Raw genomic sequence first — 57465 nt, 5'->3', positions numbered from 1 at the left:
TGATGCGGCCCAGCGCGTGGTGCACCGCCCGCAGGAACTCGGCGATATCGGTGCAGGTGCTCGATTTCTGTCCGATTTCGAGCAACATGCTCTGGACGGCTTCCAGTCGGCTGAGACGGCTTTCCATCAGTGGTTTCCTATTCGAGGAGATGCGTGTAGGAAATACTATCAGGTCGGGACGGGCCGCGCCATCCGCCTCACGGGCGGCGGTAGCCGCCGTCTATCCACGCGGTGGCGCTGGCCACGCTGAGCTTGAAGTTGGGCGCCACGCGCACCTGGGCCTGCTCCTCGCCGTAGGGGTCGAAGGCGGTCAGGGTGGCGTAGGGTTCGTCCTCGTCCGGCGTGATGTCCAGGTTGACGGTGATGTAGGCCGCGCCCTCGGTGTTCACGCGCACGCTCTTGTGCAGCTGGGCGTGCAGCTGCTGCTCGTGGCGGCGCAGCACCTCGTTGGCGGTCTTGACCAGGGTGTTGAAGGCGTTCACGTCCAGCGGCTTGGGGTTCTTCTTGTCCCGGCCCATGGTCCAGGGGCCGACCAGCGCCGGCTCCGGCTCGCCGTCCTTGATCATGGCCACGGCCCAGCCTTCGTCTTCCTCGTTCTTGATCACGCGCGCGGTCCAGCCGTTGGCCTGCCACAGGCGGTCTTCCTGCACCAGCACGTCGTCGTCGGGGGAAAGCAGGGTATCGTCAGTCATGAAGGTCTCGCTTTTACTGGATAAATATACAGTATAGCCGAAATCAGCGGGGTTTTGCTGTCGAGCCGCGCACGACCAGCTCCGGCTTCAGGCGGATCTCCATCTGGCCGCCGCCCTCCTGTTGCAAACCTTTTAACACCAGCTGCGCCGCCTGCACGCCCATCGCGTGGTGGCTGATGCGCACCGTCGTCAGCGGCGGGTTCACCATGTCCACGAAGGGCATGTCGTTGTGGCCGACCACGGACACGTCCTCCGGGCAGCGCAGGCCCAGTTCGCGCAGGCCGTCGTAGCAGCCCAGCGCCAGCAGGTCGTTGCCGGCGAGGATGGCGGTGGCCTGCGGATAGCGCGCCATCGCCTCCAGGCAGGCGGCGCGGCCCGCCTCGCGCGTGTAGGCGCTGCCCTCCACTTCCCACGCCGCCTCGCGCGGCACGCCGTTGGCGGCCATCGCCAGCTCGTAGCCCTCCTTGCGCAGGTGGCCGGTGGACAGGTTTTGCGGCCCCACCAGGTGCACCATGTGCCGGTGGCCCAGCGCCAGCAAGTGCTCGACCGCCTGCCGCATGCCGGCGTATTCGTCGTTCACCACGCTGGACACGCGGCCCCGGTCCTCGCTGCGGTTGACGGTCACCAGCGCCACCCCGGCCGCCAGGCAGTGCGAGATCACGGGGTCGTCACGGGTGGCGGTGGCCAGGATCAGCGCGTCGACCTGGCGCGCCAGCAGCTGGTCGACGACGAAGCGCTGTTGCGCCTGGTCCTCGCCGGCGTTGGTCATCAGCGCCACGTAGCCGTGCTTGCGCAGTTCGTCCTCGATGCCCAGCACGATGGGCGGGAACACCGGGTTGGTGATGTCGGGCAGGATCACGCCGACGATGTTGGAGCGCCGGGTGCGCAGCGACGCCGCCATCTTGTTGGGGCGGTAGCCATGCTTGGCCGCCTCCTTCAGCACGCGCTGGGCCACCTCCTCGCCCACCATGTGGCGCGTCAACGGGTCCATCACGCGGCCGACCGTGGACGTATGCACGCCCAGAATCTGCGCCAGGCCCTTGAGCGTCATCTTTTTTTGCTGCATAGCGTGCTTCCCTAACGAACGATGTCGTATTTTCGCACGCCAGGGCGCCAGAGGGCCAACCGCAGGACTTACGCGAACGATCGCGTAAATTTCGCGTAAAAATCGATTTTTGTTTTGACTAAAGCTTTTCCAGTGCTACTATCCATTCAACGCGAACGATCGCGTAAAGGAGAATAGAGTGGATATGAACCTGGCAAACATCATCGACGGCGAAGCATCCGTCACCGCCGTGGCGCACGCCGCCATGGCCCGCACGCCCGACGCCCGCCTGCGCCAACTGGTGGGCGCCTTCGTCGAGCACATGCACGCGCTGGTGCGCGAAGTGGACTTGACCGAGGCCGAATTCAGCACCTTCATCCAGTTCGTCACCGACATCGGCCAGCAGACCAACGACAGGCACAACGAGGTGGTGCTCGCGCTGGACGTGCTGGGCATCTCGACCCTGGTGGCGCTGCGCAACCATCCGCAGACGCAGGGCCAGAGCGCCGCCGCCCTGCTCGGCCCCTTCTGGCGCGCCGAATCGCCGCGGTGCGCCAACGGCGACTCCATCGCCCGCTGCGACATGCCCGGCGCGGCCATGCTGGTGTCCGGCCAGGTGCGCGACCTGCAGGGCCGCCCGGTGGCCAACGCCAAGGTGGACGTGTGGCAGGCCTCGCCCGTGGGCCTGTACGAGAACCAGGACCAGGGCCAGCCGGAGATGAACCTGCGCGGCCACTTCCTCACCGACGCGGAAGGCCGCTACAGCTTCCGCACCGTGCGCCCCGCCGGCTATCCGGTGCCGACCGGCGGCGTGGTAGGCGAGCTACTGCGCCTCCAGCTGCGCGGCTGCATGCGCCCCGCGCACGTGCACTTCATGGTCACCAAGCCGGAGTTCAAGACGCTGATCACGCAGGTGTTCGCGGACGACTGCGAACACCTGGAAAACGACGTCTCCTTCGGCGTGACCCGGCCGCTGGTGGGGCGCTTCGTGCGCCGTGCGGATGGCGACTACACGCTCAACTACGACTTCGTGCTGGAGCGCGGCGAAAGCCGCATCCCCGAAGCGCCGATCAAATAAGGAAGCGACTCATGAATCTCGAACTTGAAGGCCAGGTGGCCGTGATCGCCGGCGGCGCGGGCGCCATCGGCTACGCCAGCGCGCTGCGCCTGGCGCGGCGCGGCGCCCGCGTGGTGCTGCTGGGCCGCGCCAGCGACGACGCCCACGCCAAGGCCGCCGCGCTGCCCGGCGCCGGGCATTGCGCGATCGAAGCCGACCTTGTATCCGGCGCCGCGCTGGTCCGCGCCGCCGAACAGGTGCGCGAGCGCCACGGCCGCGCCGACATCCTCGTCAACTCGGGCGGCTTCACCAGGCCGGTGCCGCACGCCTCGCTGGACGCGCTGGACGATGAACTGATCGACGCCATCTTCGCCGCCAACTGGCGCGCGCCGTTCGCCGCCATCCGCGCCTTCGCGCCGCTGCTGCGGGAGTCCGGCCGGGGGGTGGTGGTGAACGTGTCCTCCATCGCGGCCACCACCGGCATCGGCAGCAACGTCGCCTACTGCGCGGCCAAGGCCGGGCTGGACGCCATGGCCACCTCGCTGGGCCGCGCGCTGGCGCCGCACATCCGCGTGCTCAACGTGTCGCCCGGCGTGGTGGACAGCGCCTTCGTGCCGGGCCGCGACGCCTCGTTCAACGACAAGCAGGCCGCCACCACGCCGCTCAAGCGCATCGGCCAGCCGGACGACATCGCGGCCGCCATCGAGGCCTGCGCCACCACGCTGCTGTTCGCCACCGGCACGGTGATACAGGTGGACGGCGGCCGCCACCTCGGCGCGGCGTGAGGAGGCGGCCATGAACAAGACCATCATCACCTGCGCCGTCACCGGCAACATCGTCAAGCCGGAGCAGCATCCGGACCTGCCGGTGACGCCGCGCGAAATCGCCATCGCCTGCCTGGACGCGGCCGACGCCGGCGCCGCCGTGGTGCACATCCACGTGCGCGATCCCAAGACCGGCCAGCCGTCCATGGAGCTGGACCACTACGCCGAAGTGATGCAGCGCATACGGGACCAGAACCGCGAGCTGGTGATCAACCTGACCACCGGGCCGGGCGGCCGCTTCATCCCCGGCGCGGACGATCCGCGGGTGGCCGCGCCGGGCAGCACGCTGATGCTGCCGGAGAAGCGCGTCGCCCACATCGCCGCGCTGCGGCCGGACATCGCCACGCTGGACCTGAACACCATGAACTCCGGCGCGGACGTGGTCATCAACACTCCGGCCAACGTGGCGCGCATGGCGAAGGTGATACGCGAGGCGGGCGTGAAACCCGAGATCGAGATCTTCGATTCCGGCGACCTGCACCTGGCGCGCGACCTGATCCGCGACGGCGTGCTGGAGGGGCCGGGACTGTTCAGCTTCGTGCTGGGCGTGCGCTACGGCTTCAACGCCAGCCCCGAGACCATGGCCTACGCGCGCGGCCTGCTGCCGGCGGGCGCCGTGTGGACGGGCTTCGGCATCGGCCGCCACGAGTTCCCGATGGTGGCCCAGGCCTGGCTGCTGGGCGGGCATGTGCGGGTGGGGTTCGAGGACAACCTGTACATCGCCAAGGGCAAGCTGGCCAGGGACAACGCGGAGCTGGTCGCCCGGGCGCGGCTCATCGTGGAGTCCATGGGCGGTGAAATCGCCAGCGCCGCCGAGGCCCGCCGGCTTCTCGGACTCGCGCGCTGAAACCCACTGCAAACGCAGGGGTCAGACCCGCCGGGTCTGACCCCACACCACCGGCGGCGGCGTGGCACCGACACGCATGCCGGTTTTCATATCAAGCCTCAACCAGGAGATCCACCAGCATGAACACCGTCCGAGTCACCGAAAAAGCCGCCAGCATCGACGCGCTGGCGCCCACCCTGTCCACCGTCGAGCGCCCCGTGCCCGCCGAGGGCCAGTGCCTGGTCGAAGTCCACAGCGCCGGCGTCAACCCCAGCGACGTGAAGGCCGCGCTGGGCGCCATGCCGCACGCGGTGTGGCCCCGCACCCCTGGCCGCGATTACGCCGGCGTCGTCATCGACGGCCCCGCCCACCTGGTCGGCAAGGAAGTCTGGGGCAGCGGCGGCGAACTGGGCATCCGCCGCGACGGCACCCACTCGCGCTACCTGCTGATCGACACCGCCGCCGTGCGCGAAAAGCCGTCCACCGTGACGATGCTGGAGGCGGGCGCGGTCGGCGTGCCCTTCATCACCGCCTACGAGGGCCTGCGCCGCGCCGGCCTGCCGCAAGCGGGCGACGTGGTGCTGGTCTGCGGCGGCAACGGCAAGGTCGGCCAGGCCACCATCCAGCTGGCCACCCGCGCCGGCGCGCGCGTGTTCGCCATCGAACGCACCAGGGAAGCCTACATCGGCCACGCCAGCGGGCAGGTCGACATGATCGACGCCAGCACCCAGGACATCGCCGCCTACGTGCGCGACAAGACCGGCGGCCATGGCGCGGACATCGTCTACAACACCGTGGGCAGCCCCTACTTCGAGCAGGCCAACCAGGCGCTGGCCACCGGCGGCCGCCAGATCTTCATCTCCACCATCGACCGCGCCGTGCCCTTCGATATCTTCACTTTCTACCGCGGCCAGCACACCTATGTCGGCATCGACACCCTCGCGCTGGACTCGCTGGCCTGCGCCCGCATCCTGGACGCGCTGGCGCCGGGCTTCGCGGACGGTTCGCTGCGCCCCTTCCCCGTGCTGGCGGACACCGTCTACGCGCTGAAGGACGCGGTGCTGGGCTACCGCGCGGTGCTGGGCGGCGCGCGGGAACGCGTGGTGTTGCAACCAGCCCTGCAAGCGGCGGAGTCGGCATGAACCTCACCCGCTACCACGGGGCCCCGCCCTACCACCCGCCCAACCACGAGGGCATGCACTGCCTGCGCCTGCAGGGCCACGAGGCGGGGCCGTCCACCAACCTGTGGCTGGGGCTGTCGCACCTGCTGCCGGGCGGCGGCACCACGCTGGACGGCTCGGGCGTGGAGAAGATGTACGTGGTGCTCGAGGGCGAGGTCACCATCGTCACCGAGGACGGTGAACACGTGCTGCGCCGGTACGATTCCGCGCGCCTGGCGCCGGGCGAGAAACGGGCGCTGAGGAACAAGACGAATCACCCGGCCAGCATCCTGCTGGCCATGCCATACCAGTCACCAAAACAAGCTTTACCCGATTGAAGCAAACGACGAGTAATGGAGGAGACAACGTGATTACCATGACCCCAAGCGGGGCGGACGCGATACCGTCCGCCGTGCGCAAGAAGAAGCCGTTCTACAGCATCCTGTACGTGCAGGTGCTGGCCGCGATCGCGGTCGGCATCCTGCTCGGCCACTTCGACGCCAAGCTGGCGATCGACATGAAGCCGCTGGGCGACGGCTTCATCAAACTGATCAAGATGCTGATCGGCCCCATCGTGTTCTGCACCGTCGTCAGCGGCATCGCCGGCATGCAGGACATCAAGAAGGTCGGCCGCATCGGCTGCAAGGCGCTGCTGTACTTCGAACTAGTGTCCACCTTCGCGCTGTTCATCGGCATGGCGGTCGGCAACTGGGTGCGGCCCGGCGACGGCTTCAACGTCAACCCCGCCACGCTGGACGCCAAGGCCATCGGCGACTACGTGGGCAAGGCCAAGAACCTCAGCACCAGCGAGTTCCTCCTGAACATCATCCCCACCACGGTGGCGGACGCGTTCACCAAGGGCGACGTGCTGCAGGTGCTGCTGATTTCCCTGCTGTTCGGCTTCGCGCTGTCGGCCATGGGCAGCCGCGCCAGGCCGGTGACGGAGTTGATCGAGATGGGTTCGCAGGCGGTGTTCGGCGTGATCAATTTCATCATGCGCTTCGCCCCGATCGGCGCGTTCGGCGCCATGGCCTTCACGGTGGGCAAATACGGCGTGGTGTCGCTGGGCCCCCTGCTCAAGCTGATCGGCACCTTCTACCTGACCTCCTTCCTGTTCGTGTTCCTGGTGCTGGGCCTGATCGCGCGGCTGGCCGGCTTCTCCATCGTGAAGTTCCTCGCCTATATCAAGGAGGAGATCTTCCTGGTGCTGGGCACCAGTTCGTCCGACACGGCGCTGCCGACGCTGATGGCCAAGATGGAGAAGCTGGGCTGCTCCAAGCCGCTGGTGGGCTTGATCGTCCCCACCGGCTACACCTTCAACACGGACGGCACCAGCATCTACATGACGATGGCCGCGCTGTTCGTGGCGCAGGCCACCAACACGGAGCTGACCCTGCTGCAGCAGCTGGCCATCTTCGGCGTCGCCATGCTGACCTCCAAGGGCGCCAGCGGCGTGCAGGGCGCGTCCTTCATCGCGCTGGTCGGCACGCTGGCCGTGGTGCCGACGGTGCCGGTGGCCGGCATGGCGCTGATCCTCGGCATCGACCGCTTCATGAGCGAGGCGCGCGCGCTGGTCAACATGATAGGCAACGGCGTCGCCACCGTGGTCATGGCCCGCTGGGAAGGCGAGCTCGATCGCGAAAAACTCGCCACCATCCGCTAACCCAGGACATTCAATGAAATCGACTATCTTTTTCGGCTGCCTCGCGCTGGCTTGCGGCGCCGCCGCGGCGCAAGGCAACGTCACCATCTACGGCCGCCTGAACGTGGCGCTGGAGCGCGCGGAAACATCGGCCAACGCGGCCGGCCGGCCGCTCGGCCTGACCCGCATGGTCAACAACCGCTCGGTGTTCGGCTTTCGCGGCGTGGAGGACCTGGGCGGCGGCATGCGGGCCGTGTTCCAGATCGAGGGCACGCTGTCGCCGGACACGGGCGAAGGCAGCCCGGCCCAGCGCGACACCCGCGTCGGCCTGGAGGGCGGCTTCGGCGCGCTGTTCCTCGGCCACTGGACCACGCCCTACAACAACGCCACCTCCGGCCTGGACCCGTTCTACCCCACCACCGCCGGCTACATGAGCATCATGGGCAACGGCTCGGGCTCGACGGTGGACAACGTGGGCAACCTGTCGTCCTTCGACCGGCGCCAGCAGAACAGCGTCAGTTGGTATTCGCCCGCGTGGCGCGGCCTGTCCCTGCGCGCCGCGCACGGCGTGGGCGAGGAGCGGCCGGCCAACGGCGCCAAGCCGTCGCTGACCTCGCTGGCGGCGGTGTACGAGCAAGGCCCCTGGTACGCCACCCTGGCGCATGAGCTGCACCGGGATTACCAGGGCGCGGGCCGCGACGACACCGGCACCAAGCTGGCCGCCGCCTACCGCTTCGGCGACACCCGGGTGGCCGCCATCGTGGAAAAGCTGGCCTACGAGACCGCCACCGGCAAGCTGGACAGCAGGCAGGCCCACCTGTCGGTGACGCACCAGATCGGCCCGCACGGCTTGCGCTTCGGCGTGGCGCGCGCGGGGGACGGCAAGGGCGCGTCCACGCAGAAGATCGGCTATCTAAAGAAGGGGGCGGACACGGGGGCGACGCACTACACGCTGGGCTACGATTACGCGTTCTCGAAACGCACCAGCGCCTTCGTCTACCACACGCGCCTGGACAACGAGGCCAACGCCGCGCACGACTTCGCCATCAACGGGCTGACGGTCAGCCCCGGCGCCACCCTCAAGGGGACGGCGGCGGGGTTGCGCCACAGCTTCTGACCGGCCGCCCGCGCGCTTATGGCACGCAGCGCATGCGTTGCGTGCCCAAGCCCGTGACGCTGGCCTCGACGATGTCGCCGGGCCGCAGGTAGCGCCGGTGGTGGCTGCCGAATCCCGCCGGCGAGCCGGTGCAGATCAGATCCCCGGGCTCGAGCCGCGTGTGTTGCGACAGATAGGCGATCTGCTGCGCGATGTCGAACAGCATGTCGCCGGCGGCGCCTTGCTGCATGGTCTCGCCGTTCAATCGCAGTCGCAGTTCGAGCGCGTTCGGGTCCGGAACATTCCACGCCGGCGCCAGCCATGGTCCCGCGGGCAGCCAGCCCGGGCGCGCCTTGGACCGCAGCCAATCGGTGCCCAGCGCGGGCAGGTCGGTCCGGAATACCCGTTCGCGCAGCGTGATGTCGTTGACCACGCAATAGCCGGCGATGTGTTCCAGCGCGGAGGCGCGGTCGACGCGCCATGCGGCGCGGCCGATCACGACGCCGATCTCCACTTCCCAATCGAGCGTGGCGAGGTCCTCGCCCACCTCCAGGTCGTCATTGGGGCCGGCGACGCAGACGCTGCCCTTCATGCAGACGTAGGGCGCGCCCTCGCGCCGGCGCGTTTCGATGGCGGCGAGCGTCGCCGCCCGCCGCGCGGGCGCTTCCGGGCCGGCGGGGCCGTCGCCGCCATCGAGGGCCGCTTCCAGCAATTGCGCGCGGTAGTTGCCGATGGTGCAGTACACCTGCCGGGGGGCGATCGGCGCGTGCACCCGGCACGCTTCGACCGGCACGCCGTGGCGCGCGATGGCCTCGGCGCTGACGGTATCCCGGCAGAGCGCCTCCAGCGCCGGCGCGTGCCGCGTCCAGTCGTGCAGCAGCGCGGCGATGGAGCCCGCGCGATCGGCCGCGGTATCGAACCAGTGGTCCAGGGCGAGCGCGCGGCCGCCGTGCAGCAGCGCCGGGTATGGCGCGCCACCGGCGCTGGAAATGTTGACGAGTACGGGAAGCATAAGCGCCTGAGAAAGTGGTTGTGGTATGCCGGCCTAGGGATGCCGCCGGGTGCTGCCGCGCACGATGAGGGTGGGCGGCGAAATCGAACTGTATGGCGCGCCGCTCGGGACCTTCTGCTTCATGCGATGGACGAACCAGAGCCCGCAGGCGGTGGCCAGCTCGGAGACCGGCAGGCCCACCGTGGTCAGCCCCGGCCCCCACCAGCGGAACGCCAGCTCGTCGCTGAAGCCCGCGACCGACAAGCGCTCCGGCACGCTGACGCCGCTCGCCAGCAGTTCCTCGAGCACGCTGAAGGTGTGCAGCACCGAGCCGACCACCAAGGCGGTGGGCGGCGCCGGCAGCGCGAGCATGCGGCGCAGGGCGTCGCGGGCGAACTCGCTGGAGCCGGGCGCGCCCAGCTCCTCGATGCCCTCGCAAGGCGAACCGGCGCCGGCCAGCGCCTCGCGGAAGCCCTTCAGGCGCGCGGCGCCGGTGGGCAGTTCGGCCGAACTGCCGATGTAGGCGATGCGCCGGTGGCCCAGGTCCACCAGGTGCCTGGTCGGCTGGTACAGCGCCTGCACGTCGTCGATGCCGAACCACTGCTCTCCCAGCGACGCGTGCTTGCGCAGCAGCTGTATGTGCGGCGTCATGCCCAGCAGGCGCACCGATTCGGCGTGCGGCTTGGCGCTGGGAACGATGATGATGCCGGCCACATTGGCGCTGGTGAGTTCGCGGATCTGGCGCAATTCGGTCTGCCGGTCGTCGTCGGTCTCGGATAGGGTGAGCTGGTAGCCCTCCTGTTCCAGGCATTTCGACAAGGCGTGCGCGATGGTGGAATAAAAGCTGTTGCGGATGTCCGGCACCACCAGGCCCACCAGGTTGCTCGACACGCCGCGCATCATGCGCGCCGCGCGGTTGGCGACATAACCCAGTTCGTTGGCGACTTCCTGCACCTTCTGCTTCATGGCGGCGCTGATGCGCGCGTCGTCGGCCAGCGCGCGGCCCACGGTGGATGGGGAAACCTGCAGGCGGGCGGCGATGTCTTTAATTGTGATCATGTGAAACGGTATCCTCGGATCTGCACAAACGATAGCGCAAATTATTCAGGGTTTGCCAGGGGCGAGCATGATAGCATGCCTCCCACCCGGGTCGCACCCACTGCGCGGGAGGCTAACGTTAGCATTTTTCAGGCCGCCGCCGCGCGCCGTTCACGCGCGCGCAGCTTGAAGGAGCTGACCAGTTCCGCCAGTTTGACGGCCTGGTCCCGCATCCGTTGCGATTGCCCCTCCGCCTGTTCGACCAGGCGCGCGTTCCGGCGCGTCATGTCTTCCATTTGCACCACGGCCTGGTTGACCTCCCCTATGCCTATCCGCTGCTCGCGGCTGGCGACGGCGATGTCGCTCATGAACGAGGTCACCCGCCCGACCGCGTTGACGATTTCCGTGATGGCGGCGCCGGCGTCGTCCACCAGTTTGCCGCCCGCCTCCACCTGCCGCACGGAGTCGCCGATCAGCGACTTGATTTCCCGGGCCGCGTCCGCCGAGCGCCCCGCCAGGCCGCGCACCTCGCTGGCCACCACGGCGAAACCGCGCCCCTGCTCGCCCGCCCGCGCCGCCTCCACCGCCGCGTTCAGGGCCAGGATATTGGTCTGGAAGGCGATGCCGTCGATGACGCCGATGATGTCCGCTATCCTGCGCGAGCCGTCGCGGATCGAGCCCATGGTCCGTATCACGTCGCCGACGGCGCGCTTGCCATCCGCCGCCATGCCGGATGTCGCCACCGCCAGGGCGTTGGCCTCGTGCGCGTTGTCGGCGTTGTTGGTCACCGTGGAGATCAGCTCCTCCAGCGAGGCGGCGGCCTGCCGCAGCGCATTCGATTGCGATTCGGTGCGCGCCGACAGGTCCGCGTTGTCCGACGCGATCCGGGCGGCGCCGGTGTTGACCTGTTCCGTGGTCTCCTTGATCTGCGAGACCAGCAGCTTGAGGTTGGTCTGCAGTATCCGCAGGGAATGCCGGATCCTGCCGATCTCGCCGTCGCCGTGGACTTCGATGGCGTTGGACAGATTCCCCTCGCTCATCTCGTCGATGAGCCCTTGCACCCGCGCCAGCGGCCGGGCGACGCCGCGCGCCAGCAAACAGGGCGCCAGCGAGCAGGACGCCGCGCCGAGCGCGGTCGCGGACACGAGCCAGGCGCCGGCGGCCGCTCCGGACAGCAGGGCGGCGAGGTTGGCCAGGAAGATGGCGGCCAGGATGGCGGCGAACACGGAGATCCGCGTCGCCAGGGACAGCCGCGGCCACACGCGCAGGTGGCGCAGCGCGGAGCGGCGCTCGATCCTGCCGCCATTCATGGCCACGCGCTTGCTGCCAGCCTTCATTTGCTGGTAGGCCCGCTCGGCCGCCCTCACCTTGCCGGGGGCGGGTTTGGTGCGTATCGTGATGCAGCCGACCGCGCGGTGGTTCTCGAATATCGGCGCGGCCGTCATCTCGACCCAGAAAAAATCGCCATTCTTGCGCCGTCCCTTGCTCACGCCGGACCAGGTCTTGTTCGCCTTCAGCGTGCGCAGAAAGTCGTCGAACACCTGTTTGGGCGTGTCGGGATGGGCCAGGATGCTTTGCGGCCCGCCCATCACCTCCGCCTCGGCGTAGCCGCTGATCTTGACGAAGTCGCGGTTGACGTAGGTGATGTTGCCCCGCAAGTCCCCCTTCGAAATGATGGTGTCGGCGTCGTCGAGCACGTACTCGGCGCCGGTGGCCGGCGGCATGGTCTGCATGGCTGGTCCGCTCCCCGTCATGAATGGCGCCGGCCGGTTTCCGCCAGCCAGGCCTCGGCCACCAGCGCGAGGCGCTCGGCCGGGCGGTGCAGCAGCGGAATGGCGGCGGCGCGCACTCGCGTGCGCTGGAGTTCGTTCGTCAGGTACTCCACCGGCGACTTGCCGTCCACCCGCGCCAGCAGCAGGGCGGGCAGCAGTTCGGCGGCGCGCGCCTCCAGCCCGGCGCGCGGCTCCCAATGGGCCTCGTGGAAATAAGCCTCGGCCAACGCCGTGAACGAGGCGGCCAGCGCGTCCCGCCGCGCCGGTTGCGCCAGGCATTTCAGCAGCAGGTGGTTCAGGCAGAAGGCGAGGTCGAAGGCGGGATCGCCATACCAGGCGCACTCGGCGTCCAGCAGCACCGGCCCCCTTGGGCCGACCAGGATGTTTTTGGGGCTGACGTCGCCGTGCACCAGCGCCGCGCGGATGCCGGCGGTGCGCAGCGCCAGCAACCGCAGGCGCTGCGCCACCGCCGGATGGCGGGCCGCCGTGGCCAGCAGATAGGGCTCGATGCGCAAGGCCTGGAAATTGTCGCCCGTGTCGAAGGCGGCCGCCAGTTCCGGACTGCCGGCGCTGGCCGCGTGCAGACGGCCCAGCAAGCGCCCCACCGCGGCCGCCGTGCCGGCCTCCACCTCGCCGTCCATCAACTGCCGCTTCCACACCGGATGCCACTCCGGCGCCAGGAAGGACATGGCGAACACGCCCCCCTCCGCGTCGTGCGCCAGCGGGGCCGGCACGTTGTCCGGGCTGTGCCGGGCGGCGAACTGGATCCACGCCCATTCGTAGGCGTTGCGCGACAACGGCGCCTCCCAGTCGGCGGCGACCTTGAGCCTGGACAACGCGCGCTTGACGCACAGCGAGCGTCCCGGCAGGTCGACCCGCCAGATGTCGGAGGAGACGCCGCCGGTCAGCGCGCTCCAGTGCGCGGGCTCGCCCGGCCGGGCGAGGCCTTGCTCGATCAGGAAGGTATCCAGCAGCGGCTCTGGGCAGGTCGGATTCGTCATGGCGCGGGTATCGGATGGTTGGAGGGAATGAGACATTATCGGAGGTTGCACGGCTGCTGTGGCGCTTCGCCGCGCAATACCCGCACCACCTCCTCGGCGGCGCGCCTGCGCAGCTCCAGCAACGAGGCGTCCGACGAGAACGCGACGTGCGGCGTGCACATGGCGCCCGGCTGGGCCAGCAGCGCGGACGGCACCTGGGGTTCGGACTCCAGCACGTCCAGCGCGGCGCCGGACAGCTGGCCGCTTTCCAATGCCGCCACCACCGCCGCGGTGTCGACGATGCCGCCGCGGCTGACGTTGATCAGCAGGCCGCCCGGGCGCATCCGGCTCAGGCGCGCCTCGTCGATCAGGTGGCGCGTGTCCTCGGTCAGCGGCGCGTGCACGATCACGATGTCGCTCTCGGCCAGCAGGGTGTCCAGGGTCGCGCGCTTCACCTCCCCGGCATCGGCGGACAGGAAGGGATCGTGCGCCAGCAGGCGGCAGCCGAAGGCTCCCAGCTTGCGCGCGGTGGCGCGGCCGATGCGGCCGAAACCAATCAGGCCGCAGGTCAGCGCGCCCAGGCGGCGCAGCTTCGCGTCGGCCGGCGCCCAGCGCCCGGCGCGCACTTCGCGGTCGAAGAAGACCAGGCCGCGGGTCCAGGCCAGCGCGAAGCCCACCGCGTGGTCGGACACTTCCTCGACGCAGTAGTCCGGCACATTGGTGACCTGGACGCCGCGCTCGGTCGCCGCCCGCACCGCGATGTTGTCGAGCCCGACGCCCAGCCTGGCCACGATCCTCAGGTCCGGCGCGGACGCGATGGCCGCCGCCGACACCTGCGCCCAGCAAGTCAGGATGGCGGCGGGCCGGTGCTCGCGCACCAGGGCCTCGATGGCCTCCGCCGACGCCGGCTCGGCCGGGCCGCTCACCAGCCGCATGCCGGCCGCCTCGATGATGCCGCGCTCGACGCCGTCGTCCGGCCAGGCGTAGTCCGTCAATAAAACCGTGTTGTTCATGATGCCGTCTCCTCGCTTTGGTAAAAATGCCGTCATTTGCACGAACGTTAGCATAACAATTTACGAATTACAAGCGCCTGGATATGAAGCGCAATCCCAATACAGGGCCGGATTTGTTCGATTCGCCACGTTTTTTTGCCGTTTTCGCGACTTATCGAAAGATAGTTGACATGCCACTCAAAGAATCCTAGACTAAATTAATGCTAACGATAGCACTGAAATTCGGCGGCATCCGGCTGGCCTGATCACCCTTCCGGCACACCCTTATCGATCATAAAAACAAAACGGGAGACAACTTGAAGAACCACATACGCAAGGCGGCCGCGATGGCCGCCGTCGCCACGCTCGCCAACGCGGCGCAGGCGCAATCACAGGTGACGGTGTTCGGCATCCTGGACCTGAGCCTGAAATCGGTGACCACCGGCGGCGTCACCGTCAACCAGATGGCCAACGAGGGGATGCTCAATTCCCGGCTCGGGTTCAAGTCCGAGGAAGACCTGGGTGGCGGCCTGAAGGCCGGCGCCTGGCTGGAAACGGCGGTCAATCCGGACACCGGCACCATCAACGCCTCCGGCAAGCTGTGGCACCGCCGCTCCACCGTCAGCCTGTCCGGCGGCTTCGGCGAGCTGCGGCTGGGGCGCGACCTCGACCCGACCTTCTACAACCTGTCGGTGTTCGATCCCTTCGGCACGCTGGGCGTGGGCGCCGGCTTCAACCTGACCACCAACCTTGGCAGCGGCGCCGCGACCTTGCTGCGCGCCGACAACGCCGTCAGCTATATTCTGCCGGCGGATCTGGGCGGCCTGTATGGCCAGATCCAGCTGGCGCCCGGCGAGGGCGTGCCCGGCAACCGCTACGGCGGCGCGCGCGTGGGCTACCTGAAAGGGCCGTGGAACGTGGCGCTGGCCTTCGCCAACACGGGCACCGCGACGGCGGACGACTTCAAGCTGGTGAACGCCGGCGTGTCCTACGACGCGGGCTTCGCCAAGCTGATGGTGTTGTTCAACGGCGCGCGCTACGGCGCCAAGAGGCAGAACAACTGGGAACTGGGCTTCACGGCGCCCATGGGGGTAGGCCTGCTGCGCGCCAGCTACCAGCGCGCCGACGCCTCGGGCGCCGGCACCGACGCCAACGACGCCGAGCAGATCGCGCTGGGCTATGTGTACAGCCTGTCCAAGCGCACCTCGCTGTACGGCACCTGGTCGCATATGACGAACAAGGGAGCGGCCAGCTTCAAGGTCGGCTCGCCGCCGAACGGCGTGGCCGGCGCCACCTCGCGCGGCGTTGAAGCGGGCATCATGCACGCCTTCTAAGGCGCGCCGTCCGACCGGGCCGGGCATGCAACAACAATTCCGACAGAAGGAGAATGGGATGCGCACCACACCATCGAATTCCCCGGCCCGGCCCTGCAAGGAACTTGTCAGGGCATGGCTGTTTGAACGCCACCGCAACCGCAAGCCCTTGCCCGATCTCGAGGAGATACGCCGGGCATTGGGCTGGGTGGCCATCCCCGGCCCGGCCGCCACCTCCCCCGCGCACGCTGGCGACACCTGCCGCGCCAAGCTGTAGCCAGTTGGGCAAGGGCGCGCGCCCGCCGGTGATCATCTATAAGGTTTCCGGTTTGGCCGGGTGTTGCCGAAGTATCCAGTCGCTGACTTTTTTCAATACGACCGGCGCGACCGTCTCCTCGATCTGCGCGTATTCGGAAAGCGCGCCCGTCCTGGCGGTCTGGAACAGGTGATTGAGCTCCGGGATCTCGACCAGTTCATTGGCCTGGTTCGCGGGCAGACTGGCGCGAATCGCTTCCAGGTTCATGGCTGGCGGCACCTGCAGGTCGAGGGCGCCATTGATCGCAAGCACAGGCTGCTTTACCAGCCGCAAAACAGGCGCTGGGTCGTATGCGAGCGCGGTTCGAAACCACGGGCTGGCGAATACCTCAAGCTGAGCCCTTGCCTCATCGGGCGCGATATCCTTGGTGGCGACGGCGCTGTCGAACACTGCCCGGGCCCGGGCCTTGGTTTCTTCGCCGCTGCCCGGCGTGGCCAGGGCGGCGAAGACCGCGCGTTTCAGGCGGCTGTCTTTCGCGATTTCCGCTTCGCTCATGCCACCGGCCCGGTTGATCAGGGCGGCCTGTTCGACCAGCAGCTTGTCACCCTTCACGGCTGGCCCCGCCAGCAACACGATAAATCCGAGCGAAGGATCGCGCGACGCCGCCAGTGGCGCGATTATCCCGCCTTCCGAGTGGCCGACGATGCCGAGGCGCCGCTGATCGACTTCGGGCCGGGTCCGCAGAAGGGCGACGGCGGCCTCGGCATCCGAGGTGTAGTCGAGTGTTGTCGCCACGTTGGCGTCGCCGCTGGAGGCGCCGGAGCCCCGCTTGTCGTAGCGCAGTACTGCAATCCCCTGGCGCGTGAGATGGTCGGCCCATACCGCGAATATCTTGTGGCCATATATATCGACGTCGCGCTTGTGTCTGCCGGAGCCATGCACCAGCACCACCGCCGGAAAGGGGCCAGCGCCGGGCGGCACGCTGAATGTGCCCGCCAGTGCGACGCCGGCCTTGGCGTTGCTGAAAGTGACATCCTGCTCGCGATAGGGGCGGGCGGCCTTCTCAATCGCCTCCTCCTGCGGGCGTTTCAGGACCAGCGCCGGCATGCCCTTGGCGTCGAGCCGCTTCAACACCAGCGGTGTCGGGCTACCCTGGGTGAAGGTGCCGACCCAGGCCTGCTGTTTCTCATCCCATTCGCCCTGATAGCTGCTCTTGAATCGATCGATCGAAAAGTTCAGGCGGGTGGCGCTTGCGCTTACCGTATCGGCCGCGAACAGGTCTTTCGATTGATCCGGGCTACCCAGCTTGGCGTGGTAGCCGCCATCGGCCGCCTTGGTGATGTGCACGGTCAGGCGCAGCGTGTTGGCGATGACGCCGCCCCAGTCGCCCTGGGCTTCCTCGGAAAAGGCGGGAGCGCTGGCGGCGAACGCCAGGAGGACGCAGGCTTGCAATGTCGTTTTTTTCATTTTTTAACGCCGGTTGTGGTGAAAGAGAGGAGCTTAGGGGCCGACGAAGGCGGTCAGGACGACGCCTTGCTCGTCCAGCGAAATGAGCCACTGGGCGGTGCCGTGTTCGTAGCGCACCAGGTACTTGTCGGCGCCATTGGTGGCCACGCCGATAAACTCGACGGATCTGACATCGCCAAGCCGGTTCAGGTGCGCGCGCATGACGGGTTCCTGCCGCCGAATAGCCGCCGCCAGCTCTGGGCCGATCCCGTCGAGTTTCATCGGGGTCTCATTCAGCTGCGCGAACAGTCGCCGGAGGGCCGTTTCGGTCCCCTGCGTCGCCACTTGCAGCGCGACCTTGCGCGCCAGCCCGTCCTTGATTTGCTCTGCGAGCGCGGCGTCGATGCGCCTGGCCGTCAGTTCCTCCTGACCCTGCACGTGAAGCACCAAAGCGGTCGCGCGGCCTTGTCCATCGCGTATGGCTGAAATGCTCATCTTTAGCGCCGGAATGGTAAATTCGGCGTCGCCTGCCGGAACCATCTCCAAGGGTCCTTGCCCAGGGAGCTGGGCCAGCAGGCGAGCGCCGTCGCCGGTCACGCTGATAAGATGATCGCCCGCCACCCGATAGCTGCCAAGGTAGTTGCCGATTGCAGCAGGCCCCAGCGACTGCCCTTCGGATGGCGCCTTGAGCGCATTGGGCGGCATGATTTGCGCGGCGATGGCCGCGGTCAAGAGCGACAGGCAGGCCAGGGTGGCGGCGGCGCCACGGTTCCAGCGCGCCGGCTTCTTGAGCATGATTTGGATGCGCTGCTCCAGAAACGAGGCGCTCTCGGACATCGCCGCGGCCACGCCCAAGTAGCCCGACCGGCGCTGGCCGACCGCCAGCAGCGTCGCGCCGTAGTCCGCCAGGTTGCGCTTGTAGCGCAGGACGCGCGCATCGCAGTCGACCTCGATCGCGCGCCGCAGGCGGTGTAGTTGCCACCAGAGCGGCAAATTCCACGGCATCAGAATGAGCAGGCAGAGGGCGATGCTGAGCAGTTGCGGATCGAAGGCATCGAGATGGGCTTGTTCGTGCGCGATCACCAGCTCCTGCTGCGTGCTATCCGCCTGCGTGAGCCAGGCCGGCACCACGATGCGGGGCCGCAGCAAGCCCACTACCGCCGGGCCGGTATCGGGCGCCACCAGCACGTCGGCGCCGCTCATCCGGGCACTGCGCCAGTGACGCTTGCGCCGCATGACGATTGCGCCGCTGATCAACAGGCCGGCCGCGATGGCCGCCGATGCGGCGCCCCATGCGCGCTTGATGATGCGCGCATGGTCTGCTTCGCCGCCCCCAATGGCGCCGGCCGGCGCCGGTCCCACGAATGGCAGCCGCAGCGACGCCGATTCGCGCAGCACGACGATTTTTCGCGACACCGCCGGTGCAAACAAATCGGGCATTTGAACCGACACCGACGAAACCACGGTCGGGATCAGCAGCGAGGCCACGATCGCCAGCGCCCAGATCCAGCGCCGCGGTCCGCGCCGCTGGTGCACGGCCTGTTCGGCCAGCAGGGCCGCGCCGCTCAAAAGAATCGTCACCGCCACCACGTAGATCATCCAGGCGGTCATTTGCCGTCCTTGCCGCCGGCCTGCTGGTCGAGCAGTTGCTGAATGCGCGCGATCTGCGCCTCGCTCAACTTTTTGTCGGACACAAGCTGGGCGAACAGCAGTTCGGTGGAGCCATTGAACAGCTTGTCGGTGAGGTGCTTGAGCGCGCTCTTGCGGGCGGCCTGCTGCTTGACCCTGGCGAAGTAACGGTGGCCGCGGCCCTCCTCCTCGTGGCCGACGATGTCCTTTGTTTCCAGTGTGCGCAGCACGGTCAGCACGGTGTTGTAGGCCAGCTTGTCGTCCAGGCGTTCGCGCACTTCGGCCACCAGCGACGGGCCATGGGTCCACAATACCCGCATCACATCGGCTTCGCGGTCGGTCAGTGAAATGCTCATTGGGCTCTTATCAACTATAAAGATAGTTGATCATACCGCGGATGCGCCGTTTGTCAACTATAACTATAGTTGACAACCCTGATCCGGGCCCATCGGGCCGGCCAGCCCCGCCATTGGGATGGCCGGCCGCGCCTACCTCAGGGAATCACAACATAGTTGCTAAACCCGCCGTCGCGGTCCTTCAGGCCCGAAATGGCCTCGTTCACATCCGCCAGCGCGAACTTGCGGTGCTCCAGGTAGGACAGGTCGATGGTCCCGGTGCGCACCATCTCGGCCATCTCCTGCCCCTGCGCGGTGGAGAACCAGTTCGAGCCGATCAGCTGGATCTGCTCGTCCATCAGCCATTTCACGTCGATCGGCAAATCCTCCGCCACGCCGCCCACGTTGACCACCCGCCCGCCGCGCCGCACGCCCTTCATCGAGTCCAGCATGGTGGCGGCCGGCGCCTTCGCGCCCAGCGCGCTGATGGCGAAGTCGGCGCCCTCGCCGCCCGTCATGGACTTGGCCCAGTCGCCGGTGGAGCCCTCGCCCAGCCGCATCACCTCGATGCGGTCCGGCGCCAGCGCCTTCACGCGCGCCAGCAGGCGCTCGTCGCGGCCGGTGCCGAGGATGCGCGACACGCCCATCGCCAGGGCCAGCACGGTGGCGGCCACGCCCAGCGTGCCGGTGATGCCGTCGATCAGCGCCACCTGGCCGGGACCGGCGGCGGCGTTCTTCAGCGCGCCGTAGGAGGTGCCCAGGTAGCCGAAACGGCCGGCCTGCTCGAAACTCAGGTTGTCCGGCAGGTTGACCAGCGAGTAATCGGGCGCGGTCATGTATTCGCTGAAGCCGCCGTAGGGATACAGGTCGAAGATGCGCTGGCCGTCGCGGCTGGTGCTGAAGTAGCCGTTCAGCGTGTAGTAGCGGCACTGGCTGCGCTGGCCCGCCTTGCAGGCGCGGCACGAGCCGCAGGAGCGCAGCGGGCTGACGTAGACGCGGTCGCCCGGCTTGGCGTTGATGACGGCCTCGCCCACCTCCTCGATCACGCCGGTCGCGTCCAGGCCGAAGATGGCCGGGAACTTGGCCAGCGGCTGGTGCGGGAACCAGGTCGGCCAGTTGTTGATGACGTTGGCCATGTTGGGCACGATGCCGCAGGCCTTGACCTTGACCAGCACGTCGTTCGGACGCGGCTTGGGCACGGGGATGGTGTCCAGGGTCATCGGCGTGCCGAGCGCGTGCAACCGCGCCGCGATCATAGTTTTTTGCATGATGGTTCTCTTTCTATGGATGGAAGATGGTGCTCAGGGCGCGATGAAGACCGCGCCCTGGGGACGGAAACCGGCCGGCCAGATGGTGACCCATTTGCCGTTCTGCGCCTGTTTGAGCTTGGTGGACGGCGCGCCGCTGTTGAACTTGCCGTCGAAGCCGCGCGGCCCCAGCACGGTGTTGACCTGGTGGGTGCGCAGCCACGCCGCCATCGCCTTTTCGTCGAGGCGGCCGACGGCGGTGGCCGCCGCCTCCAGTATCTGCCAGGCGGCGAACTCGCCCGCCGCCTGCGATTCCACCTGCGGCCACGGCAGGCCGGCGGCCTTGGCGCGCTCGTTGTACAGCGCCATGAAGTCGGCGGCGCCGGCGTACTGCGTGAACGGCGCGTGGGCCTCGAACCAGGTCAGGCTGGTCAAGCCGTTCGACTGCGGGTTGGCCACCGTCGGCCCCGGCGCGGGGAACAGGTGGAACTGGCGCGCCGGCTTGTAGTCGATGCGCTTCATGGCGTCCAGCAGTTGCGTGGCCTCCAGGCCGATCGCGCCCGACCACAGCAGGTCCGGATTGGCGTCCTTGATGCGGGCCGCGATGCCGCTGAAGTCGCGCGTGCCGAATTCATACTCCAGCGACAGCACCGTTTTCAGGCCGCGCTTCGCCGCCACCTCCTGCCCGCCCTTGGCCAGGTCCAGCGCCGAGGGGAACTTGCTGGTGACGAAGGCGATGGTCTTGGGCGGCGTGGCGCTGCTGGCGTAGGCGTCCAGCACCACCTCGGTGTTGGCCGTGCGCGGGTCGGCGCCGATGGGCAGCGCGGGGAACTGCATGTCGTAGGGCGCCAGGTTGGGATCCCCGAGGCTGCTCTGGATGAACAGGCGGCCGAAGCGCTGCGCCACGCCCATCGCCGCGATGATGGCGCTGGTGCCGTAAGGCCCCATCAGCAGGTCGACCTTCTCCGCCGTCACCAGGCGCTCGTACAGCGTGCGCGCGTTGGAGGGCTGGGACTGGTCGTCGAGCAGCACCCATTCCACCTTGCGGCCCAGCAGTCCGCCGCGCTTGTTGAGCAGCTCGACAAACACTTCGCCGGCGATCTTGTGGATGGTGCCGACCGGCGCCAGCGGCCCTGTCAGCGGCAGCGTGCCGCCGATACGGATGGGCGCGCCCTGCTGCGCGAGCGCCGGCAGGGTCCAGGCCAGCGCCAGCGCGCCGCCCGCCGCAAGAATGGCGCGCCGCTGTGATTTGTTGTTGTCCATTTCTCGTCTCCTCTTTCCCACGGGTGAATTAGCGGTAGCCCTCTTCCAGCTCGATGCCCAGCAAGCCCATGATGCGCACGCCGGAGTTGTACCAGGCGATGTTGAGCGACAGCTCCACCAGCTGGCTTTCGCTCATGAACGCCGCCACCCGGTTCCAGGCCGCGTCGCCGACATCGACCTTGAGCGTCGATTCCCGGGCCAGCGCCATCACCGCCCGCTCCTCCTCGTTGAACAGCGGCGAGTTGTCGAAGTCGGCGATGGCCTTGAGCTGTTCGGGGCTGATGCCCGCCTTCAGGCCGTGCGACTGGTGGTGCGCGATCTCGTATTCGGAACCGGTGCAGTGGCCGACGGTGAGGATCGCCATCTCGCGCAGCTTGGGGCTGATGTCCGACGCCCGTATCGCGTTGGCGTAGGACAGGAACTGGTCCAGTATCCTCGGCGAGTGCGCCATGACGCGGAAGATGTTCGCGGTGGGAACCTTGCGTTCGCGCTCGAGGCGATCGAACAGGGGGGCGCCGGCCTCGCCGAGGTCCGAGCGCTGCAGGTATTTGACGCGTGCCATATGTTTATCCTTGGTTTGAATTGGTTGCCGAAAGCTTTTGCACGTAGCTCTCCAGCGTTTCGGGTTTGGGTTTGTCGGCCGTCTCCAGCATCGCCGCGCCCTCGAAGCGGGTGGCCTCGAAGTACCAGCGGCGCGGCGCCGGCAGCCCCCAGCGCACGTTGGTGCTGAGGGTGGCCGCGTCCCAGCGCACCGGTTCGATCTCGATGTCGATGGTCTGGTAGTGGCTGTTGAACAGCTCCACGCGGTGGCCGTCCGGGTCGCGCAGGTAGACGAACAGCATGCCGCCCGGGCCGTGGCGGCCGGGCCCGCGCTCCACCGCCGTCGAGTAGCCGTAAATGCCGGCCAGGTCGCAGCCGGTGAAGATGTTGTGCGACTCGGACACGGTGTAGGCGAAGTGGTGCAGGCAGGGGCCGTCGTTCTGCACGATGGCCAGGTCCAGGCAGGTGCCCTTGCGGTACATGAAGGCGCCCAGCAGCTTGTCGCCGTGCGACAGGTATTCGGAATTGCGGAAGCCCAGCCGGCTGTAGAAGGCGCAGGAGGCGTAGGTGTCCGGCGAGAAGATCTGGTAGTGGTCCAGGCGCTGGCCGTGCGCGCCCTTGAACTTCTCGATCTCCAGGTACATGCGCGGCCGGGTTTCCATCGTCGCGCACAGTTCGAGCTTGGTGCCGAAGGGATCCTCGACGTGCAGCGTGCGGCCCTGGTAGGGCGCGTCCACCCACTCGGCGGGCAGGCCCTCGGACCTGAACCAGGCGTGGGCCAGGTCCAGGTCCTCCTCGAAGAACACGCGGAAGCCGATGCGCTTGCAGGTGGCCTCGCCTTCGGTCTGCACCAGCACCATGCTGTGGTGGCAGGCCTCGGCCAGCCCGCGCAGGTAGCAGGTGTCGGCGGTTTCGTCCGAGACCACCAGGCCGACGATGTTGACGTAAAAGTCCCGGCTCTTCGCCAGGTCGGCGACGTGGAGGACGACGTGGCTGGCGCGCGTGATGTTGAACGGGGGCCGGAGATTGACTTCAGGTAGCATAAAAACCTCGCTGGGGTGGGTGTGGGGTTAGAGCTGCGCGCGCAGCAGCTTGATCTCGGCGGCCAGGTCGTCGACGGCGGCCAGCGCGAACTGCAGGCTGGCGTCGTCGGTGAGGCGGCCGTTGTCGATCTTGGTGTGGATCGCGCCGATCACCACCGGCGGCCGCGCGATCACGCGCGACAGGGTGCCGGCCAGCGTCTCGCGCAACTGCGCCTGCGCGCGCACGCCGCCGGTGAAGGCCGGCGAACAGGTGATGATCAGCACCGGCTTGCCCTTCAGCGGCGAGGCGAAGGCCGGGCGCGAGGCCCAGTCGAGCGCGTTCTTCAGCACGCCGGACATGCCGAAGTTGTATTCGGGCGAGCTGATGACGATGCCGTCGCAGTCCGCGATGGCCCGCTTGAATTCGCCGACCGCGGCCAGCGGCTGCGGGCCGTCCAGGTCCTGGTTGTACAGCGGGATGCCGTCCAGCGGCAGCAGCGTCATTTCCACGCCTTCCGGCAGCGCGCCCTTCAGCGCGCGCAGGACGGCGGTGTTGCCGGACGCCTGGCGCAGGCTGCCCGAGATGCCGATCAAACGTATGGTGTTCGTGGGTGCGGTGTTCATGGTGCTTCCTCTTGATGTGGTGTTGGGGGTCATTGCGGCCGTTCGCGGAACGGCAGCGCGGACCAGCCGCTGAAGGCCGCCGCGCCGCCCAGCGCTTCCTCGATGCGCAGCACCTCGTTCCATTTGGCCATGCGCTCGGAGCGGGCGAAGGAGCCCACCTTGAGCTGGCCGGCGTCCCAGCCGACGGCCAGGTGGGCGATGGTCACGTCCTCGCTTTCGCCGGAGCGCGCCGAGACGATGGTGCCGAAGCCGGCCGCCTTGCCGGCCAACAGCGCGGCGTGCGCCTCGGTCACGGTGCCGGCCTGGTTGGGCTTGACCAGCACCGCGTTGGCGCTGCCCGCCGCCGCCGCCGCCGCGACGCGCTCCGCGTTCGTCACCAGGAAGTCGTCGCCGATGATCTGGCAGCGCGCCCCGTAGGTCTGCGTGAAGTGGCGGAAGCCGGCGGGGTCGTCCTCGGCCAGCGGGTCCTCGATCGACAGGATGGGATAGGCGTCCAGCCAGCCGCCCAGCATGGCGATCATCTGCTCGCTGTCCAGGGTGCGCTGGTCCAGCGCCAGCGTGTAGCGGCCGCCGCGGCCGAACTCGGAGGCCGCGATGTCGAGCGAGATGCCGGCGTCGCGGCCGGGGCGCAGGCCGGCGTCGGAGATGGCTTGCACCAGCGTGTCGAGCGCCTCCTCGTTGCTGTCGAAGGCCGGCCAGTAGCCGCCCTCGTCCGCCACCCCCTGCAGCTTGCCGGCCCGCTTCATCAGGGCGCCGGCGGCGCGGTAGACCTCCGCGCTCCACTCGATCGCCTCGCTGAAGCTGGCGGCGGCCGGGCACATGATCATGAAGTCCTGCACGTCGACGCGCCGCGCCGCGTGGGCGCCGCCGCCGAAGATCTGGATTTCCGGCAGCGGCATGCGCACCGGCCGCCCGCCGGCCAGGTGGCGCCACAGCGGCGCCCCGGCGGCGGCGGCGGCGGCGTGCAGCACCGCCATCGAGGTGGCGACGATGGCGTTGCCGCCCAGGCGGCTGCGGTTGGGCGTGCCGTCCAGCGCCACCAGGCGCGCGTCGACCGCGGCCTGGTCGGCGGCGTCCATGCCGGCCAGCGCCTGGGCGATGGCGACGTTGATGGCGGCCAGCGCCTTGGTCACGTCGAGCCCGCCGAACGGGGCGCCGCCGTCGCGCAGGTCGAGCGCCTCGCCGCTGCCGGTGGAGGCGCCGGCCGGCGCGATGGCGCGGCCGACGGCGCCGCAGGCCAGCGTGACCTCGGCCTCCACGGTCGGCCGGCCGCGTGAATCCCAGACGCGCCTGCCGTGCAGGCGAACGATGCTTGTATCAGTCATGAGTGTTCCTTGTGTGGGTTGAAATCGCGCGTTCCGCCCCCGCTTCCGCCCCGATCAGGACGAAGGCCAGCGTGGCGGATCGCCCGCTTTTGTTGCGCCAGGCGTGGCGGGTGCCGTTTTGCACCACCACGTCGTGGCGGCGCAGCAGTTCGGCGCGGCCGTCGTCGAGCTCCAGCCAGATCTCGCCGTCGAGCACGATGCCGTAGTCGACGGTCGGCGTGGCGTGCATGCCGTCGGCCTCGAAGCGCTCGGCCAGGCCGGGATTGAGGGCCAGGTTTTCCGCCGCCGCGGCGGCCGGATCGAAGCGCGGCGCGGCGAACACGCTGTCCGGCGGGAAGGTGACGACCAGGAAGCGCGTGCCGCCGGCCGGGGGCACCATGCTCGCCACCGCCGGCGTCGGATCGGCGCCGGCGAACGGCAGCGCGGGCGCGGCCTCGGTCGCCCACACCAGGCGCGACATCATGCCGGGGATGTGCCGGAAGGCGTCCGAGCGGGGCGGCGCGGTGTCGAGGGCGACCAGCGACGCGCCGCCGTCGTCGTGTCCCGTGACGACGCGGCGCAGGATCAGCGGCACGCCTTCGTTGTTGCCTGGATCAGATGCCAAGGTAGGCCTCCCGTATGCGTGGGTTGTTCAGCAATGCGCCGGGCTGGCCCGACGTGACGATGTTGCCCTGTTCGATGACGTAGGCGTGGTGCGCCACCTCGAGCGCCTTGTTGATGTTCTGCTCCACCAGCAGCACGGCGACGCCGCGCTCGTTGATCATGCGGATGATGCGGAACATGTCGTCGACCACCGCCGGCGACAGGCCCAGCGAGGGCTCGTCCATCAGCAGCAGGCGCGGACGGGCCATCAGCGCGCGGCCGATCGCCACCATCTGCTGCTGGCCGCCGGACATGGAGCCGGCGATCTGGTGGCGCCGCTCCCCCAGGATGGGGAACAGCTCGAACACCTCGGCCAGCGCCTCTTCCCGGGCGGCGCGCGCGCCGGGGCGGTGGCCGCCCAGTTCCAGGTTCTCCAGCACGCTCATATGGCCGAACAGGCGGCGCCCCTCGGGCACGATGGCGATGCCGTGGTCGCACACCCGGTGGCCGGCGATGCGCGCGATGTCGGTGCCGTCGATGCGGATCTCGCCCTTGGCCGGGCGCAGGATGCCGGCGATGGCGTTGATCAGCGTGCTCTTGCCGGCGCCGTTGGGGCCGACCACGGCGACGATCTGGCCGGCTTCGATGTCCAGCGTGGCGTCCCAGACGGCCGGCGCGTCGCCGTAGGCGACATGGATGTTTCTCACTTCAAGCAGCATGGGAGGCTCCCAGGTAGACGCGGATCACGGTGGGATCCCGCATGGTTTCGCGCGGCGGCCCCAGCGCCAGCAGCACACCCTGGTCGAGCACGGCGACGCGGTCGGCCAGCGCGACCACGGCGCGCATCAGGTGTTCGACGAAGACGATGGTGGTGCCGCCGGCGCGGATCTTGAGGATCATCGCCACCGCCTGGTCGACCTCGGTGGGCGTCAGGCCGCACAGCACCTCGTCCAGCAGCAGCAGGCGCGGCCGGGCGGCCAGCGCGCGGGCGAACTCGACGAACTTGCGCTCGTGCAGGTTCAACGCGGGCGGCAGCAAGTCGGCCTTGTCCGCCAGCCCGGTGAAGGCCAGCCATTGCCGGGCCAGCGCGTCCGGGGTGGCGCCGTCGGCCTGGTCCTGGCGGCCGAAGGCGGCGCACAAGCGCACGTTCTCCAGCACCGTCAGGTGCTCGAACAGCCGCGGAATCTGGTAGGTGCGGGCGATGCCGCGGCCGGCGATGGCGTGCGGCGGCAGGCCCGAGATGGTCGCCCCGTGCAATTCGATGGAGCCCGAGCTCAGCGGGAAGTGGCCGCTGATCATGTTGATCAGCGTCGACTTGCCGGAGCCGTTGGGACCGACCAGCGCCAGGATCTCCCCTTCCCTGACCTGCAGGTTCACGCCGCGCAGCGCGCGGATGCCGCCGAAGGACTTGGCCACCTCGCGGCACTCCAGCAGCACCGGGCCCTGCGCGGCCAGCGTGGCCGGACCGGACGGCACCAGGTTGAGCGCCTTGCCGGCGGCCGGCGCCGCCCCGGCGGCCCCGGCGCCCTTGCCGCCGACGCGGCGCAGCACGCTGGGCACGATCCCCTGCGGCAGCAGCAGGATGACGACGATCAGCGCCAGCGCCACGCCGGCGCGCCCCAGTTCGGCGTGCGCGCCGCCGACGAAGGCGCTCAGTGCGATGGTGATCAGGGTGGCGCCGACCGCCGGCCCGGCCCAGTGGCGCGCGCCGCCCAGGATGCTCATCAGGACCACGTACAACGGCACCGTGATGGAAAAGGTTTCGCCCACCGTGACGTAGCCGACATAGCCGGCCTGGATCGCGCCGGCCGCGCCGGCGATCGCCGACGAGATGGCGAAGGCGGCCAGCTTGTAGCGGAAGGTCGGCACGCCCTTCACCTCGGCCACGTCCTCGTCGTCGTGGATGGCCAGCAGGCCGGCGCCCAGGCGGGAACGCAGCACCAGGCGCGAGACGGCCAGCGCGCCCAGCGCCAGCGCCAGCCCCAGCAGGTACAGCGCGCCGGACACCGAGGCGCCGAAGTCCGGCATGGCGACATTGCTGAGATAGACGCCGGCGCCGCCGTCGATGGCCGTGTTGGAGATGACCGCCGCCAGCACATAGGTCACCGACAAGGTCAGCAGGGCGAAGAACTCGGCGCGCAGGCTCTTGACGCGGAACACCACGGCGCCGATGCCGGCCGCCAGCAGCGCCGCGACGGCCGCCGCCGCCGGGATGGTCAGCAGGAACGGCAGTCCCAGCTTGCCGGACAGCGTGGCCGTGGTGTAGATGCCGGCGCCGAAGAAGGCGGCGTGGCCGAAGCTCCAGTAGCCGGCGTAGCCGCTCAGGATGCCCCAGCTGGTGCCCAGCGCGATCCAGAAGAAGATCACGTACAGATACGACAGGTAGAAGTCCGCGACCCCGGCGTAGGGGAGCGCGGCCAGCATCGCCACGGCGGCCAGCGCCGCGGCGCGCAGCGGGTGGCGGATCGGAGCCGCCGGGGTCGGGGCCGTTGGGGTCGGGGCCGTTGGGGTCAGAGCCATTTTGGTTTCCACAGCAAGAGGATGATCAGGATCGAGAACGCGACCAGCGGCGCCCAGGCGGGATTGACGGCGGCCATCGTGATGGCCTCGGACACGCCGATCAGCATGCCGGCGGCGAGCGCGCCCAGCGGGTTGGCCAGGCCGCCGATGATGACGACGGCGAACACGACGCCGATCCAGGCTTCGATCTGCGACGGCGCCAGGGTCGAGGTCAGCGCGATGAACACGCCGGCCACGCCCGCCGAGGCGGCGCACAGGCCGGCCAGCACATAGGACAGCCGCCGCGCATTGATGCCGAACGCCGCCGCGATGGGGCCGTCGTGCGCCACGGCGCGCAGCGCCTTGCCCAGCGAGGTGCGGTGCAACCCCAGCCAGGCGCCCAGCGCGAGCAGGACGGCGCAGACGAAGGCGAGCAGTTCCAGCACCGGCACGAACAGCGGCCCGACGCGCAGCGATTCCTGGGTGTAGCTGGTGTCGTAGGTGCGGAAGTCGGCCGACCATATCCACTGGATCAGCGACTCGATCAGGATCGTGACGCCGAAGGTCACCAGCATGGAGGCGAACTCGGTGACCTTGAAGCGCACGAAGAGCGCGTGCAGCGCCAGGCCGGCCAGGAAGAACAGCGGCACGATCAGCACGGCCGACAGCCAGGCCGGCACGCCGAAGCCGGTGCCCAGGTGGTAAGTGAGGTAGGCGCCCAGGAAGGCCAGCGCGAAGTGGCTGAGGTTCACCAGGCGCAGCAGTCCCCAGCTCAGGCTGAGGCCCAGCGCCAGCAGGGCGTAGATGCCGCCATGGAGCAAACCGCCCAGGGCGGATTGCGCGAGCAAGGTCAGGCTCATCGCATCCCCCCGCTGGCGCTGCCCGCCGCGGCGGGGATGGGGGCGGCGCCCCCGGGGCCGGGCAGCGGCTGCCGCACGGGACGTGGTGTGTAGGTCATGCTGGTCTCCTTTTATTGCTAACGTTTGCGCACATTCTGGCAAACCTGCGGCGTCCTTGTCAACAACAGAATTGTCATTCACCAAAACAGAGCGCGGACACGGCGCGTGGCGGGCTTGACTCGCCGCCCGCGATTTGCTAACGTTAGCACTCATTCGCGGAAAAAGGCTTGCTTATGTCATCCAATCACATCATCCGGTACGCGCTGGGACGGCGCGTCCACTACGGCATCGTCGAGGACGGCGCGACCATCGCGCGCCTGGCGGACGCGCCCTGGCACGGGCTGCGCGCCAGCGGCGAACGGGACACGCTGGCCGCGGCCCGCGTCCTGACGCCGGTGCCGCTGCCGCGCGTGTTCGGCCTGGGCTACAACTACAAGGCGCACTCGCAGGAGGTGGGCAAGCCGGTCCCGGCGGCGCCGGTGCTGTTCATGAAACCCAGCACCTCGGTGATCGGCCCGGGCGAGCACATCGTCTATCCCGCCGGTGGCGAGAACATCCATTTCGAGGGGGAACTGGTGGCCATCATCGGCAAACAGGCGCGCCATGTGCCGGAATCCCGGGCGCTGGATCACGTGCTGGGTTACACCTGCGGCAACGACGTGAGCGACCGCGTGCTGCAGCGCCGCGAAAGCGAATTCGGCTGTTTGCTGGCCGGCAAGGGCTACGACACCTTCGCCCCCATGGGGCCGGTGATCGCCACCGGCCTGGACCCGTCCAGCCTGCGCATCGTCACGCGGGTCAACGGCGCCGTGCGCCAGGACGGCAAGACCGCCGACCTGCTGTTCCCGGTGCCCTACCTGATCGCCTACCTCAGCCGTCATATGACGCTGCTGCCGGGCGATATGATCATGACCGGCACGCCCGCCGGCGTCGGCCCGATCAAGCCGGGCGACACCATCGAGGTCGAGATTCCCGGCATCGGCGTGCTCGTCAACGACGTGGTGATGGAGGAGCTGGATGCGCGGGACACGCGCGGGTAGCGCCACGCCACAGGCGCGGACTTGGCACCTGGCTCGCGAAAATCGCGAACCAGGCGCTTGCCGCGTCGGCGGGAAGCGTTACTCCAAAGCAAAAAGCCCGCTCTTTAGCGGGCTTTTCCGTGTCCGGACGGAACGGATCAGGCGTACTGCAGTGACATCGCGGGCCGGTGCGGCGGCATGATCGGCGGCCCCAGCGGCGTGCGGCGTGGATCGATCGCCGGTTCCGGCATATGGTAGGTGTAGGGATTGATGATGATCGGCGGAATAGTAGGCGGTGCGGATGGCGGCCCTTTCGGCCCGCCCGAGCACTGTACTGCGCTGCGCTGGCGCATTGCACTGCCGGATCCCGAGGATATCGATTGACCCTCGATAAGTTCTAGCCAAGCCATATTGCCCTCCATGTGCAAGATAGGTATTCAGTATAGGCAACCATAGCTTTAATTCAAGGTGAAAACTGCCGCTTTTTCCGGCAAACCCGGCATGTCCGCCCTTGCGCGCCCGCCCTGGCGCCATTCACCCCGCCAAATCCGCCGTCCGTCGCACGCCGCTGGCGGCGGCCGTCGCGCCGCCGTAAAGTTGAACCATACCAACCACCACCGTACGGGGAAACACCATGAAAAAGCTGCTCGCATTCGCCATCATCCTGCTGCTCGCCATCGCCGCGTTCGACGCCATCGATCCCAGCGACATGATCGTCCACATCGGCGACGAGGAGTTCGACGGCCCGCTGGGCGCGCTGCTGGGCCTGGTGTTCGGCGGGGTCGGCATGCTGATCGCGGCGATCGCCCTGACCTGCGCGGCGGTGTTCGTCGGCTTCCTGTTCGCCGGACTGGGCATCCTGATGGTGGTCGGCCTGGCGCTGCTGGCCCTGGTGCTGGCGGCGGTGGTGGCCCCCTTCATGCTGCCGCTGCTGATCCCCGCCGCCATCGTCTGGTTCTTCGTGGCGCGCAACCGCCGCCACCGCGAACAGGAAACCCGGCACTTGAAGGAACAAGCGGTGTAAGCATGCCCGGGGCGCGGTCCGCCCCGCGTCCTCACACGACACTCCCCTCCAAACCGGGCTCCTCGTCCTCCTCCGTGTTCACCCTGTTGCGCCCGGCCCGCTTGGCGCGGTACAGCGCCTTGTCGGCGCGCACCAGGGCCGCGTCGCCCCCCGAGTCCGCCGCGTCCATGGCCGCGATCCCGATGCTGACCGTCACCGCCACGCTGTGGCCGTCGATCTCCAGCGGCGTGCCGGCGATGCGCTGGCGCAGCCGTTCGGCGAACGCGGCGGCCGCCGCCAGGTCCGCGCCCGGCAGCAGCACCGCGAACTCCTCGCCGCCCACCCTGCCCAGGATGTCGATCTTGCGCTGGCTGTCGCGCATCAGCGCGGCCATGTGGCGCAGCACGGCGTCGCCCGCCGCGTGGCCGTATTCGTCGTTGATGCGCTTGAAATGGTCGAGGTCCAGCATCAGCACGGCGGCCAGGCCGCCGCGCACGCCCACGTCGCGCTGCAGCCGGGCCTGCTCGTCGTCCAGCCGCGCCATGAATTCGCGCCGGTTCGGCAGGCCGGTCAGGAAGTCGGTGGTGGCCAGCACCAGCAGCTCGTCGTTCATGCGCTTGCGCTCGGTGATGTCGACCGTGGAGACGATCACGAAGTCCAGGCTCTGCGTGTGCCCCGGCATCACCAGCAGGGTCAGCTCGTTCTGGCGGCTGACGCCGTCCAGCCTCTGGTAGCTGCTCTCGCAGGCGAACAGGTGGGCGCCCTGCGCCAGCGCCGCCAGCGCGCGGCCGAAGCTGGGCATGGCGGCCTCGTCGAAGTTCTGCGCCAGGCTGAGCGCGGAGATGTCCTTGCCGCCGGGCGGCGCGCCCACCTGCGCCAGCGCCGCCGCGTTCACGTCCATGATGCGCACCAGGCCCGCCATGCGCGCGATCTGGCTGGGGTTGTTCTGCAGGTAGAGCGGGATGTTGTCCACACCGGACTGCTCCAGCTCCTGCAGCGCGGCGCGCACCGCCGACCAGTCCTGCTCCCACAGCGCCACCGGCGCGTTGTCGTACAGGCTGCGGAAGCGCGCCTCGCCGGCGCGCAGCGCGACGCCGGCCTGGGCCTGCTCGATGGCGATGCCGGCCAGCCGCGAGGCCTGTTCGATCTGCGCCAGGTGGGCCACGGTGGGCCGCCGCGCCTCGCGGTGGAACACGGCGAAGGTGCCCAGGATCTTGCCGGTCGCGCCGCGGATGGGATCCGACCAGCACGAGGCCAGCCCGGCGCGCAGCGCCAGGTCGCGGTACTGCGACCACAGCGGGTCGCTGCCGATGTCCTCGACGATCACGCGGGTGCCGGTCAGCACCGCCTGGCCGCAGGCGCCCTCGCCCACCTCGATGTGGTGGCCGTCCAGCGCGGCGTTGAAAAACGGGGGCAGGCTGGGCGCGGCGCCCACCATCAGCCGCCGTCCCTCCTCGTCCAGCAGCAGCACCGCGCACAGCATGCCCGGGTTGCCCGCCTCCACGCCCTGCACCACGCTCTCCAGGATGGCCGGCAGCGGCGCGCCGGTGGCCAGCAGCTCCAGCACCTGGCGCCGGGTCTGCTCGCGCCGCTCGCCCAGGGTGCGCTCGGTGACGTCGCGGAAGGACCACAGCCGCGCCGGCGCGCTGCCCAGCCTCAGGCCGCGCGTCAACTGCTCGATCACGCGGCCGTCCTTCAGTTGCAGCAGCTCGCGCCGCTCCTCGTTTTCGCGCTGCAGCCGCGCGCCCGTCTCCAGGAAGGGCTGCGGCTGCGCCAGCCGGGCCGCCATCTGCTCGAACAGGATGGCGCCGTCGCCCACCCAGTCCAGGTGCTCCGGCACGTTCCACAGTTCGCGGAAGCGGCGGTTCGAGTTCAGCACCACGCCCTGGAAGTTGTCGACCAGGATGCCGTCCACCGTCGAATCCAGGATGCTGCGCAGCACCACCTCGCTGCGCTGCGCGCTTTCCGCCATCGCCACCAGGCTGGCCTGGCCGGCCTCGAGCTCCCCGGCCATCGCGCGCGCCCGCTCCAGCGCCTCGCGCGCCTTCAGTCGGCTGCGCGCCAGCAGCCAGGCCAGCGCGGCCAGCACGCAGCTCAGCACCACGCCGGACAAGCCGATCAACCGCGCCTTGCCGTCGCGCTCCGCGCCCACGGCGCCGCCGGGCAGGCCGGCGATGCGCACCGTCCAGCGGTGGCTGGCGATGCTGATCTTCTGCGTGGTGTGGCGCATGCCGGCGCGCGGCGCGCCGGGCGCGCTGTCGTACATGCGGGCGGCGTCGCCGACGGCGTCGCCGTCGTAGATCTCCACGTCCAGGCTGGCGCCGCGCTCGCTGCCCAGCCCGGCCATCACGTCATCGGTGCGGAACGGCGCGTACACCCAGCCCTGGATGGCGGCGCGGCGCTGCTCGACCGAGGCGCGCGGCAAGGCGTTGTGGTACACCGGCAGCGCCACCAGGAAGCCGGCGCGCTCCGCGCCCGCGCTTTCCTGCACCAGCCGGATCTTGCCCGACATGGCCGGCATGCCGGTGTCGCGCGCCAGCTCCAGCGCGGCGCGGCGCACCGGTTCGGACAGCGGATCGAAGCCGAAGGCCTTCAGGTTGTCGCCGCCGAAGGGCTCGATGTAGACGATGGGGGCGTGCCACTCGCGCATGCCGTCCGGGGAAACCGAGTAGTCGGGAAAGCCGTCGCGCCGGATGGCGGCGACATGGGCCTCGCGCTGCGTCCCGGGCACCAGCCGCATGTAGCCGACGCCCTGGATGCCGGGGAAATGCTGGTTCAGGCCCTGGCCGGCGAGGTAGTTGCGGAACTCGTCGCGGTCGACGAAATCGGAGCTGGCGAACAGGCCCTGCACACCGTACAACACCTGCACATAGGTCTGCATGCGCTGCGCGATGTTGTTGACCAGCTCGCGCACGCGGAAATCGAAGTCGGCGCGGGCGCTCTGCTCGGCGTCGGCGCTGGCGTCGGACCACAGCCACCACGTCGAGCCCAGGCACACGGCCAGGACCAGGCCCGACACGTTGGCCGGGCTCAGCAGGTCCTGCAGCGGCCGGCGGTGGCGGGGTTGGGGCCTGGGCCGGATGTCGGGAGCGTCCATGGTTTTCGCGCGCGGGGAAAACAGGCAGTGACATCGATAGTACGTTAGGCGGGGAATGCAGGCAATGTGCTGTTGTGGATATGCGGCAATAAACTTTGTCTCATCGCCATGGACAATCGATAGGCCGGAACCGATTGTCAGGGGATCGCTTAGACGGGGTCCGCCGGCGGGGCCGTCTTCGCGGCCGCGTACTGCAGGTAGCCGCGCGCGCGCAGCTCGCAGGCCGGGCACTTGCCGCAGCCGTAGCCCCAGTCGTGCAGCGCGCCGCGCTCGCCCAGGTAGCAGGTGTGCGTGCCCTCGCGGATCAGGTCCACCAGGCCCTGGCCGCCCAGGCTCTCGGCCAGGGTCCAGGTCTGCGCCTTGTCCAGCCACATCAGCGGCGTCTCCAGCTTGACGCGGGTGTCCATGCCCAGGTTCAGCGCCACCTGCAGCGCCTTCATGGTGTCGTCGCGGCAGTCCGGGTAGCCGGAGAAGTCGGTCTCGCACATGCCGCCCACCAGCACGTTCAGGCCGCGCCGGTAGGCCAGCGTGGCGGCCACGGTCATGAACATCAGGTTGCGGCCCGGGACGAAGGTGTTCGGCAGGCCGTTCTCTTGCATCACGATCTCGATGTCCTCCGTCATCGCCGTTCGCGACAGCTGGGAGATCAGCGACAGGTCGATCATGTGGTCCTCGCCCAGCCTGGCCGCCCACTCCGGCTTGTACGCGCGCAGCCGCTCCAGCACTCGCGGACGCACCTGCAGTTCGATGGCGTGGCGCTGGCCGTAGTCGAAACCGATGGTCTCGACGCGGTTGTAGCGCTCCAGCGCCCAGGCCAGGCAGGTGGTGGAATCCTGGCCGCCGCTGAACAGGACCAGTGCCGCATCTGTAGCTATCATTTTATTGCCTTTAATAAATCTTTGTAGAACGCCATCGTTCCGGACTATCCGGTAACATGCGGGGTGCACCATCCACCTCACGAAACCGGCGGGACCACGAATTTTGGCACATTCCTTCACAAAAGTAATGGGCAAGCCTGCCCTGGCCCTGGCCATCGCGTTGATATCGGCGGCGGCGCCCGCGTTCGTCCGGGCGGCCGAAGGCTACCCGTACACGGTGCGCGTCAACGCGCCCGGACCGCTGGACGATCTGCTGCGCGACAACCTGGACCTGCTGCGCTTCCGTAACAGCCCGCGCATGGACCGCGAACAGCTGCTGCGCATGGTGCGCGCCGCGCCCGAGCAGGTGCGCACGCTGGTCGCCACGGCCGGCTATTACTCGCCCGTGGTCGGCGCGCGCCTGGAGGGCGGCGACGGCGGCGGCGCCAACCCCGTGGTGGTGGTGGACGTGCAGCCCGGCGAGCCGGTGCGGGTGGACACGGTGGAGATCGCGCTGCAGGGCTTCGCGTCCACGCCGGAGTCGCCCTTCGACACCGAGGCGCTCAAGGCCAGCTGGACGCTGTCCAAGGGCGAGGTGTTCCGCCAGGACGAATGGGAGCGCGCCAAACGCGCCCTGCTGCGCCAGGTGGTGCAGACCCGCTATCCGCGCGCCCAGCTGACCGAGAGCCTGGCCACCGTCGATCCGGACCGGCGCACCGCCGCGCTGCGGGTGGCGCTCGACAGCGGGCCCGAACTGCGCTTCGGCGAATTGCGCATCGAGGGCTTGAAGCGCTATCCGGAATCGGTGGTGCGCAACCTGAACCAGATCAAGCCGGGCGAGTACTACAACGAGGCGGCGCTGCAGGCCTACCAGTCGCGCCTTCAGGACACGGGCTACTTCGCCAGCGTGGAGGTGAGCGCCGACACGTCCGCCGTGCTGAGCGAGCAGCTGGACGCCGCCGCCGAGAAGCGGGAGGACCCGATGGCGGCGTCGCCCACCGATCCGGCCGCGATGGCGCCGCTGCCGCTGCTGGTGCGGGTGGTCGAGAACAAGCGCCGCAACGTCAGCGCCGGCGTCGGCTACAGCACCAACACCGGCAACCGCGCGCAGCTCAATTACGACGACCTGGCCATCTTCGGCCTGAAAATGAAAAGCGCGCTGACCCTGGAGACCAAGAAGCAGACCGCGCGCGGCGACTTCTATTTCCCCGTCACGCCGGACGGCTACAGCGACAGCTTCGGCGCCGCCTACGAACGCAGCGACATCGAGGGCGAGGAGACCACCGTGTTCACCGTGTCCGGCAAGCGCGCCTGGGGCACGCCGCTGCTGGAGCGCAGCGTCGGCCTGGAACTGCTGACCGAACAGAAAAGCGTGGCCGGCCAGCGCGGCGCGCGCGCCACCAGCCTGCCGCTGACCTACTCGGCCACGCGCAGGAAGGTCGACAACCTGCTGTTCCCGACCAAGGGCTATGTGCTGAACTGGCAGCTGGGCGGCGCCCTGCTGCCGCTGCTGACGGACGAACCCTTCATCCGCGTCAGCGCCAAGGGCATGCGCTACCTGCCGTTCGGCGCGAAGCAGAGCGTGATCCTGCGCGGCGAGGTGGGCGCGCTGGCGTCCAGGCAGAAGGAGGGCGTGCCCGCCGTCTACCTGTTCCGCGCGGGCGGCGACCAGTCGGTGCGCGGCTACGCCTACCAGGAGCTGGGGGTCGACGTGCTGGGCGCCACCGTCGGCGGCCGCTACCTCGCCACCGCCAGCGCGGAGTACCAGTACTGGTTCAAGCCCGCCTGGGGCGCCGCCGTGTTCTACGACGCGGGCAACGCCGCCGATTCGCTGAAGGACCTGCATCCCAAGTCCGGCTACGGCGTGGGCGCGCGCTGGAAAAGCCCGGTCGGCCCGATCAACGTGGACCTCGCCTACGGCCATGCCGTCAAGAAGGCGCGGCTGCACTTCTCACTGGGGTTCACTTTCTGATGGCCGGCAACGACGACAACGACCGCCCGGGCACACCGGCCGCAACGACGGCGACACCTTCCCGCCGCTGGCTGCGGCGCGGCCTGATCGCGCTTGCCGCCGTGGCCGTGCTGCTGGGCGGCGCCGCATGGCTGCTGGGCCGCGAAGCCACGCTCCAGCAGATCGTGCAGCGCGTGGCCAGCGCCAGCGGCGGCCAGATCGCCGCCACCGGCGTCACCGGCTCGCTGTACGGCCGCATGCACATCGACCGCCTGGTCCACCGCACGCCCGAGGGCGTGCTGACGGTGAACGACATCACCATCGACTGGTCGCCGCTGCAGTACTTCTCGGACGGCGTGGCCATCAGCGAACTGCACATCGCCAGCGCCGTGCAACAGACGCTGAAGATCGGCGAGCCGGCCAAGCTGCCGGACACGCTGGCCCCGCCCTTCCGCCTCGCCATCGCGGACGCGCGCCTGGACCAGCTGACCCTGACCGGCCTGGCCGGAGCCAGCAAAGGCAGTGAAAACATCGTCACCGCCATCCGCTTCAAGCTGGAAGGCGACCGCGCCGCCTGGCGCCTGCGCGACGCCAGCGCGATGACGCAGGTCGGCCGCGTGAACGCCGAGGGCACGGTGGGCGCGCAGCGTCCCTTCAAACTGGAGGCCAAGGCCAGCCTCACGCAAACCACCGGCATCCCGGCCGGCGCGCAGCCCGCGCGCCTGGCGCTGAGCGCGGGCGGCACGCTGGCCCTGGTGGAACTGGCGGCGCAAGGCACGTCCACCAACGCCAGCGGCGACGGCATGCTGACCCTGGCGCCGTTCGATCCCATCATCCTGCGCGCGATGGACATCAAGGGACGCGGCATCAATCCCGCCCTGTTCAATCCCGCCTGGCCGCAAGCGGACCTGAGCCTGCAACTGCAGGCCCGAATCGCGCCCAACCAGGCCGTGAGCGGCAAGCTCTCCGTGCTGAACCAGGGCCAGGCCGGGCCGCTGGACCAGCACCGCGTGCCGCTGCGCGCCATCGACGGCCAGCTGGGCGGCACGCTCACCGCCACGACCGTCGACAACGTGATGGTCGATCTCGGCGCGGCCGGCCAATTCGCCGGCGGCGGCCGCATCCAGCGGCCGGCGATGGACGCGGGCGTCGACGCGGCGGCGTTCCAGTTGCACACCGCCAGGCTGGACCTGCACGCCATCCACGGCAGCATCCACGCCACCCGCATCGCAGGCGACATCACGCTGGGCAGCACCGGCGACACGCAAACGCTGATGGTGAACCTGGCGCAGGCGGGCCTGCGGCTTGAGGCGCAAGCCACGCTGGCCGACGCGCTGCTGCGCGTGAAGCAGGCCCGCATCGTCGCCGGCAAGGGCAGCGTCAATCTGAGCGCGGAGGCCAGCCTGAAAGACCAGCAGCCCTTCTCCGCCACCGCCACCATCGCGCGCTTCGATCCGTCCGCGCTGGGCGCCTACCCGGCGGCGGACCTGAGCGCCAATATCGACGCCAGCGGCAAACTGCTGCCGGCGCCGCGGGTGGACGCCACCTTCAAGCTGGGCGCCAGCCGCTACCTGGGGCAGGCGCTGTCCGGCGGCGGGACTCTGCGCGCGCAGGCGAAACCCGTCAATGCGAAACCAGAGGCAAAACCCGGGGTCAGTCCCGCCGGGACTGACCCCGGCCCTTCGCAGCTGGTTTTAGGAGCCGACGCCAAACTGGCCCTCGGCAAGAACACCATCGCCGTCACCGGCGGCTTCGGCGCCCCCGGCGAACGCCTCGCGTGGCGCATCGACGCGCCCCAGCTGTCCGCCGCCGCCAGCGACCTGGCCGGCGCCTTGACGGCCAGCGGTGTCGCCACCGGCACCTTCGCCGCGCCCCGCTCCAGCTTCGACGCCTCCGCGCGCGGCCTGGGCCTCGCCTCCGCCAGGAAGCCCGTGCCCGACAGCGTGCTGCAAGCGACGGGCGAAGTCTGGCTCGCCAACGGCGCCGCCGAGATCAAGGCGGCCGGCAGCGCGCAGCGCTTCAACCCCGCCGCCTTCGGGCCGTACGGCACGGGCAGCATCAACGCCGATTTCAGCGGCGCCGGCAGGCTCGCCGCCGACTGGCGCGGCACGCTGGACCTGCGCCTGCAGCCGTCCACGCTGTCCGGCGCGCCGCTCACCGGCTACGCCAAGGCGGCGGCCACCCACGCGCACATCGACAGCACCGACATCGACCTGCGGCTCGGCCCCAACAGCCTGCAGGCCAAGGGCGGCTTCGGCGCCCCGCGCGACCGCCTGGACTGGAAAGTGGACGCGCCGCAGCTGGCGGCCCTGGGCACGGGCTTCGGCGGCACGCTGCGCGGCGCCGGCACGCTCACCGGCACCATGGCGCAGCCCGCGCTCAGCCTGGGCATGGAGGGCGCCGGCCTGCGCCTGTTCGGCCAACACCAGATCAAGGCGCTGAAGGCCAGCGCCAGCGTCGGCTCCGGCCAGGGCGCCAACGACCCGATGAACAGCGAGCTGGAAGTGACGGGCTACGCCTCGCCCGGCCTCGCGCTGGACAAGGCGCGCTTCCTTTCCAGCGGCACCCGCGGCGCGCACACGCTGCAACTGTCCGCCGCCAACGCGGAATTCGACGCGCTGGTGAAAGTGCGCGGCGGCTCCGAGCAAGGCGACTGGAAGGGCGTGATCGAAACGCTGCAGAACAAGGGCCGCTTCGCCCTCGCGCTGCAGGCGCCCGCGTCGCTGCGCCTGGTGGCGCCGCCGGGCGCGGGCGCCGCCGGCCTGGCGCGGCCCGAGCAGATCACGCTGGCGGGCGCCGTGGTCAAACTGGCCGATGGCACCATCCGCATCGACAGCCTGGAGAAGAACGGCGCCCGCTGGCGCAGCAAGGGCGCGGCGGCCGGGGTGCCGGTCAGCTACCTGGCGCAGCTGTCCGACCTGTGGCGCGACAACATCGTCAGCGACCTCACGCTGGGCGCCAACTGGGCCCTCGATATGCAGGCGCCGCAAGCGAAAGGCGCCGCGCCGGCGCTGGAGGGCGCGTTGCGCCTGTACCGCGAAAAGGGCGACGTGACCGTCATCAGCGGCGAGAAGCCGATCGCGCTGGGCCTGCGCCAGCTGGAGGCGCGCGCCAACGTCGTCGGCGGCGCGCTGCGCGTGCAGCTGGACCTGGACGGCGCGCGCGCCGGCAAGGCCCATGTGGAGGCGAGCACGCAACTGGCCGACGGCCGCGTCGCCAGCGGCGGCGCGCTGGCGATGACGGGCAACGTCGACATCGGCTCCATCGCCTGGCTGGCGCCGCTGGGCGGCATGCCGGGCCTGGAGCTGGACGGTTCGCTCCAGGTCAACGCCACCGCCTCCGGCACCATCGGCGAGCCGGTGCTGAACGGCGACATCAACGGCGAGAAGCTGGTGGTGAACTGGGCCGAACAGGGCGTGAAGCTGCGCAACGGCCGCCTGCAGGCCAAACTGGCCGGCGACCAGCTCCAGCTCCAGCGCCTGTACTTCGACGGCGACAGCGGCCACGCGCAGGCGGACGGCTGGGTGAGGTTCGCCAATGCGGAGGCGACCATGCAGCTCAAGCTGGTGGCCGACAAGCTGCAAGTGCTGTCCCGCCCCGACCGCACGCTGGTCGTCAGCGGCAGCAGCACGCTGGTGCGCGACCAGAAGCACTTCCAGCTGGACGGCAAAGTGAAGGCGGACCGCGCCAGCATCGAGCTGGCGTCCGAGAACACGCCCACCATCAGCGACGACGTGGTCATCCTCGGCCGCGCCAAGCCGGGCAAGGCCGGCGCGGGTGGCGCCGCCGTTCCCGCCATGCCGCTCAACGTGGACCTGGAGGCGGACCTGGGCGACAACTTCCGGCTCAAGGGCAAGGGGCTGGACGCGGAACTGGCCGGCACGGTGCGGGTGCGCATCCTGGACCGCCGTCCGCCGCGGGCCACCGGCAGCATCCGGGTGGTCAGCGGCACGTACGCGGCCTACGGGCAAAAGCTCAGTATCGAACGGGGCGTGCTCAATTTCACCGGCGCCTACGACAATCCCGGCCTCAACATCCTGGCCGTGCGCAAGCGTCCCGAGGGCGAGCAGCTGTCCGAGACCAATGTCGAGGCGGGCGTGGAGGTGCGCGGCACGGCGCTGGCGCCGCAGGCCAAGCTGGTGTCCACGCCGTCCGTGCCGGACAGCGACAAGCTGTCCTGGCTGGTGCTGGGCCACGGCATGGCGGACACGGCGGGCAATGAAATGGCCCTGCTCGGCACGGCGGCCGGCGCGCTGTTCGGCGGCACCGGCGGCGGCATCGCCGGCAAGCTGGGGCTCGACGAGCTGGGCGTGTCCCAGGCGCAGGGCAGCACGCAGGCCAAGGGCCTGGAAAACACGGTGGTCACGGTCGGCAAGCGCATCTCGTCGCGCGCCTACCTCAGTTTCGAGCAGGGCGCCGGCACGGCCACCAGCCTGGTCAAGCTGCGCTACAAGCTGAATCCGCGCATCACGCTGCAATTCCAGACCGGCACCAACAACGCGCTGGACGTGCTGTACACCTGGGCCTTCGACTAGCTCGGATTATGGTCGGGCACCGGATCATCCTGCGGCACGGGCGGGTCCGGATGGTGGTGGGGATGCACCGGGCGCTCTTCGGGGACGGGATCGTCTGCCGGCGCCGGGTCGGGCGCGCGGTGGGCGTGGATGCGGGGCTGCTGGTGCGTGATTGCAGTGTCCATGCTGGTCTCCTGTGCGAAGTACACCATATGACACTACCACAACCGCCCCCCGCACGCATTCCTGCCTTGTGGTAAGCTGCACGGCCCTGCTCCAGGGCGTTCCCCCGCACCGATCACCATGAAAACTATCGCCGTCGTCGGCGCCGGTATCACAGGCGTGACCACAGCCTACGCATTGTCGAAGCGCGGCTTCGACGTCACGCTGTACGAGCGCCACCGCTATCCCGCCATGGAAACCTCCTACGCCAACGGCGGCCAGCTGTCCGCCTCCAACGCCGAGGCGTGGAACCATTGGTCCACCGTGCTGCGGGCGATGAAGGGCATGTTCTCCCCCGGCGCGCCGATGCGCGTGCATCCCGCGCCCACCTGGCACAAGCTGAGCTGGTTCGCCGAATTCCTGGCCGGCATTCCCCGCTACCACGCCAACACGGTGGAAACGGCGCGCATGGCGATCGCCGCGCGCGAGCACATGTTCGCCTGGGCGGCCGAGGAAGGCATCGACTTCGACCTGCGCCGGCAGGGCATCCTGCACATCTACCGCGACAAGCCCGCCTTCGACACGGCCATGGGCGTGACGCGCATGCTGGCCGAGGGCGGCCTGCGGCGGCGCGCGGTGACGCCGGACGAGATGCGCGCCATCGAGCCCACGCTGAGCGGCGACTATTACGGCGGCTTCTACACCGACAGCGACGCCACCGGCGACATCCACAAATTCAGCCACGGCCTGGCGGCCGCCGCGCGCCGCCGCGGCGTGGCCACGCGCTACGGCGCGCGGGTGTCCGGCCTGTCCACCGACGGCCGCTCGGCCACCGTGAGCGGCGTGGTGGACGGCGCGCCGTCGCGCGAGCGCTACGACGGCGTGGTGGTCTGCGCGGGCACCGCCAGCCGGGCGCTGGCCGCGCAGCTGGGGGACCGCGTCAACGTCTATCCGGTGAAGGGCTATTCCATCACGGTGGCGCTGGACGACGCGGCCAGCCAGGCGGCGGCGCCGGTGGTCAGCCTGCTCGACGACGCGACCAAGATCGTCGCCAGCCGCCTGGGCGAGCGCCTGCGCGTGGCCGGCACGGCCGAGTTCACGGGCTTCAACCGCGACATCCGCGACGAGCGCATCCAGCCGCTGGTGGAATGGGTGCAGCGCTGCTTCCCCGGCGTGGAGACGCGGCGCGTGGTGCCGTGGGCGGGATTGCGGCCCATGATGCCGGACATGATGCCCCGGGTCGGACCCGGCCGTTCGCCGCGCGTGTTCTACAACACGGGGCACGGCCACCTGGGCTGGACCCTGTCCGCGATGACGGCGGAGATGGTCGCCGATGCGGTGGCGGCGGCAAGATCCTGAGCCGCGGGCACGCTTGCTTTACAATCGAGCTTTCCGATTTTTAGCGCCACCCCATGGAATTGACCACTGTCGCCCTGCTCCTCCTCATCCCGCTGCTGATCTGGCGCATCTACCTGCGCCTGAAACGCATGCTCGCGCGGCAGGAGTCCCTGATGGGCAAGCACTGGATGTCCGCCGTGGCCTTCTCCGTGTTCCTGGTGTGGATGGCCGCGACCATGGCCGACAACGTGCTGGCCGTGTCCTGCCTGGGCGCCGGCGCGCTGGCGGGCGCCTGGCTGGGCTTCTTCGGCTTCAAGACCACCCACTTCGAGGTCTTCGGCACCCGCGTCTATTTCACGCCCAACCTGCGCATCGGCCTGGCCGTGTTCATGCTGTTCGCCGGCCGCATGCTGTACCGCGGCGTGGAACTCTACATGAGCAACCACCTGCAGGCGCATCAGCTGGTGTCGCAGAAGGACTTCGTGCAAAGCCCCGGCACCACCATCATCCTGGGACTGCTGGCCGGCTACTGCGCCGCCTATTCGTCCCTGATGATACGCTGGCGCCAGGCCCACAAACCCGCGCCGGAGCCGGAACTCTGAATCACATCAGGCTTTGCAGCGCCGCCCGCGTGGAAGCGTAGCGGAACGCGAAGCCGCTCTCCCGCAGGCGCGCCGGCGCCACCGCCTGCCCCTCCAGCAGCAAATCGGCCTGCTCGCCCAGCATCAGCCGCACCGGCCAGCCGGGTGTCGGCATGAAGCAGGGACGCACCGCCACGGCGGCCGCGATGCGCATGAACTCGCGCTGCGTCACCTGCTCCGGCGCCGTGAAGTTCCACGCGCCGGCCACGTCGGCGCCCTCGCCGCCCAGGCGCGCCAGATGCGCCATCCCCCGCAGCACGTCGTCCACGTGGATCCACGACATGCGCTGCCCGCCGCCGCCCATGGGGCCGCCCATGCCCAGCTTGACCGGCAACAGCATCATCGGCAGCGCGCCCTCCGTCCCCATCACCAGACCGAAACGCATGCAAGCCACCCGCACGCCGTGTGCCGACGCCGCCCGCGCCGCCTGCTCCCACTCCTGGCACAGGCGGGACATGAAGATGTCCCGCGGCGGCGCGTCCTCCGCCAGCGGCGTGGCGTCGTCTTGCGGCTGGATGCCGTAGTAGCCGATGGCGGAACCGGACAGCATCAGGCGCGGCTTGTGCTCGGCGCGGGCGATCCAGTCCACCACCTTGCTGGTCAGTCCGACGCGGCTCGCGCGCAGCGCCGCCTTGCGCGCCGGGGTCCAGCGCCAGCCCAGGATGCGCGCGCCGGCCAGGTTGATGACGATGTCGATGCGCGTGGCCGGATGCAGCTGGTCCATGCCCTGGACGCAGCGCACGGCGCCGTCGAATTGCCAGGCGGCCTGCCTGGGCTGGCGCGTGAGGATGGTGACCTCGTGGCCGTCCCTCAGCAGCGCGGCGACCAGGCGCTTGCCGATGAAACCCGTGGCGCCGGTGACCAGGAAGCGCTGGCCGGACGGGCCGAAATCCAGCGCCTGTTCCACCGGGCCGGCCTGCGCCGCGCGCGACAAGGCCAGCGACGCCAGCGCGTCGCGGACGCCGGACAGGCCGACGCCGACGCCGCACAGCGACAGGAACACGGTTAGCCAGCCATGCGTCTGCCAAACCAGGCCGGTCGGCATCGCCCACCAGTCGAGGCAATTCATCGTCAGCAGGGCCACGAAGGCGCCGCCGTTCATCGCCAGCACCGTGTGCGTGACGCGTTCCGTGGCGGGCAGGAGCCGGGTGCGGTCCTCGACCACGAAGTCCCACAAGGTCAGCACGATCTCCACGCCGAACAGGAACAGCAGCGCCAGCGCCCACCAGCCGTGCCACGTCCACGCGGACAGGCCGATGAACAACACGCTGTAGATCAGCGCGCGCACCGCGTGGATGCCCAGTTCGCGCTGCGCCGACCGCCGCCGCGGAAGCGCCTCGGTCAGCTCGTGGTGGTACAGCGTATCGAAGGCGCCCAGCAAACCCTGCACGGCCATCAGTTGCAGGGCCAAAAAATGCGTGTTCATGACGTGCTCCCGTTTTGCCCGGCGACGCGATCATGGCGCCACAGCCAGGCCAATGGCAGGATCATGGCGACGACGGCGAAGCAATCCAGCCATACGTTGGTCCAGACGCCGGCGCGCAGCGACACCATGACATCCTGCGGCGCCCAGACCAGGATGCCGGCGGCCAGCCACGCCCAGGCGGACGCGCTGCGCTGTTGATCGGCGATGCGCACCAGCGCGACCATCCAGACGCCGACCGTCTGCACGGTGGGGCCGAACAGCGCCATCCACCAGGCTTGCTGCGCCAGCGCGGCGGGCGGCGCCGGTTCGGCCGGCCAGAAAGCCAGCACAATGCCGCGATGGTAGCCGTCCAGGAAGGCGGCGTCGGCCAGCCAGGGCAGCAGCGCGCCGACCAGCAGGTGCGCCACGGCGGCCGCGTAAAGCCAGCGCACCAGCCAGGCGCGAAGCGGTTCCGCGACCACGTCGGGATGGGAGGCGGGCATCATGCGTTCCAATCGCGCAGGCGGCGCATGGAGGCCAGGCAGAACGGGCAATGGCCGTCGTAGTACAGCGTGAACCGGGCGGTCTCCATGATCAATGCTCCTTGTCGTCCGGGCCGATGAAGCGGGCGATCTTGCCGCCCATTTTGAACAGCTTCATCATGGTGGCGGGCGGCAGGTGCTTGTAGTCCTCGTAGCTGGAGCCCAGCATCTCCATGAATTCCAGCACGCTGGCCATGCGGTCGCGGGTGGCCGCTTCCAGCGCGGCATCCTGCTCGGCCTCGATCGCGCACTCGCGCAGCACGGTCAACGTGGGGTCGATCTCGCGCTTCTTGCGCTCCTCGATGATGACCTTGAAGATCTCCCATACGTCCTGCAGCGCCAGGAAATGGTCGCGCCGGTCGCCCATCACGTGGCTGATCTTGACCAGGCCCCAGCTTTGCAGCTCCTTCAGGCTGTTGCTGACGTTGGAGCGCGCCACGCCCAGCGTTTCAGTGATCTCCTCCGCGTTCATGGGCGCGTTGGCCAGGAAAAGCAGCGCGTGGATCTGCGCCACCGTGCGGTTCACGCCCCAGCGCGTGCCCATCTCGCCCCAGTGGAGGATGTACTTCTGCATGGTTGGACTGAGCTGCATGACGATTTCCTTAATTTCTGTTGTTACAGAAATTTAAGACAAGACTTCATTGAAGTCAATCAAATTCCGGGGTGGGGTTGCCAAAACAACATCGGTGTCAGGCGCGACATTCGGACATTCCATGCAAGAAATGTCCGAATGTCGCGCCTGACACCGATGTAGTGAGAGCAACTTTGGGGGCTAGGCGGCTTGGGCCGGGGTGCGGCGCTGGAGCACGAAGATGGGTTGGGCCCATTGCGTGTCTTTTTTCTTTTTGCTGGTGATCAGCGTCAGCTCCGATGGGTCGTAGACGTCGGTGTTGTGGGTCAGCGGCGTCGTCATCAGGTATTGGGCCTCGGTGTTCTTCAGGAACTCGCCGACCAGCTGGATGTTGCGGATGTCCAGGTGGGCGAACGGTTCGTCGATGAACACGAAGCCGCCGGAACCGTCCTCGGACTTCAGCAGCCCAATCAGCAGCACCAGCGATTTCATCACCTGCTGCCCGCCGGACGCCTCGCCGTCGTTCATGCCGATCGGCCCCTTGCCGTCGAACTTGAAGCGCACGTGCAGGCCGGCTTGCGCCAGTTGCAGGTCGTCGTCCTCCAGCCGCACCGGGTCGGTGTGGACTTCGATGTTGGCCAGTTCGCCCAGCTCCTTGATGTTCTTGCTGTACTGGCGGATCGTGTAGCGCAGCCGCTCCATGTAGGCGGCGCGCGCGTTGACGGTCGCTTCGATGGCGCGGTTGTTTTGATATCGCCGCTCCTCGGTCTCGCTCTGGCGGCTCTTCAACTGGTCGTTCAGGCGCGCGTACTGGTCGATGACCGTGGCGTCCAGTTCCCAGTCGCTGCGCGCCAGCGAGTTTTCCAGGCTGTGGATGCGCAGCGCCACCTGGTGCGTGTTGTGGTACTCGGACACCAATCGCGTGCGCCGCGCGGGACGGCGCCAGTTGTGCGGCATGTGCCGCCACTGGCGGCGCAGCGCGAGCAGCGCCTTGGCGTGGTCGGTGCGCTGTTCCAGCACGCGCTTGTGGTTCAGGCGCAGCCCCGCTTCGGCCTCGGACAGGTTGAAGCGCGCGTTCTGCCAGGTGGTGTCGGCACGGGTGCGGGCCACGGTGGCGTTCTTGATCAGGCCTTGCAGTTCGCCCAGGCGCGAGCCGACTTCGAGGCGTTCGCTGCGCAGCGGCACGGCGCTGTGCGCGGCTTCGTCGAATTCTGCCATGCGCGCGGCCAGTTCCTTGGCCGCGTCCACGCCGGCCAGGCGCGCTTTCAACGCGCTGACTTCGGAGGCCAGTTTGCTGATGGCGAGGGTGTACGTGTCCTCCTGCGCCTCCAGCGCGGGGATGCCTTTCTGGATCGCTTCCATGCGCTGCGTGCGGCCGGCGGAACCGAAGCGGTAGCGCGAGGCCTCGACGAACAGCGAACGGCCGCCGCGGCGCTCCTTGTGGTAGGCCTCGGGCGTGATCCATTCCTCGACGTTGCCCAGGCGCGCGCCCTCTTCCACCGAATCCACGCGGGTGATGCGGGTCAGCTGTTCGATCAGCCAGCCCGGCGTCTTGTCGGTGAAGCGCACCACCGACATCAGACTGTCGCCCTTGGTGGTCGGCGCGGTGACCAGGTCCGGCACGATGAAGTGGCGGTAGCGTTCCTTCTCGGCCAGGCGGTAGGCGGCGGCCGCGTCGCCCGGCTTGTCCAGCAGGACCACGGAGGCGTAGCCACCCAGCACGCCCTCGACGGCGCCCTGCCAGCGCGGGTCCGTCACTTCGACGATGTCCGACAGCATGGCGTGGCCGATCTTGGCGTCGTTCAGCGCGCGGCGCATGGCGCGCACGTTGTCCGGCTCCGGCATGGCGGTCTTGCCCTGCAGCGCGGAGATGGTGGCCTTGTCGGCGGCGATGCGGGCGGCGATGGCGTCGCGGGCCTGCTTCTGGCGCGCCAGTTCGCCTTCCTTCTCCTCCAGCTGCGCGCTCACCTCGGCGATGTCGGCGCCGGAATTGGCGGCCAGCGTCTGCAGGCGGGTCTTCTGTTCCAGCAGGCTGTCCAGCGGCTTCAGTTTGGCGTTGATGACGGACAGGCGGCTTTGCAGCGCGGTCGATTCCTGTTCCAGCACCGTTTCATGCTGCTGCGCCTCGGTCAGCGCCTTGACCTGCGCGGCCAGCGCGGTGCGCTTGTCGGCCAGCAGCTGGTCGGCCACCAGCAGCGGCTTGCGCGCTTCGCGCAGCTGGCGGCTGATGTTGGCCTGCTTTTCGCGCGCCTCGTGGTATTCCAGCGTCGGCAGCACTTCCTCCTGCAGGTTGCGGCGTTCCTTGTTCAGGTCTTCCCACTGGTGGTAGTTGGCCACGCGCAGGCGCAGGCCTTCCAGGTTCGTTTTCGAACCCTCCAGTTCCGCCTCGAAGCGCTTCAGTTCCTGCTCGGTGTCGCGCTGGTGGCGCTTGGCCTCGTCGTAGGCGTCCAGCACCTCCTTGTCGCCGAACACCTGGAACACCAGGTCCAGCAACTGGCGCGGCGCGTATTCGCACAGCTTGTCGGTCTCGCCCTGCTCCAGCGCCAGCACTTTCGCCATCGCGGGCGACAGGCCGGCGTTGGCCAGGCGCTTGCGGTAGTTTTCCACGCCGAGCCAGTCGTTGGCCTCGGTGACTTCCTCGATCTGCACATTCCCGGGACGCATCAGGTACTGGCGCTTCCAGTCGCCGCCGTTCTTCTGGATCTGGCAGAACAGCGTCACCTCGTCGTCGGAGAAGAAGCCGGAGCTGCGGAACGGACGGTTCGACAGCTGGCGGCCCTGGGCCTTGTTGTCCACCACGGCACGCAGCCAGGCGGTCTGCTGGCCGGAGTGGCGGGCGTAGTGCTTGTAGGTGCGGCCCATCGAGCAATCGAGCCCGAACAGGGTGCGCATGGCGTCCAGCAGCGTGGTCTTGCCGGAGCCGTTCTGGCCCGCGATCGTGATGATCTTGGCGTCCAGCGGAATGTTCTTGATGCGCTGCCAGTAATCCCAGTGGACCAGCTCCAGCGATTTGATGTGAAACATGGCTTAGTCTCGGTTCGGGGTGTCGGAGGGCGCTTCGGCCGGGGCCTCGGGGGCGGGGACGGCGGAGGACTCGGCGGCATCGGCGCCGGCCGGCATGGCGCCGGCGGCGGCGACGTCGGAAGGGCGGCCGCCGGCAATGTCGGCGGCCGCCGCCGCCGCGACGGCGCGAGCGGCTTCGGCGGCGGCGATGGCGGCGTCGGCGACGGCCGATTCGACGGCGTCGCTGTCGCTGGCGGCGGACAGCGCGGCGCCGGTGTCGGCGGCCGCGCTTCGTGCGGCCGCGCTTTCCGCGGCGGCATCGGCGGCGGCGTTCTCCGCTGCGGCGAAGGCGGCCGCCTCGGCCAGCGCGGCGCGCGGAATGTGCACCACCTGCGCCGGCACGCGCTTGAACACGTCGGCCAGCGCGCCGTTGACGATGCGCTCCTTCAGCAGGTCGGTGTCCATCAGCAGGTCCAGCAGCGGGCCCTCGACGATGATGTCGCCGCGCCGCTCGATGAAGCCCAGCTTGGCCAGGATGCCCAGGTTCATGTCCATGCGGGTCTTCTTGCCCAGCTTGTCGCCGAAGTCGGCCAGCAGGGCCTTGTAGGGGATGCCGATGGAGGTGTCCTCGGCGCGCGGCAGCGGCTTGTCGGTGCCGAACATGTCGTTCTGGTCGTCCTCGGCGTGCTGGTGGGTCTCCTGGCGTTCGCGCTTGGGCAGGATGATCTGCGCCCACAGCACCACCAGCAGGGCCACGCCGTCGCGCGCCAGGCCGAAGTTGTTGTTCTGCCAGACGTCCTTGGCGCCGAAGATCTTCGGCTCGATGTTGCGCGACAGCGCCAGGGTCACGTGGTCGGCGTACACGTTGTCCAGCATCTTCATGCCGCAGGCGGCCAGGCGCTGGTCCACCTCGGCGCGGAACAGTTCATCGGACAGCACGCGCTTGACCAGGCGGTCGTCGCGGCGCAGCGTCTGGTGCGTCAGCAGGCGCGCGATCAGGATTTGGGAATCGTCATTCATCTTTTTTGCTCAGGTCCATGTTCAGGGACAGCGTGGCCATGCTCATCGCGGCCACTTCCATGTCCTGCAGCTGCACCATGGTGTCGGTGGGCGTGAAGCTCACGGGCAGGCGCGCCAGTTCGGCGGTGGCGCCGGTGAGGCTGGCCTCGGACTCGTCGCCCAGCAGCGGCAGCAGCGAGGCGCGGTAGGACGCCACCGCGAAGCTGGCGGGCAGCAGCGATTCGTGCACCTGTACCGCCTTGGGCGCCTCCTCGGCCACGCTGGGGAAGTTGCCCAGGGCGGCGAAGTCGGACAAGCGGGCCAGCCAGTCGTCCAGTTCCTTCTGCATGGCGGGGCCGTCGTCCAGGGTGGTGGGCGCGTCGGTGCCGGTGGGCAGGCCATTTTGCACGGCGCCGTTGGCGCGTTCGGACAGCAGTTCGGTTTCAGCCACGTCGATCATTTCGGCAGGAGTAATAAACAGCGGCATCACCGGCTGGTCGATCGCGCCTTCCGCCAGTTGTGCCAGGTCTTCATGTTCAAGCAGCCAGCGCTTGATGTCGGTGGTGGACAGGCCGGACTGGCCCAGGTGCACCCGCTGGCGTTCGATCTGGTTCAGCGCGCGCGAGAACATGCCCTGCATGTTCAGCAGCGTGCTTTGCGCGCGGCCGATGGCCTGCGCGGCCTTGTGGGTGGCGCCGTCCGCGTTCTCGTCGCTGGTGATGGCGCGCAGGATCTCGGAGCCCTTCTCCACCCAGTCGCAGGCCATGTGCCACTTTTCCTGCGAGGCGCGCAGGCGGAACTCGGAACCGGAGGCGATGGCGTCGCGGAATTCCTCGGTCAGGTCGTTCAGGCGGCCCAGCAGGTGCTGCAGCTGCTCCACCGTGACGCCGCCCACCGCCTGGGCGCCGGCCACCTGCGACAGCAGGAAGCCCATCTCGGCCTCGTCCTCGTTCTGGTTCAGGCCCAGCAGGCTGTCGATGGCGGAGAGCACGTTGCGCGCCATCGGCGTGACGCGGTAGACGGCCTGCTGCGCGTCCCAGGCCAGCAGCTGGTTCGAGCGCAATCGCATCAGCACCGTTTCCAGGCTTTCCGGCAGCAGGTAGGCCAGGCGCGTGTTGATGTCGCCCCGCGAGAAGGAGGAGGTGGCGGTGTCGTTGGCCAGTTCGCGCAAGACCAGCAGGCGCACCAACACGCCCTCGAAGCCGCCGTGGAACAGGGCCGTGAAGACTTGCAACAGGGGCTGGGCGCGCTTCAGGTGGTAGACCTGCTCGATCTCGTCCGCCGCGACGTGCGGCTGGAAGTGCGCCTGGAGCGCGTCCTGCTGTTCCTGCTCGGTGGGGTTCGCGTCCGCGGCGAGGGCCGCATTTGCCATTATGTCTATCATTCTGCTCCGGGTTGCCATTCTGTACACGCCCCGTGGCCGACTCGTCGCGGGGGGGCGTCAGTATAGCAGTTCCGTCCAGCCCACCGGCACGCGGCGCGGCCGGGCCGCGACAGCCGAAATTCAGCCGAAGTTATTTTTTGGTGACTTTTTCAAGCAACTGGTCGACGGTGTCGCCGTCGTCCTCGACGAACAGGATGCGCACCGGATACCAGTCCAGCGACGGCGCCAGCCACAGGTCCACGTGCTGGCCCTGGTTGCCCTTGGGCGGGGCCTTGGTGAAATGGACGGCGTCCACCTGGCCCGCGCCGGTCTGCACCGGCTCGCGCCCCACCACCTTGAACACCCACGGCTCGGCGTCGCGCCGGCCGGCCACGAAGAAGGCCCACTCGGAGCCCGGCGTGAACTTCTCCGGCGCGCCGCGGGCGACGGACAGCAGCTGCCACGGCGCGCTGGTGCGATCCTGCTCGCCGCCCTTGATCGGGTAGCTCTCCTCGCCGCTGCTGAAGGTGATGGTCTTGGCGTCGCGCTGGAAAGTGGCCGTGGTGGGCTCCTTGCGCGCGCGCTTTTCGGTGAAGGTGGCGGGCGCCAGGCCGTAGGCGTCCACCGCGCCCTCGCTGTGGTTTTCCACGATCTTGCCGAACAGGCCGGCATGGCTTTCGGTGTGGATGCTGTACTTGCCGTCGCCGTGGCGCCACTGCACCACGGCGTCGCCGTTGATGGGAATGCTGCCCTTGCGCGCCTTGATGGCGTACGCCAGGTCGGCCGGCGGCGGCAGCTTGAACGGGCGCTTGACGCTCGGATGCTCGCCCACCGCCGCGCCGGCCGACGGGGCGGCGGTGGCGGTGATGGCGGCGGCGGCCAGCAATACACTCGATAACAATTTACGCATAATTACTTTCCGGACGTGTCGTCCATGGTGATCTTGGTGACGGTCTGCGTGGTCAGCGCGCCGTTCGCTTCCGTGTTGCGGATCTGGACCGGGAACCAGTTCAGGCCGGGCGCGAGCCACACGTCGAGCCGCGCCGAATAGGAGCCCGGCCGGGGCGGACGCGCCAGGTGCCAGGTGACCAGGCGCCCCATCTTGGTGTCGATCTCCTCCTCCCCGACCAGCTGGAAGCGGTAGATGTTGGCGTTCTTGTCCTCGCCGACCAGGATGTCGATGTCGCTGCCGAACTGGTTGACGTCCGCGCGGCCGATGCCGCCCAGCTGGAACGGCACGCTGGCCTTGTCCTGCGCGCCCGCCAGCAGCGGGAAGCTGCGCTCGGACGCGGAGAACGTGATGCGCCCGTCGCCGCGCTGGAAATGGGTGGCGGTCTGCGAGCGGCCGCGCCGCTTCTCGGTGAACCTGGCGGGGGCGATGCCGGCGTCGTCGATCTCGCCCTCGCTCACCAGCTCCAGCAGGTTCACGCGCGTGACCAGCATGCTGATGCCGGCCTCCATGCCGACCCGGTACTTGCTGCCGTCGGTGCGCCAGCTCATCACGCCCTCGCCGCTCCACTGGGTGCCGTTGGCGTCGGTGCGCTTGAGTTCCATGTCGAAGCGCGCGGACGGCGGCAGGTTCACCTTGTAGCGCCGCGTGTTCAGCGGCGCCGGCGCCGGGCTGGCCTGGCGCTCCGCGGGGCCGGCCACCGCGTCCGGCGTCGATTGTACGGCAGGCGGCTCGGGGACGGCGTCCGGCTGGGCGGGCGGCGGCGATGGCGGGGGCAAGCCCTGCGCGAGGCCGGCCAGCGCGTCCGAGAAGGCGTCCGTCTCGGACGGGGCGGCAGCGGGCGCGGCCGGGTCGGCGTTGGACAGGGCGCCGGGCATGGCGGTGGGGGCGGCGGCGCGGCGCGGCGCCGGCCTGGGCGCGGGTTGGCGCGGCTTGGGCGCGGCGGGGTCCAGCGGCCGCACCTCGGGCACCGGCTCGGTGGACGCGGTGCGCGGCGGCAGCGCCAGCCGCAACTGGGCGGTCATGACGGTGGGCTTGACGGTGGTGCTTTGCTGGGCGCCCAGACGCGTGCCCAGCCAGTCGATGGTGACGAAATGCAGCGCCACCGTCGCCGCGCATAGGGCAAACACTCGGCGGCGTCGGGAAAGGAGGGAAACTAGCGTCATGGCGCTAGTTTAACGCGGGAAGCATCGCGGTCGCTGACATGGCAACACTGCGGAAACGTTGCCTGAAGACATTTCAACGCTAAATTGATCGTCTTGCGAAACCGCAATCGATACGGCGGCCATTTTCACACCATTATGGCTCATCCAGGCCGCCCTCCCATCTCTGGTGTTTTTCGGCAAGATTGACTTTGGAGACAGTGAAATTCCCCACGTGGAATTTGTATTGCGTAGCGCTACACAATACAGCACCATTTGATCCAATAATTTGATCAGGGAAATCCGCCAGAGGCCACGAATGAGCACATCCGATGAGATCCGACATCCTGGCGAACGCATCAAGGCAGAAATCATTCCGCCAAAAATGTCAGTGACGAAAGCTGCTGAGCTAATAGGGGTGGGTCGCCCCGCCCTATCAAACCTACTCAACGGAAAGGCTTCCCTTTCTGGTGACATGGCGACGAGGATCGAGAAAGCCTTCGGTTTTCCCCGCAAGGACCTGCTTGAGATGCAGGCTCAGTACGACGCATTCAAGGCAAAGCAAAAGGATGCCCCTACAAATGCGAAAGCTTACATTCCACCATTCCTATCGATCAGGGCAAACGACCTGGAAGCCTGGGCTTCGCATAATATTTCTGCACGCAGCAGGTTCGCTGTCTTCCTGAGAACGCTTGTGCACTCGACCGGCGGCGGCCTAACGGAAGTAAGCTTCCCGGGCAATGACGATGCCGAACGCGCAGGATGGGACGGTCTTGTCGAAGCAAGCGAAGGAACGGCTTGGATACCTGCGGGCCGCTCCGGCTGGGAGTTCGGCACGAATGAAGATCCTAAAACGAAGGCCGAAAAAGACCATAAGAAGAGCGTGGCGGCAACGACTGCGAGTGAGCGAGCCGCGATGCACTTCATTTTTGTCACTCCCCGCAGGTGGGCAAGCAAGGACACTTGGATTGTCGAGAAAAGAGCCGACGGCGGCTGGAAGGACGTCCGGGCCTATGACTCAAGCGACTTGGAGCAGTGGCTCGAGCAATCGCTTTCCGGGCAGACATGGTTCGCCAACGAGACAAAAGTTCCGGCCCAGGATGTACGCTCGCTGGACAAGTGCTGGGCGGACTGGGCGAACGTGGCAACGCCGCCGCTGCCGGGCACGCTATTCAACTCCGCCATTGACGAGGCCAGACGGAAGTTCGGCGCGCGCCTTGCGAAGCCTCCTGCCGGGCCGATAGTAATTGCGGCGGATTCCACGGATGAAGCTCTGGCCTTCATCGCCCAGTGCTTCAGCTCTGACGGAGGCACGGAACTGGAACCGTTCCGGTACCGGGTTCTCGTGTTCGATAAAACGGGGGTTTTGCCACGGCTAGCAGAAGGAACCCGTTCCTTCATACCGGTCGTCCATTCGCGGGAAGTCGAGGTGGAGCTCGCGCCTTACACGGAGCAGTTGCACTCCATCATCGTGTACCCACGAAATTCCATCAATGCTGAACCGGACATTGTTCTCGAGCCCGTCGGTTTCGATACTTTCGAATTTGCCCTGAAGGGCATCGGTAAGAAACGCGACGAGATCGCAAGCCTCGCGAACGAGTCGGGCCGATCGCTGACCGTCCTGCGCCGCAGGCTCGCGACCGTCGAGGCGGTGCGGAAGCCACTCTGGGCGACTCAGCAGCACGCTCCAGAGAACCTTATCCCGTTCATGCTGGTAGGTGCCTGGCACATGCTAAACGAGACCGACAAGGCAGGCTTGTCCCTGCTGGCTGGCGATCGCACCTTCGACGAACTGGAGAAGGATTGCCAGCGATTAGTCCAGCTGAACGACGCACCGCTCTGGTCCATAGGTACGTATCGCGGCGTCGTCTCGAAGATCGACATCCTTTACGCCATTGCCCGATACGTGACACATGACGACCTGAAGCGATACTTCGACGTCGCGCGAATGGTCCTGGGTGAGGACGATCCGTCCCTAGACCTCGCCGAGGACCAACGCTGGGCGGCGTCCATCCACGGCAAGACCCGCGAATTCTCGGCGGTGTTCCGGCGGGGTATTTCGGAAACCCTCGTCCTGCTGGCAGTCCATGGCGGAAGCCTATTCAAGGGACGCCTGGGAATCGATACGGAGGCGGAAGCAGCTCTGGTAGTGCGCGACCTGCTACCTGTCCCGCTTACCACTCGCGTTCTCGAGGCCAACGACCGCGACTTGCCACTCTATGCCGAAGCTGCTCCGCAGGAGTTCATGTCCATAATTGAACGCGACCTGAAGAGCGCGAGCCCGGCTGTCTTTGGCCTCATGCGCCCAGCAGGGTCTGGGGTATTCGGCAGCCCAAGCCGCACAGGGCTGCTTTGGGCCTTGGAAGGACTTGCATGGAATCCGGTCACGCTGCCCCGCGCAGCGCTGATTCTCGCGAGACTCGCACAGATTGAAATCAACGACAACTGGGTGAACAAGCCGGGACACTCCCTGAGAGCTATTTTCCGCGCCTGGATGCCGCAGACGGCAGCTAGCTACGAGGACCGACTGGGCTTGGTGAAAACGCTGTTCGAAAAATATCCGGACGTGGCGTGGCCCCTCTGCATTGCCCAGTTCGGCAATCACAGCCAAATCGGCGACTACAGCCATAAGCCGCTTTGGCGTCCTGATGGATACGGCTTCGGTGAACCACTCCCGACCTGGGACCCAGTCCATGCGTTCGTCTACGAAATGGTCGAGCTGGCCCTCACCAGGGATCAGTACTCGCTCACGATGCTCCGCGATCTCATCGACCGCCTCCACGACCTGACTAATGCCGACCAGGATCGAGTGTGGGCATTGATAGGAGCATGGGCGAAAACCGCTAGCGACGGCGATAAGGTTGCCATGCGCGAGAAGATCCGTGTTTCCACGCTCTCGCGCCGCGCGGCATTGTTGGCCAAGGCGAGCCGGAAGCCAGCCCGCGTGCCAACCGCAGCGAAGGACATTTATACCGCTCTGGAACCCACTAACCTACTGGACAAGCATGCATGGCTGTTCCGCGACACGTGGATCGAGGAATCCGCCGACGAGCTCGAAGATCTCGAGAACACCGACTACGCGGAACGCGACCGCCGGATCCGAGACCAGAGAACCCATGCGCTGCGGGAAATCTACAATGAGCACGGCATTGAGGGGATACTAGATGTCGCGAATCGTGGAAACACATCGTGGATAGTTGGCGCCCTTTCTACGGAAGGAATATTGGAGAGCGGGGAACTGCTCAGGCTAGTCACGACAGCGTTTCGGAAAATGGGCGCAGGCGAAAGCGCTGTACACGCTTCAGAAGGGCTGATACGCGGGGCGATCGGAGCCATAGCGGATGAGATAGCCCCCTGATTCACCGGACACGGCCTATGCGCTATTCTTACGGATAGGAATAGGACTGTGCATATGACTAGGAACAAGCAAACGATCGAAGTGGTAACCGTGAGCCAGGAACGCCGGCGGCGCTGGTCCGCCGAGGAAAAAGCTGCGCTGGTGCGCGAGACGTATGAACCGGGCATGAGCGTATCGCTGGTCGCACGCAAGCACGGCGTCGGCGCGAGCCAGCTGTTCAACTGGCGCAAGCTTGAGCGCGAAGGCGCGCTGACGGCCGTGACTGCTGGAGAGTCGGTTGTGCCGGCAAGCGAACTGGCGGCCGCCCGCGCGCAGATCGCGCAGCTGCAACGGATGCTTGGCAAAAAGACGATGGAAGCGGAGATCCTGAAGGAGGCAGTCGAGTTCGCTCGAGAAAAAAAGTGGATTGCGCGCTCGCCCTTGTTGGACAAGGACGGCCAGTGAAGGCGGTCTGCT

At 68.4% G+C, this 57465-nt stretch carries 47 protein-coding genes and 2 pseudogenes (1 of these 49 only partly in view); 17 read left to right on the top strand and 32 right to left on the bottom strand.

The annotated features are described in order from the left end of the window. From BM436_RS10795 to BM436_RS10785, 3 genes are all read right to left on the bottom strand, one after another. On the bottom strand, positions 1-127 hold the 5' portion of the coding sequence (locus BM436_RS10795; RefSeq protein ID WP_093555530.1) for a GAF domain-containing sensor histidine kinase. The gene continues 1844 nt to the left of window position 1, outside the view; 127 of the gene's 1971 nt are visible here — the first part of the coding sequence; the start codon lies at positions 125-127; its stop codon lies beyond the left edge, outside the window. Between the two features lie 70 nt (positions 128-197). Further along, entirely contained in the window at positions 198-692 is a 495-nt protein-coding gene (locus tag BM436_RS10790) for a hypothetical protein (protein WP_093555529.1), read from the bottom strand. Between the two features lie 43 nt (positions 693-735). Next, the gene (locus BM436_RS10785; RefSeq protein ID WP_229489914.1) at positions 736-1758 is read right to left on the bottom strand and encodes a LacI family DNA-binding transcriptional regulator; all 1023 of its coding nucleotides are present in this window, start codon (positions 1756-1758) and stop codon (positions 736-738) included. 184 nt (positions 1759-1942) lie between these two features. Between BM436_RS10785 and BM436_RS10780 the strand changes: the two genes are divergently transcribed. The 7 genes from BM436_RS10780 to BM436_RS10750 all read left to right on the top strand — a co-directional run bounded on the left by BM436_RS10780 (position 1943) and on the right by BM436_RS10750 (position 8363). Beyond that, positions 1943-2815: a dioxygenase family protein gene (locus BM436_RS10780; RefSeq protein WP_093555528.1), complete on the top strand. Its 873-nt coding sequence runs from the start codon at positions 1943-1945 to the stop codon at positions 2813-2815. An 11-nt stretch (positions 2816-2826) separates the two neighbouring features. Continuing rightward, positions 2827-3579, top strand: a complete 753-nt coding sequence (locus tag BM436_RS10775; RefSeq protein WP_093555527.1) for an SDR family NAD(P)-dependent oxidoreductase — start codon at positions 2827-2829, stop codon at positions 3577-3579. Between the two features lie 10 nt (positions 3580-3589). Beyond that, entirely contained in the window at positions 3590-4465 is an 876-nt protein-coding gene (locus BM436_RS10770) for a beta-keto acid cleavage family enzyme (protein ID WP_093555526.1), read from the top strand. A gap of 119 nt (positions 4466-4584) precedes the next feature. Further along, positions 4585-5586: a quinone oxidoreductase family protein gene (locus BM436_RS10765; protein ID WP_093555525.1), complete on the top strand. Its 1002-nt coding sequence runs from the start codon at positions 4585-4587 to the stop codon at positions 5584-5586. Continuing rightward, positions 5583-5942, top strand: coding sequence for a cupin domain-containing protein (locus BM436_RS10760; RefSeq protein ID WP_093555524.1), 360 nt, complete (start codon positions 5583-5585; stop codon positions 5940-5942). Before BM436_RS10765 ends, BM436_RS10760 begins: the two co-directional genes overlap by 4 nt. 38 nt (positions 5943-5980) lie before the next feature. Continuing rightward, complete coding sequence (locus BM436_RS10755; RefSeq protein ID WP_093555523.1) at positions 5981-7267, top strand: dicarboxylate/amino acid:cation symporter; 1287 nt, start codon at positions 5981-5983, stop codon at positions 7265-7267. 13 nt (positions 7268-7280) lie between these two features. Further along, complete coding sequence (locus BM436_RS10750) at positions 7281-8363, top strand: porin (RefSeq protein WP_093555522.1); 1083 nt, start codon at positions 7281-7283, stop codon at positions 8361-8363. Positions 8364-8379: 16 nt separating this feature from the next. Here the strand turns inward: BM436_RS10750 and BM436_RS10745 are convergent, their stop codons facing one another. From BM436_RS10745 to BM436_RS10725, 5 genes are all read right to left on the bottom strand, one after another. Beyond that, positions 8380-9354, bottom strand: coding sequence for a fumarylacetoacetate hydrolase family protein (locus BM436_RS10745; RefSeq protein WP_093555521.1), 975 nt, complete (start codon positions 9352-9354; stop codon positions 8380-8382). A 33-nt stretch (positions 9355-9387) separates the two neighbouring features. Then, positions 9388-10392, bottom strand: a complete 1005-nt coding sequence (locus BM436_RS10740) for a LacI family DNA-binding transcriptional regulator (protein ID WP_093555520.1) — start codon at positions 10390-10392, stop codon at positions 9388-9390. A gap of 128 nt (positions 10393-10520) precedes the next feature. Next, positions 10521-12104 (bottom strand): methyl-accepting chemotaxis protein, encoded by a 1584-nt coding sequence (locus BM436_RS10735; protein WP_093555519.1) that lies wholly within the window; start codon positions 12102-12104, stop codon positions 10521-10523. A gap of 17 nt (positions 12105-12121) precedes the next feature. Next, complete coding sequence (locus BM436_RS10730) at positions 12122-13144, bottom strand: phosphotransferase family protein (protein WP_093555518.1); 1023 nt, start codon at positions 13142-13144, stop codon at positions 12122-12124. Between the two features lie 35 nt (positions 13145-13179). Further along, entirely contained in the window at positions 13180-14136 is a 957-nt protein-coding gene (locus BM436_RS10725) for a C-terminal binding protein (protein WP_093555517.1), read from the bottom strand. Between the two features lie 296 nt (positions 14137-14432). On the opposite strand from BM436_RS10725, the gene BM436_RS10720 reads away from it, so the two are divergent. Next, on the top strand, positions 14433-15449 hold the full coding sequence (locus BM436_RS10720; RefSeq protein ID WP_093555516.1) for a porin: 1017 nt from the start codon (positions 14433-14435) through the stop codon (positions 15447-15449). A 58-nt stretch (positions 15450-15507) separates the two neighbouring features. Beyond that, positions 15508-15705 (top strand): hypothetical protein, encoded by a 198-nt coding sequence (locus BM436_RS36120; RefSeq protein ID WP_143133063.1) that lies wholly within the window; start codon positions 15508-15510, stop codon positions 15703-15705. 36 nt (positions 15706-15741) lie between these two features. Here BM436_RS36120 and BM436_RS10715 read toward each other — a convergent pair whose 3' ends face one another. From BM436_RS10715 to BM436_RS10655, 13 genes are all read right to left on the bottom strand, one after another. Next, positions 15742-17151 carry an alpha/beta hydrolase family protein gene (locus tag BM436_RS10715; RefSeq protein WP_093555515.1) on the bottom strand — a complete coding sequence of 470 codons (1410 nt, stop codon included), beginning with the start codon at positions 17149-17151 and terminating at the stop codon, positions 15742-15744. A gap of 33 nt (positions 17152-17184) precedes the next feature. Then, entirely contained in the window at positions 17185-18741 is a 1557-nt protein-coding gene (locus BM436_RS10710) for a M56 family metallopeptidase (RefSeq protein WP_093555514.1), read from the bottom strand. Next, complete coding sequence (locus BM436_RS10705; protein WP_093555513.1) at positions 18738-19115, bottom strand: BlaI/MecI/CopY family transcriptional regulator; 378 nt, start codon at positions 19113-19115, stop codon at positions 18738-18740. The genes BM436_RS10710 and BM436_RS10705 overlap by 4 nt, the downstream gene beginning before the upstream one ends. A 137-nt stretch (positions 19116-19252) precedes the next feature. Then, positions 19253-20362, bottom strand: a complete 1110-nt coding sequence (locus tag BM436_RS10700; protein WP_093555512.1) for an alcohol dehydrogenase catalytic domain-containing protein — start codon at positions 20360-20362, stop codon at positions 19253-19255. A gap of 33 nt (positions 20363-20395) precedes the next feature. Continuing rightward, positions 20396-21604, bottom strand: a complete 1209-nt coding sequence (locus BM436_RS10695) for an amino acid ABC transporter substrate-binding protein (protein WP_093555511.1) — start codon at positions 21602-21604, stop codon at positions 20396-20398. Positions 21605-21632: 28 nt separating this feature from the next. After that, positions 21633-22166 carry a carboxymuconolactone decarboxylase family protein gene (locus BM436_RS10690; protein ID WP_093555510.1) on the bottom strand — a complete coding sequence of 178 codons (534 nt, stop codon included), beginning with the start codon at positions 22164-22166 and terminating at the stop codon, positions 21633-21635. 4 nt (positions 22167-22170) lie between these two features. After that, a complete protein-coding gene (locus tag BM436_RS10685; RefSeq protein ID WP_093555509.1) occupies positions 22171-23187 on the bottom strand; it encodes a VOC family protein in 1017 nt (338 codons plus the stop codon). A 27-nt stretch (positions 23188-23214) separates the two neighbouring features. Further along, a complete protein-coding gene (locus BM436_RS10680) occupies positions 23215-23790 on the bottom strand; it encodes an NADPH-dependent FMN reductase (RefSeq protein WP_093555508.1) in 576 nt (191 codons plus the stop codon). Positions 23791-23819: 29 nt separating this feature from the next. Beyond that, the gene (gene eno / locus BM436_RS10675) at positions 23820-25115 is read right to left on the bottom strand and encodes a phosphopyruvate hydratase (RefSeq protein WP_093555507.1); all 1296 of its coding nucleotides are present in this window, start codon (positions 25113-25115) and stop codon (positions 23820-23822) included. Further along, positions 25108-25719, bottom strand: coding sequence for a cupin domain-containing protein (locus BM436_RS10670; protein WP_093555506.1), 612 nt, complete (start codon positions 25717-25719; stop codon positions 25108-25110). The genes eno and BM436_RS10670 overlap by 8 nt, the downstream gene beginning before the upstream one ends. Continuing rightward, positions 25709-26416, bottom strand: a complete 708-nt coding sequence (locus tag BM436_RS10665; protein WP_093555505.1) for an ABC transporter ATP-binding protein — start codon at positions 26414-26416, stop codon at positions 25709-25711. The genes BM436_RS10670 and BM436_RS10665 overlap by 11 nt, the downstream gene beginning before the upstream one ends. Continuing rightward, complete coding sequence (locus BM436_RS10660) at positions 26406-28217, bottom strand: branched-chain amino acid ABC transporter ATP-binding protein/permease (RefSeq protein ID WP_093555504.1); 1812 nt, start codon at positions 28215-28217, stop codon at positions 26406-26408. Before BM436_RS10660 ends, BM436_RS10665 begins: the two co-directional genes overlap by 11 nt. Continuing rightward, positions 28208-29056 carry a branched-chain amino acid ABC transporter permease gene (locus BM436_RS10655; protein ID WP_093555503.1) on the bottom strand — a complete coding sequence of 283 codons (849 nt, stop codon included), beginning with the start codon at positions 29054-29056 and terminating at the stop codon, positions 28208-28210. Before BM436_RS10655 ends, BM436_RS10660 begins: the two co-directional genes overlap by 10 nt. A 272-nt stretch (positions 29057-29328) precedes the next feature. On the opposite strand from BM436_RS10655, the gene BM436_RS10650 reads away from it, so the two are divergent. Then, complete coding sequence (locus BM436_RS10650) at positions 29329-30135, top strand: fumarylacetoacetate hydrolase family protein (RefSeq protein ID WP_093555502.1); 807 nt, start codon at positions 29329-29331, stop codon at positions 30133-30135. Between the two features lie 613 nt (positions 30136-30748). Beyond that, complete coding sequence (locus tag BM436_RS10645) at positions 30749-31138, top strand: hypothetical protein (protein WP_093555501.1); 390 nt, start codon at positions 30749-30751, stop codon at positions 31136-31138. Between the two features lie 31 nt (positions 31139-31169). Here BM436_RS10645 and BM436_RS10640 read toward each other — a convergent pair whose 3' ends face one another. After that, positions 31170-34214: a CHASE domain-containing protein gene (locus BM436_RS10640; protein ID WP_093555500.1), complete on the bottom strand. Its 3045-nt coding sequence runs from the start codon at positions 34212-34214 to the stop codon at positions 31170-31172. Between the two features lie 149 nt (positions 34215-34363). Continuing rightward, positions 34364-35092 carry a 7-cyano-7-deazaguanine synthase QueC gene (gene queC / locus BM436_RS10635; protein WP_093555499.1) on the bottom strand — a complete coding sequence of 243 codons (729 nt, stop codon included), beginning with the start codon at positions 35090-35092 and terminating at the stop codon, positions 34364-34366. Between the two features lie 127 nt (positions 35093-35219). On the opposite strand from queC, the gene BM436_RS10630 reads away from it, so the two are divergent. Both BM436_RS10630 and BM436_RS10625 read left to right on the top strand, forming a co-directional pair. Continuing rightward, complete coding sequence (locus BM436_RS10630) at positions 35220-37043, top strand: autotransporter assembly complex protein TamA (protein WP_093555498.1); 1824 nt, start codon at positions 35220-35222, stop codon at positions 37041-37043. After that, positions 37043-41557, top strand: a complete 4515-nt coding sequence (locus tag BM436_RS10625; RefSeq protein ID WP_093555497.1) for a translocation/assembly module TamB domain-containing protein — start codon at positions 37043-37045, stop codon at positions 41555-41557. Before BM436_RS10630 ends, BM436_RS10625 begins: the two co-directional genes overlap by 1 nt. On the opposite strand, the gene BM436_RS37015 is transcribed toward BM436_RS10625, so the two are convergent. Continuing rightward, positions 41554-41721 carry a hypothetical protein gene (locus BM436_RS37015; RefSeq protein ID WP_177307104.1) on the bottom strand — a complete coding sequence of 56 codons (168 nt, stop codon included), beginning with the start codon at positions 41719-41721 and terminating at the stop codon, positions 41554-41556. The two genes, BM436_RS10625 and BM436_RS37015, sit on opposite strands and share 4 nt — an antisense overlap. 118 nt (positions 41722-41839) lie before the next feature. Between BM436_RS37015 and BM436_RS10615 the strand changes: the two genes are divergently transcribed. Together BM436_RS10615 and BM436_RS10610 are read left to right on the top strand one after the other, a co-directional pair. After that, complete coding sequence (locus BM436_RS10615; RefSeq protein WP_093555495.1) at positions 41840-43057, top strand: D-amino acid dehydrogenase; 1218 nt, start codon at positions 41840-41842, stop codon at positions 43055-43057. 53 nt (positions 43058-43110) lie between these two features. Next, positions 43111-43638 (top strand): CcdC protein domain-containing protein, encoded by a 528-nt coding sequence (locus BM436_RS10610; protein WP_093555494.1) that lies wholly within the window; start codon positions 43111-43113, stop codon positions 43636-43638. Between the two features lies 1 nt (position 43639). On the opposite strand, the gene BM436_RS10605 is transcribed toward BM436_RS10610, so the two are convergent. The 8 genes and pseudogenes from BM436_RS10605 to BM436_RS10570 all read right to left on the bottom strand — a co-directional run bounded on the left by BM436_RS10605 (position 43640) and on the right by BM436_RS10570 (position 53639). Then, positions 43640-45103, bottom strand: a complete 1464-nt coding sequence (locus tag BM436_RS10605) for a TIGR01777 family oxidoreductase (RefSeq protein WP_093555493.1) — start codon at positions 45101-45103, stop codon at positions 43640-43642. Then, positions 45100-45588 carry a cell division protein gene (locus BM436_RS10600; protein WP_229489904.1) on the bottom strand — a complete coding sequence of 163 codons (489 nt, stop codon included), beginning with the start codon at positions 45586-45588 and terminating at the stop codon, positions 45100-45102. Before BM436_RS10600 ends, BM436_RS10605 begins: the two co-directional genes overlap by 4 nt. Positions 45589-45676: 88 nt before the next feature. Further along, positions 45677-46216 carry a GbsR/MarR family transcriptional regulator gene (locus BM436_RS10595; protein ID WP_093555491.1) on the bottom strand — a complete coding sequence of 180 codons (540 nt, stop codon included), beginning with the start codon at positions 46214-46216 and terminating at the stop codon, positions 45677-45679. Positions 46217-46396: 180 nt separating this feature from the next. Next, a complete protein-coding gene (locus BM436_RS10590) occupies positions 46397-49219 on the bottom strand; it encodes an ATP-binding protein (RefSeq protein ID WP_093555490.1) in 2823 nt (940 codons plus the stop codon). A 294-nt stretch (positions 49220-49513) separates the two neighbouring features. Next, positions 49514-50218: pseudogene (locus tag BM436_RS10585) on the bottom strand (hypothetical protein); the annotation flags it as partial. Next, entirely contained in the window at positions 50211-51569 is a 1359-nt protein-coding gene (locus BM436_RS10580) for a hypothetical protein (RefSeq protein WP_093555489.1), read from the bottom strand. The pseudogene BM436_RS10585 and the gene BM436_RS10580, both read right to left, overlap by 8 nt. 142 nt (positions 51570-51711) lie before the next feature. Further along, the gene (locus BM436_RS10575) at positions 51712-52470 is read right to left on the bottom strand and encodes a DUF3108 domain-containing protein (RefSeq protein WP_093555488.1); all 759 of its coding nucleotides are present in this window, start codon (positions 52468-52470) and stop codon (positions 51712-51714) included. Between the two features lie 2 nt (positions 52471-52472). After that, positions 52473-53639, bottom strand: a complete 1167-nt coding sequence (locus tag BM436_RS10570; RefSeq protein ID WP_229489897.1) for a DUF3108 domain-containing protein — start codon at positions 53637-53639, stop codon at positions 52473-52475. Between the two features lie 331 nt (positions 53640-53970). Here BM436_RS10570 and BM436_RS10565 point away from each other — a divergent pair, with 331 nt between their 5' ends. Then, positions 53971-57009: a HigA family addiction module antitoxin gene (locus BM436_RS10565; protein WP_093555486.1), complete on the top strand. Its 3039-nt coding sequence runs from the start codon at positions 53971-53973 to the stop codon at positions 57007-57009. Positions 57010-57063: 54 nt separating this feature from the next. After that, a pseudogene (locus BM436_RS10560) lies at positions 57064-57465 on the top strand (transposase); the annotation flags it as partial.

It is taken from the genome of Pseudoduganella namucuonensis (assembly GCF_900116645.1).
In the GTDB taxonomy this organism is placed as follows: domain Bacteria; phylum Pseudomonadota; class Gammaproteobacteria; order Burkholderiales; family Burkholderiaceae_D; genus Rugamonas; species Rugamonas namucuonensis.
This window is presented reverse-complemented; position numbering and strand designations above follow the sequence as displayed.

What these genes read in the sequence shown, in the direction of transcription:
- BM436_RS10790 (WP_093555529.1), bottom strand. Translation starts at nt 692, where the DNA reads ATGACTGACGATACCCTGCTTTCCCCCGACGACGACGTGCTGGTGCAG.
- BM436_RS10785 (WP_229489914.1), bottom strand. Translation starts at nt 1,758, where the DNA reads ATGCAGCAAAAAAAGATGACGCTCAAGGGCCTGGCGCAGATTCTGGGC.
- BM436_RS10780 (WP_093555528.1), top strand. Translation starts at nt 1,943, where the DNA reads ATGAACCTGGCAAACATCATCGACGGCGAAGCATCCGTCACCGCCGTG.
- BM436_RS10775 (WP_093555527.1), top strand. Translation starts at nt 2,827, where the DNA reads ATGAATCTCGAACTTGAAGGCCAGGTGGCCGTGATCGCCGGCGGCGCG.
- BM436_RS10770 (WP_093555526.1), top strand. Translation starts at nt 3,590, where the DNA reads ATGAACAAGACCATCATCACCTGCGCCGTCACCGGCAACATCGTCAAG.
- BM436_RS10765 (WP_093555525.1), top strand. Translation starts at nt 4,585, where the DNA reads ATGAACACCGTCCGAGTCACCGAAAAAGCCGCCAGCATCGACGCGCTG.
- BM436_RS10760 (WP_093555524.1), top strand. Translation starts at nt 5,583, where the DNA reads ATGAACCTCACCCGCTACCACGGGGCCCCGCCCTACCACCCGCCCAAC.
- BM436_RS10755 (WP_093555523.1), top strand. Translation starts at nt 5,981, where the DNA reads ATGACCCCAAGCGGGGCGGACGCGATACCGTCCGCCGTGCGCAAGAAG.
- BM436_RS10750 (WP_093555522.1), top strand. Translation starts at nt 7,281, where the DNA reads ATGAAATCGACTATCTTTTTCGGCTGCCTCGCGCTGGCTTGCGGCGCC.
- BM436_RS10745 (WP_093555521.1), bottom strand. Translation starts at nt 9,354, where the DNA reads ATGCTTCCCGTACTCGTCAACATTTCCAGCGCCGGTGGCGCGCCATAC.
- BM436_RS10740 (WP_093555520.1), bottom strand. Translation starts at nt 10,392, where the DNA reads ATGATCACAATTAAAGACATCGCCGCCCGCCTGCAGGTTTCCCCATCC.
- BM436_RS10735 (WP_093555519.1), bottom strand. Translation starts at nt 12,104, where the DNA reads ATGCAGACCATGCCGCCGGCCACCGGCGCCGAGTACGTGCTCGACGAC.
- BM436_RS10730 (WP_093555518.1), bottom strand. Translation starts at nt 13,144, where the DNA reads ATGACGAATCCGACCTGCCCAGAGCCGCTGCTGGATACCTTCCTGATC.
- BM436_RS10725 (WP_093555517.1), bottom strand. Translation starts at nt 14,136, where the DNA reads ATGAACAACACGGTTTTATTGACGGACTACGCCTGGCCGGACGACGGC.
- BM436_RS36120 (WP_143133063.1), top strand. Translation starts at nt 15,508, where the DNA reads ATGCGCACCACACCATCGAATTCCCCGGCCCGGCCCTGCAAGGAACTT.
- BM436_RS10715 (WP_093555515.1), bottom strand. Translation starts at nt 17,151, where the DNA reads ATGAAAAAAACGACATTGCAAGCCTGCGTCCTCCTGGCGTTCGCCGCC.
- BM436_RS10710 (WP_093555514.1), bottom strand. Translation starts at nt 18,741, where the DNA reads ATGACCGCCTGGATGATCTACGTGGTGGCGGTGACGATTCTTTTGAGC.
- BM436_RS10705 (WP_093555513.1), bottom strand. Translation starts at nt 19,115, where the DNA reads ATGAGCATTTCACTGACCGACCGCGAAGCCGATGTGATGCGGGTATTG.
- BM436_RS10700 (WP_093555512.1), bottom strand. Translation starts at nt 20,362, where the DNA reads ATGCAAAAAACTATGATCGCGGCGCGGTTGCACGCGCTCGGCACGCCG.
- BM436_RS10695 (WP_093555511.1), bottom strand. Translation starts at nt 21,604, where the DNA reads ATGGACAACAACAAATCACAGCGGCGCGCCATTCTTGCGGCGGGCGGC.
- BM436_RS10690 (WP_093555510.1), bottom strand. Translation starts at nt 22,166, where the DNA reads ATGGCACGCGTCAAATACCTGCAGCGCTCGGACCTCGGCGAGGCCGGC.
- BM436_RS10685 (WP_093555509.1), bottom strand. Translation starts at nt 23,187, where the DNA reads ATGCTACCTGAAGTCAATCTCCGGCCCCCGTTCAACATCACGCGCGCC.
- BM436_RS10680 (WP_093555508.1), bottom strand. Translation starts at nt 23,790, where the DNA reads ATGAACACCGCACCCACGAACACCATACGTTTGATCGGCATCTCGGGC.
- eno (WP_093555507.1), bottom strand. Translation starts at nt 25,115, where the DNA reads ATGACTGATACAAGCATCGTTCGCCTGCACGGCAGGCGCGTCTGGGAT.
- BM436_RS10665 (WP_093555505.1), bottom strand. Translation starts at nt 26,416, where the DNA reads ATGCTGCTTGAAGTGAGAAACATCCATGTCGCCTACGGCGACGCGCCG.
- BM436_RS10660 (WP_093555504.1), bottom strand. Translation starts at nt 28,217, where the DNA reads ATGGCTCTGACCCCAACGGCCCCGACCCCAACGGCCCCGACCCCGGCG.
- BM436_RS10655 (WP_093555503.1), bottom strand. Translation starts at nt 29,056, where the DNA reads ATGAGCCTGACCTTGCTCGCGCAATCCGCCCTGGGCGGTTTGCTCCAT.
- BM436_RS10650 (WP_093555502.1), top strand. Translation starts at nt 29,329, where the DNA reads ATGTCATCCAATCACATCATCCGGTACGCGCTGGGACGGCGCGTCCAC.
- BM436_RS10645 (WP_093555501.1), top strand. Translation starts at nt 30,749, where the DNA reads ATGAAAAAGCTGCTCGCATTCGCCATCATCCTGCTGCTCGCCATCGCC.
- BM436_RS10640 (WP_093555500.1), bottom strand. Translation starts at nt 34,214, where the DNA reads ATGGACGCTCCCGACATCCGGCCCAGGCCCCAACCCCGCCACCGCCGG.
- queC (WP_093555499.1), bottom strand. Translation starts at nt 35,092, where the DNA reads ATGATAGCTACAGATGCGGCACTGGTCCTGTTCAGCGGCGGCCAGGAT.
- BM436_RS10630 (WP_093555498.1), top strand. Translation starts at nt 35,220, where the DNA reads ATGGGCAAGCCTGCCCTGGCCCTGGCCATCGCGTTGATATCGGCGGCG.
- BM436_RS10625 (WP_093555497.1), top strand. Translation starts at nt 37,043, where the DNA reads ATGGCCGGCAACGACGACAACGACCGCCCGGGCACACCGGCCGCAACG.
- BM436_RS37015 (WP_177307104.1), bottom strand. Translation starts at nt 41,721, where the DNA reads ATGGACACTGCAATCACGCACCAGCAGCCCCGCATCCACGCCCACCGC.
- BM436_RS10615 (WP_093555495.1), top strand. Translation starts at nt 41,840, where the DNA reads ATGAAAACTATCGCCGTCGTCGGCGCCGGTATCACAGGCGTGACCACA.
- BM436_RS10610 (WP_093555494.1), top strand. Translation starts at nt 43,111, where the DNA reads ATGGAATTGACCACTGTCGCCCTGCTCCTCCTCATCCCGCTGCTGATC.
- BM436_RS10605 (WP_093555493.1), bottom strand. Translation starts at nt 45,103, where the DNA reads ATGAACACGCATTTTTTGGCCCTGCAACTGATGGCCGTGCAGGGTTTG.
- BM436_RS10600 (WP_229489904.1), bottom strand. Translation starts at nt 45,588, where the DNA reads ATGATGCCCGCCTCCCATCCCGACGTGGTCGCGGAACCGCTTCGCGCC.
- BM436_RS10595 (WP_093555491.1), bottom strand. Translation starts at nt 46,216, where the DNA reads ATGCAGCTCAGTCCAACCATGCAGAAGTACATCCTCCACTGGGGCGAG.
- BM436_RS10590 (WP_093555490.1), bottom strand. Translation starts at nt 49,219, where the DNA reads ATGTTTCACATCAAATCGCTGGAGCTGGTCCACTGGGATTACTGGCAG.
- BM436_RS10580 (WP_093555489.1), bottom strand. Translation starts at nt 51,569, where the DNA reads ATGGCAAATGCGGCCCTCGCCGCGGACGCGAACCCCACCGAGCAGGAA.
- BM436_RS10575 (WP_093555488.1), bottom strand. Translation starts at nt 52,470, where the DNA reads ATGCGTAAATTGTTATCGAGTGTATTGCTGGCCGCCGCCGCCATCACC.
- BM436_RS10565 (WP_093555486.1), top strand. Translation starts at nt 53,971, where the DNA reads ATGAGCACATCCGATGAGATCCGACATCCTGGCGAACGCATCAAGGCA.